The 57671-nt window shown below is 57.0% G+C and carries 48 protein-coding genes (2 of these 48 only partly in view); 26 read left to right on the forward strand and 22 right to left on the reverse strand.

Annotated elements, in window-relative coordinates; all coding sequences use genetic code 11:
- The 12 genes from C1N58_RS15960 to C1N58_RS16015 form a co-directional block, all read left to right on the forward strand.
- Window positions 1-1075: the 3' portion of an ABC transporter permease gene (locus C1N58_RS15960; RefSeq protein ID WP_394550077.1), read on the forward strand. Its footprint begins 26 nt before the window's first position; 1075 of the gene's 1101 nt are visible here — the last part of the coding sequence; its start codon lies off the left edge, out of view; it ends in the stop codon at window positions 1073-1075.
- A complete protein-coding gene (locus C1N58_RS15965; protein ID WP_058702365.1) occupies window positions 1072-2172 on the forward strand; it encodes an ABC transporter substrate-binding protein in 1101 nt (366 codons plus the stop codon). The genes C1N58_RS15960 and C1N58_RS15965 overlap by 4 nt, the downstream gene beginning before the upstream one ends.
- 14 nt (window positions 2173-2186) lie before the next feature.
- Entirely contained in the window at window positions 2187-3017 is an 831-nt protein-coding gene (locus C1N58_RS15970; RefSeq protein WP_394564327.1) for an SMP-30/gluconolactonase/LRE family protein, read from the forward strand.
- A gap of 246 nt (window positions 3018-3263) precedes the next feature.
- Window positions 3264-4277, forward strand: a complete 1014-nt coding sequence (gene yiaK, locus C1N58_RS15975; RefSeq protein ID WP_033739101.1) for a 3-dehydro-L-gulonate 2-dehydrogenase — start codon at window positions 3264-3266, stop codon at window positions 4275-4277.
- Window positions 4274-4741 (forward strand): YhcH/YjgK/YiaL family protein, encoded by a 468-nt coding sequence (locus tag C1N58_RS15980; RefSeq protein ID WP_054634626.1) that lies wholly within the window; start codon window positions 4274-4276, stop codon window positions 4739-4741. Before yiaK ends, C1N58_RS15980 begins: the two co-directional genes overlap by 4 nt.
- Window positions 4742-4755: 14 nt before the next feature.
- Entirely contained in the window at window positions 4756-6051 is a 1296-nt protein-coding gene (locus C1N58_RS15985) for an MFS transporter (protein ID WP_006121627.1), read from the forward strand.
- Window positions 6048-7529: an FGGY-family carbohydrate kinase gene (locus tag C1N58_RS15990; RefSeq protein ID WP_394564328.1), complete on the forward strand. Its 1482-nt coding sequence runs from the start codon at window positions 6048-6050 to the stop codon at window positions 7527-7529. The genes C1N58_RS15985 and C1N58_RS15990 overlap by 4 nt, the downstream gene beginning before the upstream one ends.
- The gene (gene ulaD / locus C1N58_RS15995; RefSeq protein WP_394564329.1) at window positions 7526-8182 is read left to right on the forward strand and encodes a 3-keto-L-gulonate-6-phosphate decarboxylase UlaD; all 657 of its coding nucleotides are present in this window, start codon (window positions 7526-7528) and stop codon (window positions 8180-8182) included. Before C1N58_RS15990 ends, ulaD begins: the two co-directional genes overlap by 4 nt.
- The gene (locus tag C1N58_RS16000) at window positions 8179-9039 is read left to right on the forward strand and encodes an L-ribulose-5-phosphate 3-epimerase (protein WP_006121631.1); all 861 of its coding nucleotides are present in this window, start codon (window positions 8179-8181) and stop codon (window positions 9037-9039) included. Before ulaD ends, C1N58_RS16000 begins: the two co-directional genes overlap by 4 nt.
- Window positions 9036-9734 carry an L-ribulose-5-phosphate 4-epimerase gene (araD, locus tag C1N58_RS16005; RefSeq protein ID WP_172913040.1) on the forward strand — a complete coding sequence of 233 codons (699 nt, stop codon included), beginning with the start codon at window positions 9036-9038 and terminating at the stop codon, window positions 9732-9734. The genes C1N58_RS16000 and araD overlap by 4 nt, the downstream gene beginning before the upstream one ends.
- Window positions 9735-9768: 34 nt before the next feature.
- Complete coding sequence (locus C1N58_RS16010) at window positions 9769-10287, forward strand: YagU family protein (RefSeq protein ID WP_033739091.1); 519 nt, start codon at window positions 9769-9771, stop codon at window positions 10285-10287.
- 262 nt (window positions 10288-10549) lie between these two features.
- A complete protein-coding gene (locus tag C1N58_RS16015) occupies window positions 10550-11623 on the forward strand; it encodes an acyltransferase family protein (RefSeq protein ID WP_033739089.1) in 1074 nt (357 codons plus the stop codon).
- 118 nt (window positions 11624-11741) lie between these two features.
- Here the strand turns inward: C1N58_RS16015 and iutA are convergent, their stop codons facing one another.
- The 5 genes from iutA to iucA are packed head-to-tail and all read right to left on the reverse strand — an operon-like array spanning window position 11742 to window position 19708.
- Window positions 11742-13937 (reverse strand): ferric aerobactin receptor IutA, encoded by a 2196-nt coding sequence (gene iutA / locus C1N58_RS16020; RefSeq protein WP_039339017.1) that lies wholly within the window; start codon window positions 13935-13937, stop codon window positions 11742-11744.
- A gap of 27 nt (window positions 13938-13964) precedes the next feature.
- On the reverse strand, window positions 13965-15299 hold the full coding sequence (gene iucD, locus C1N58_RS16025; RefSeq protein ID WP_039339019.1) for an NADPH-dependent L-lysine N(6)-monooxygenase: 1335 nt from the start codon (window positions 15297-15299) through the stop codon (window positions 13965-13967).
- A gap of 3 nt (window positions 15300-15302) precedes the next feature.
- The gene (iucC, locus tag C1N58_RS16030) at window positions 15303-17036 is read right to left on the reverse strand and encodes an aerobactin synthase IucC (protein ID WP_394564330.1); all 1734 of its coding nucleotides are present in this window, start codon (window positions 17034-17036) and stop codon (window positions 15303-15305) included.
- Window positions 17036-17983: a N(6)-hydroxylysine O-acetyltransferase gene (iucB, locus tag C1N58_RS16035; RefSeq protein ID WP_394564331.1), complete on the reverse strand. Its 948-nt coding sequence runs from the start codon at window positions 17981-17983 to the stop codon at window positions 17036-17038. The genes iucC and iucB overlap by 1 nt, the downstream gene beginning before the upstream one ends.
- Window positions 17984-19708: an aerobactin synthase IucA gene (gene iucA / locus C1N58_RS16040; RefSeq protein ID WP_394564332.1), complete on the reverse strand. Its 1725-nt coding sequence runs from the start codon at window positions 19706-19708 to the stop codon at window positions 17984-17986.
- A gap of 132 nt (window positions 19709-19840) precedes the next feature.
- Between iucA and C1N58_RS16045 the strand changes: the two genes are divergently transcribed.
- From C1N58_RS16045 to C1N58_RS16055, 3 genes are read left to right on the forward strand one after another with little or no spacing between them, the layout of a single operon-like run.
- A complete protein-coding gene (locus tag C1N58_RS16045; RefSeq protein WP_054634635.1) occupies window positions 19841-21046 on the forward strand; it encodes an MFS transporter in 1206 nt (401 codons plus the stop codon).
- Window positions 21047-21061: 15 nt separating this feature from the next.
- On the forward strand, window positions 21062-21952 hold the full coding sequence (locus C1N58_RS16050; RefSeq protein WP_394564333.1) for a siderophore-interacting protein: 891 nt from the start codon (window positions 21062-21064) through the stop codon (window positions 21950-21952).
- 37 nt (window positions 21953-21989) lie between these two features.
- Window positions 21990-22421 carry a GFA family protein gene (locus C1N58_RS16055; RefSeq protein WP_039339024.1) on the forward strand — a complete coding sequence of 144 codons (432 nt, stop codon included), beginning with the start codon at window positions 21990-21992 and terminating at the stop codon, window positions 22419-22421.
- Between the two features lie 80 nt (window positions 22422-22501).
- Here C1N58_RS16055 and C1N58_RS16060 read toward each other — a convergent pair whose 3' ends face one another.
- Window positions 22502-23380, reverse strand: a complete 879-nt coding sequence (locus tag C1N58_RS16060) for a LysR family transcriptional regulator (protein WP_033739074.1) — start codon at window positions 23378-23380, stop codon at window positions 22502-22504.
- 98 nt (window positions 23381-23478) lie between these two features.
- Here C1N58_RS16060 and C1N58_RS16065 point away from each other — a divergent pair, with 98 nt between their 5' ends.
- The 3 genes from C1N58_RS16065 to C1N58_RS16075 all read left to right on the forward strand — a co-directional run bounded on the left by C1N58_RS16065 (window position 23479) and on the right by C1N58_RS16075 (window position 25357).
- A complete protein-coding gene (locus C1N58_RS16065) occupies window positions 23479-23985 on the forward strand; it encodes a phenolic acid decarboxylase (protein ID WP_033739073.1) in 507 nt (168 codons plus the stop codon).
- A gap of 502 nt (window positions 23986-24487) precedes the next feature.
- A complete protein-coding gene (locus C1N58_RS16070) occupies window positions 24488-24913 on the forward strand; it encodes a YeeE/YedE family protein (protein ID WP_033739072.1) in 426 nt (141 codons plus the stop codon).
- Between the two features lie 15 nt (window positions 24914-24928).
- On the forward strand, window positions 24929-25357 hold the full coding sequence (locus C1N58_RS16075; protein ID WP_033739071.1) for a DUF6691 family protein: 429 nt from the start codon (window positions 24929-24931) through the stop codon (window positions 25355-25357).
- A 170-nt stretch (window positions 25358-25527) separates the two neighbouring features.
- On the opposite strand, the gene C1N58_RS16080 is transcribed toward C1N58_RS16075, so the two are convergent.
- The 7 genes from C1N58_RS16080 to C1N58_RS16110 all read right to left on the reverse strand — a co-directional run bounded on the left by C1N58_RS16080 (window position 25528) and on the right by C1N58_RS16110 (window position 36897).
- Window positions 25528-26544, reverse strand: a complete 1017-nt coding sequence (locus C1N58_RS16080; RefSeq protein WP_033739070.1) for a substrate-binding domain-containing protein — start codon at window positions 26542-26544, stop codon at window positions 25528-25530.
- 29 nt (window positions 26545-26573) lie between these two features.
- Entirely contained in the window at window positions 26574-27983 is a 1410-nt protein-coding gene (locus C1N58_RS16085) for a sucrose-6-phosphate hydrolase (protein WP_185200091.1), read from the reverse strand.
- Window positions 27983-29353: a sucrose-specific PTS transporter subunit IIBC gene (locus C1N58_RS16090; protein WP_033739068.1), complete on the reverse strand. Its 1371-nt coding sequence runs from the start codon at window positions 29351-29353 to the stop codon at window positions 27983-27985. Before C1N58_RS16090 ends, C1N58_RS16085 begins: the two co-directional genes overlap by 1 nt.
- Before the next feature lie 66 nt (window positions 29354-29419).
- On the reverse strand, window positions 29420-30958 hold the full coding sequence (locus tag C1N58_RS16095; protein WP_394564334.1) for a carbohydrate porin: 1539 nt from the start codon (window positions 30956-30958) through the stop codon (window positions 29420-29422).
- Between the two features lie 238 nt (window positions 30959-31196).
- Complete coding sequence (locus C1N58_RS16100; protein WP_054688393.1) at window positions 31197-32441, reverse strand: MFS transporter; 1245 nt, start codon at window positions 32439-32441, stop codon at window positions 31197-31199.
- A gap of 50 nt (window positions 32442-32491) precedes the next feature.
- Entirely contained in the window at window positions 32492-35578 is a 3087-nt protein-coding gene (locus C1N58_RS16105; protein ID WP_394550085.1) for a beta-galactosidase, read from the reverse strand.
- Window positions 35579-35979: 401 nt separating this feature from the next.
- Window positions 35980-36897: an aminoimidazole riboside kinase gene (locus C1N58_RS16110; RefSeq protein WP_033739058.1), complete on the reverse strand. Its 918-nt coding sequence runs from the start codon at window positions 36895-36897 to the stop codon at window positions 35980-35982.
- A gap of 227 nt (window positions 36898-37124) precedes the next feature.
- Here C1N58_RS16110 and yghU point away from each other — a divergent pair, with 227 nt between their 5' ends.
- Entirely contained in the window at window positions 37125-37988 is an 864-nt protein-coding gene (yghU, locus tag C1N58_RS16115) for a glutathione-dependent disulfide-bond oxidoreductase (RefSeq protein WP_006121666.1), read from the forward strand.
- A gap of 11 nt (window positions 37989-37999) precedes the next feature.
- Window positions 38000-38293, forward strand: a complete 294-nt coding sequence (locus tag C1N58_RS16120) for a DUF1330 domain-containing protein (RefSeq protein WP_006121667.1) — start codon at window positions 38000-38002, stop codon at window positions 38291-38293.
- A gap of 136 nt (window positions 38294-38429) precedes the next feature.
- Here C1N58_RS16120 and C1N58_RS16125 read toward each other — a convergent pair whose 3' ends face one another.
- Window positions 38430-39866 (reverse strand): methyl-accepting chemotaxis protein, encoded by a 1437-nt coding sequence (locus C1N58_RS16125; protein ID WP_033739053.1) that lies wholly within the window; start codon window positions 39864-39866, stop codon window positions 38430-38432.
- 156 nt (window positions 39867-40022) lie between these two features.
- Complete coding sequence (locus C1N58_RS16130) at window positions 40023-40955, reverse strand: LysR family transcriptional regulator (protein WP_039339035.1); 933 nt, start codon at window positions 40953-40955, stop codon at window positions 40023-40025.
- A gap of 136 nt (window positions 40956-41091) precedes the next feature.
- On the opposite strand from C1N58_RS16130, the gene C1N58_RS16135 reads away from it, so the two are divergent.
- Window positions 41092-42162: a tartrate dehydrogenase gene (locus C1N58_RS16135; RefSeq protein ID WP_033739048.1), complete on the forward strand. Its 1071-nt coding sequence runs from the start codon at window positions 41092-41094 to the stop codon at window positions 42160-42162.
- A 1-nt stretch (window position 42163) separates the two neighbouring features.
- Here C1N58_RS16135 and C1N58_RS16140 read toward each other — a convergent pair whose 3' ends face one another.
- From C1N58_RS16140 to C1N58_RS16155, 4 genes are all read right to left on the reverse strand, one after another.
- Window positions 42164-43495, reverse strand: a complete 1332-nt coding sequence (locus C1N58_RS16140; protein ID WP_054688399.1) for a glycoside hydrolase family 28 protein — start codon at window positions 43493-43495, stop codon at window positions 42164-42166.
- A 36-nt stretch (window positions 43496-43531) separates the two neighbouring features.
- Entirely contained in the window at window positions 43532-44347 is an 816-nt protein-coding gene (locus C1N58_RS16145; protein ID WP_054634647.1) for a carbohydrate ABC transporter permease, read from the reverse strand.
- On the reverse strand, window positions 44347-45219 hold the full coding sequence (locus C1N58_RS16150) for a carbohydrate ABC transporter permease (RefSeq protein ID WP_054688400.1): 873 nt from the start codon (window positions 45217-45219) through the stop codon (window positions 44347-44349). Before C1N58_RS16150 ends, C1N58_RS16145 begins: the two co-directional genes overlap by 1 nt.
- Before the next feature lie 63 nt (window positions 45220-45282).
- Window positions 45283-46614, reverse strand: coding sequence for an ABC transporter substrate-binding protein (locus C1N58_RS16155; protein ID WP_394564894.1), 1332 nt, complete (start codon window positions 46612-46614; stop codon window positions 45283-45285).
- Window positions 46615-47140: 526 nt separating this feature from the next.
- Here C1N58_RS16155 and C1N58_RS16160 point away from each other — a divergent pair.
- Both C1N58_RS16160 and C1N58_RS16165 read left to right on the forward strand, forming a co-directional pair.
- Window positions 47141-47740 carry a GNAT family N-acetyltransferase gene (locus tag C1N58_RS16160; protein WP_394564335.1) on the forward strand — a complete coding sequence of 200 codons (600 nt, stop codon included), beginning with the start codon at window positions 47141-47143 and terminating at the stop codon, window positions 47738-47740.
- A gap of 13 nt (window positions 47741-47753) precedes the next feature.
- Window positions 47754-48845, forward strand: a complete 1092-nt coding sequence (locus tag C1N58_RS16165; RefSeq protein WP_394564336.1) for an ABC transporter ATP-binding protein — start codon at window positions 47754-47756, stop codon at window positions 48843-48845.
- 89 nt (window positions 48846-48934) lie between these two features.
- Here C1N58_RS16165 and C1N58_RS16170 read toward each other — a convergent pair whose 3' ends face one another.
- Both C1N58_RS16170 and C1N58_RS16175 read right to left on the reverse strand, forming a co-directional pair.
- Window positions 48935-50053 (reverse strand): ROK family protein, encoded by a 1119-nt coding sequence (locus C1N58_RS16170; protein WP_394564337.1) that lies wholly within the window; start codon window positions 50051-50053, stop codon window positions 48935-48937.
- On the reverse strand, window positions 50050-50925 hold the full coding sequence (locus C1N58_RS16175) for a BadF/BadG/BcrA/BcrD ATPase family protein (RefSeq protein WP_394550091.1): 876 nt from the start codon (window positions 50923-50925) through the stop codon (window positions 50050-50052). Before C1N58_RS16175 ends, C1N58_RS16170 begins: the two co-directional genes overlap by 4 nt.
- A 273-nt stretch (window positions 50926-51198) precedes the next feature.
- On the opposite strand from C1N58_RS16175, the gene C1N58_RS16180 reads away from it, so the two are divergent.
- From C1N58_RS16180 to C1N58_RS16190, 3 genes are all read left to right on the forward strand, one after another.
- A complete protein-coding gene (locus C1N58_RS16180) occupies window positions 51199-52359 on the forward strand; it encodes a Gfo/Idh/MocA family protein (RefSeq protein ID WP_006121682.1) in 1161 nt (386 codons plus the stop codon).
- Between the two features lie 831 nt (window positions 52360-53190).
- Complete coding sequence (locus tag C1N58_RS16185) at window positions 53191-53796, forward strand: hypothetical protein (RefSeq protein WP_033739027.1); 606 nt, start codon at window positions 53191-53193, stop codon at window positions 53794-53796.
- Window positions 53797-54062: 266 nt separating this feature from the next.
- Window positions 54063-56453, forward strand: coding sequence for a glucose/quinate/shikimate family membrane-bound PQQ-dependent dehydrogenase (locus tag C1N58_RS16190; RefSeq protein ID WP_394550092.1), 2391 nt, complete (start codon window positions 54063-54065; stop codon window positions 56451-56453).
- A 41-nt stretch (window positions 56454-56494) separates the two neighbouring features.
- Here the strand turns inward: C1N58_RS16190 and C1N58_RS16195 are convergent, their stop codons facing one another.
- Window positions 56495-57671, reverse strand: partial view of an MFS transporter gene (locus C1N58_RS16195; RefSeq protein ID WP_394564338.1) — the 3' portion only. Its footprint extends 44 nt past the window's final position; 1177 of the gene's 1221 nt are visible here — the last part of the coding sequence; its start codon lies beyond the right edge, outside the window; the stop codon is at window positions 56495-56497.

Below are 57671 nucleotides of genomic sequence, written 5' to 3' on the forward strand. Positions count from 1 at the left end.
TGCACTTGAACAACGGGTCAGCCTTGCTCAGCATGGTTTTGCGCCGTGGTCGATGCAGATCGTCACCCGCTACGGATTACTGTTGTTATGTGTGCTGCTGGCGTTACTGTTTTCGGTACTGTCCCCAACTTTCGCATCCCTGCTCACCGTGCAGGCCATTCTGTCCAGTAAGGCCAAAATCGCCCTGCTGGCGCTGGCCGCCACCTTGCCGATGATTGTGGGCAAAATCGACCTGAACGTCGGTTTCGGGATCGTGCTGTGGCACATCCTGGCCATTACGCTTCAGGTGGAATACGGTTTTTCCTGGCAGATGGCGGTGCTGACAGTGCTGGTCTTGTCGGCGCTGTATGGCCTGCTGAACGGCATTCTGGTGGCGCTGGCGGATATCGACAGCTTCGTCGCCACGCTCGGTTCCGGCACGGTGCTGTATGCCATTGCGTTGTGGCACTCCGGCGGTCGCCAAATTGTTGGTGACTTACCGGATGCCTTTAGTGCGCTGCACAGTACCGAAGTATTTGGCATTCCGATTGGTGCCTTCTATGTGCTGGGCCTGGCGCTGGTATTGTGGCTGATCACTGAGCACACGCCACTGGGAAGGTGCATGTATGCCGTGGGCGGTAACCCCGTCGCCGCGCGCCTCAACGGTATTGCCGTGAATAAATACGTGATCGGCGCGTTTATCGCCTCCAGTGTGATCACCGGCTTCAGCGGGGTGCTGATTGCGGCGGAACAGGGCGTCGGCCAGGCCAGCGTCGGGATGGATTACCTGCTGCCTGCGCTGGTCGGGGCTTTTCTGGGCAGTACCACCATTCGTCCGGGGCGGGTAAACGTCTGGGGCACCGTGGTCGGCATCGCTATCCTGGCTATCGGGATTGCCGGTATTCAGCAGTTTGGCGGCGCGTTCTGGGTGGAACCGCTGTTTAACGGTGCCACGTTGCTGCTGTCGATTACGCTGGCCGGCTACGCTCAGCGCCGCCGTATGTTGAATCAAAAAGCCGTCGTGCGTAGTCAGAGCACGCCGGCGACCACACCTGACTCACAGCAAAAAACCATCACACCAGGGAACTCATTATGAAAAATCCGGTATTTGGTCTTTCTCTCATCGCCATGCTGGTCGCCACCTTACCAGCCCATGCAGACAGCTATCTCGATCAGGCGACAGCGGCCGTGGCCAAAGCGACGGCCAGCGCCACGACCTGGGACGGTCCGACGACCGGGCCAAAGCTACAGCCTAAAAAGAAACTGATCTTTATCGCCTCGGATATGAAAAACGGCGGTGTGCAGGGCGTTCAGCAAGGCCTGAGCGAAGCGGCGAAAGTGGCTGGCTGGACGCTGGATACGCTGGACGGCGCAGGCTCTGTCAAAGATCAACTGGCGGCGCTGAATCAGGCGATTGCCCAGCGCCCTGACGGTATCGTTATCGGCGGCTGGAACCCAAACGTCGCCAAAATGCCGCTGAAAAAAGCCCTGCAGCAAAAAATCGTGCTGATGGCCTGGCACGCAGAGCCTCAGCCGGGCCCGATTAAGCAGTACGGGATCACCGATAACATTACGTCCGATTCTAATGAGGTTGCCCGTCTGGCGGCGCAGTACGCCATTGTGAAGTCAGGCGGCAAAGCGCAGGTGATTATCTTCACCGACTCGCTGTACAAAATCGCGCTGGATAAAGCCAATGCGATGAAGCAGGAAATTGAGAAGTGCAGCGAGTGTAAAGTCATCGACTTTATTGACACGCCGCTGGCCGATACCTCTAACCGTATGCCGTCGCTGACCTTTAGCCTGTTACAGAAGTACGGCGACCACTGGCAGTACTCGCTGGCGATTAATGACCTGTATTTTGACTTTATGGCACCCGCGCTGAAAACCGCAGGGAAAGGCGGCAAAAACGCACCGTATAACATCTCGGCAGGCGACGGCTCGGTGTCGGCCTTCCAGCGCATTCGCAATGGTGAAAGCCAGGTCGCGACCGTCGCTGAACCGCTAAAACTGCATGGCTGGCAACTGCTGGATGAGTTCAACCGCGCCTTCGCCGGACAGCCCCCGTCAGGCTATGTCACGCCTGCGCACCTGATTACACCGGAAAATATCAGCCGGGATGGCGGACCGCAGAACCACTACGATCCGGAAAACGGCTATCAGGACCATTACAAAGCCATCTGGGGCGTGAAGTAACGGAGGCCAGCATCATGCAGGTAGAAAAACTGTGCTCCACTGCTACCTGGGCCGAAGGCCCAGTCTGGTTACCGGCGCTTGATGGGGTGGTATTTAGCGATGTCAAAGGCAACCGTATGTACTGCTGGCAGCGCAATGGCGAGCTGAGTATCTGGCGTCATCATTCTCACTATGCCAATGGCAATGCCCGCGACCATCAGGGACGCGTGGTCAGTTGCGAACACGGTCGCCGGGCTATCAGCCGGACAGAAACAGACGGTACGGTGAACGTGCTGGTGGATAAAGTCGAGGGCAAGCGGTTTAACTCGCCTAACGATCTGGCGATCCGCTCCGACGGCACCATCTGGTTTACCGATCCGCCTTACGGGATCGTCAGCGATCATGAGGGTTACCTGGCTCCCAGCCAGGTGATCGGCTGCTATCTCTACTGTTTTGATCCGGAAAGTGGGCAGCTCAGCATTGCCGCCAGCGATCTGCAGCGGCCAAACGGGCTGGCGTTCTCGCCTGATGAAAGCGTGCTGTACGTGGCGGACATGTCGGTGGTGGATTTCCCGACGCTCGGCCGCCATGAGTTGCGCACCTATAAAGTGGACGGTCGCACGTTGTCTGCAGGGCAATTTTTTGCCGATGTCTCACCCGGTTTCCCGGACGGATTTTGTGTGGATGCCAACGGCGATATTTACTGTAGCTGCGCTGACGGCGTGATTATTTTCGACAGCAGCGGAAACCGTAAAGGCAAAATCCCGATTCCTGAAACGGTATCCAACTGCACCTTTGGCGGACCGAATAATGATGAACTTTATATCACAGCCAACACTTCACTCTACCGGGTAACGCTACGCTAACGCCCCTGCACAGGCAGGGCGAAAAGCAGAGCAAATCAGGTCAGCTGTTTCTCAGCTGACCGGCCTGACTGTGGCCGGAATCGGGCAAAAAAGCCCAAGATCACAGAAGTCAGAATTAATTATATCCTGTTGATTTAAATGAAATAAATTTTGAGTCATTTCTTTGACTCGCTGCATTTTTCCCCATAGCATTTAGTTGAAATGACATTCCACATTATGAAATAAGACGCGGGGAGTATCAGTCAGATGAGAATCAGCTATCAGCAGTTGTATCAGGAGTTTCTTCGCGTACTCCTCAGCCGCAACGTGCCGCAGGCCAAAGCTGAGGCCTGCGCGCGCATGTTTACTGAAACCAGTCTTAACGGCGTCTATTCCCATGGCGTTAACCGCTTCCCGCGTTTTATTCAGCAACTGGATGCCGGCCACATTATTCCCGATGCGGATGCGCAAAAAGTCCTGTCGCTGGGTGCGATTGAGCAGTGGGATGCGCAACGCGCCATTGGCAATATCACCGCCCATAGCATGATGGAGCGCGCGATGGCGCTGGCCACGGAACACGGCATTGGGCTGGTGGCCTTACGCAATGCCAATCACTGGATGCGCGGTGGCAGCTATGGCTGGCAGGCGGCGGAAAAGGGCTTTGTCGGCATCTGCTGGACCAACTCCATTGCCGTAATGCCGCCCTGGGGCGCAAAAAGCTGCGCGATCGGCACCAATCCGCTGATTATCGCGGTACCGGGCGAGCCGGTTACGATGGTGGATATGTCCATGTCGATGTTCTCCTACGGCATGCTGGAAGTGAATCGCCTGGCGGGGAAAAGCCTGCCGGTCGATGGCGGCTTTGATGATGAGGGCAACTACACCCGCGATCCGGCCACGCTGGAAAAAAACCGCCGCATTTTACCAATGGGTTACTGGAAAGGCTCAGCGCTGTCTGTGGTGCTGGATATGCTGGCCACCCTGCTCTCTAACGGCGCCTCCGTGACTGAAGTCACTCACGACAACGGCGATGAATTTGGCATTTCTCAGGTGTTTATCGCCATCGACGTTGATCGGCTCATTCCGGGCGAAACCCGCCAGCAAAAACTCGATCGTATTCGCGCATCCATCACCGGTGCGGAACCGGCTGACAGCACACAGGCGATTCGCCTGCCGGGTGACAAATTCCCGCCACTGCGTGAAGAAAACGAACGCCTGGGTATTCCGGTTGATGAGCGCGTCTGGGCGCGCATTCAGGCGCTACAGGAGAAGGCATCATGATTACCGGACACCTTGCCAATACCGATCCCCGTCACTATCCCGCCGCGATTGCTCATGCTCTGGCCTACCTCGCCGGTCATGATCTGGCAAACATGGCCGCCGGCCGTTATCAGGACGAAGAAACCGGCTGGGTCGTACAGGTGTTAGATCTGCACACGGTTCCCGCCGCAGAGAATTACCCGGAGGCGCACCGCTATCACATCGACGTGCAGTATCTGGTGGCAGGCGAAGAAGTGATCGGCGTCGCCACACAACCACTGGATCTGGCGGTGCATCAGCCTTACGACAGCGAACGCGACATCGTTTTTTATCAACATGCCCCCGATGAAACCTTGGTACGGATGCTGCCCGGCACGTTCGCCGTATTTTTTCCTCAGGATATTCATCGTCCTAACTGCGCGGTCAGTCAGCCCGGTCCGATCCGCAAAGTCGTGGTGAAGATCCCCACGCGCGATCTGGTGTAAGGCAGGGAGGCACGATGAGCATCACCACAAGCGCTGTCAATCATGAAAAGGTCCCTGCACTGCGCTGGCTGCGGATCATTCCGCCGATTCTGATTACCTGCATCATTTCGTATATGGATCGGGTCAACATCGCCTTTGCGATGCCGGGCGGCATGGATGCTGAACTGGGCATCAGCGCCTCGATGGCCGGACTGGCAGGCGGCATTTTCTTCATTGGCTACCTGTTCCTGCAGGTGCCCGGCGGCAGGCTGGCCGTTTACGGCAATGGTAAACGCTTTATTGGCTGGTCGCTGCTGGCCTGGGCGGTGATTTCCATACTGACCGGCATGGCCACCAGTCAGTATCAGCTGCTGGCGCTGCGCTTTGCGCTGGGGATCGCCGAAGGCGGCATGTTACCGGTGGTGCTGACGATGATCGGCAACTGGTTCCCGGATGCGGAGCGCGGTCGTGCAAATGCCATCGTGATCATGTTTGTGCCGATCGCCGGGATCATCACGGCTCCGCTCTCAGGCTGGATCATTACCGGCTGGGACTGGCGCATGCTGTTCTACGTGGAAGGCGCGTTATCTCTGGTCGTGATGGCCCTGTGGCATTTCACGATCAGTAACCGCCCGCAGGAAGCGAGATGGATTTCGCCAGCCGAAAAACACTATCTCATCACCACGCTGCATAACGAACAGCTGATGATCAAAGGGCAGAACGTGCGCAACGCCTCGCTGATGCGCGTGATGCGCGAACCGGTTATGTGGCGGCTGATTCTGGTCAATTTCTTCTATCAGACCGGCATTTACGGCTACACGCTCTGGCTGCCCACCATCCTGAAAGGACTGACGCACGGTAATGTGGAGCAGGTGGGCTTTCTGGCCATTCTGCCCTACGTCGGGGCAATCGTCGGCATGTTTCTGTTTTCTGTTTTGTCGGACGCGACCGGACGGCGCAGGCTGTTCGTGGCGCTGCCGCTGGCCGGCTTTGCGCTGTGCATGGCGCTGTCGGTGTTACTGAAAGCGCATATCTGGTGGTCCTACGCGGCGCTGGTGGGCTGTGGCGTCTTTATCCAGTCTGCGGCGGGCGTGTTCTGGAGTATTCCGCCGCGCCTGTTTAATGCCGAGGTGGCTGGCGGCGCGCGCGGCCTGATCAACGCGCTGGGCAACCTGGGCGGCTTCTGCGGTCCCTACATGGTGGGCATTCTGATGGCGTTTTACAGCCGGGATGCCGGGGTTTACAGCCTTGCCATTTCACTGGCGATTGCCGCCCTGCTGGCGATGACGTTGCCCGCACGCTGCGATTCCCCTCAACAGGAGGCATTATGAAACGCTGGCTGGGACTGGACTGTGGCGGCACCTTTATTAAAGCCGGGCTGTACGATATACAGGGCCGCGAGCTGGCCGTCGCCCGGCAAAACCTGCCGGTTGTTGTACCGGAACCGGGTTATGCCGAACGCGATATGACGCTGCTGTGGCAACAGGCGGCAGCCGTCATCCGTGAGGTGCTGACCACCAGCGGCGAGGATGCGGCGTCGGTCGCCGGTATGGGCATTTCCGCACAGGGTAAGGGGCTGTTTCTGCTGGACAAACAGCACCGCCCGCTGGGCAACGGCATCCTCTCCTCCGACCGCCGCGCCCTGAGCCTTGTGCAACAGTGGCAACGGGAAGGCTTGCCGCAGAAACTCTATCCGCTGACCCGGCAAACGCTGTGGACCGGCCACCCGGTGTCGCTGCTGCGCTGGATCAAGCTGCATCAGCCACAGCGCTATGCGGCGATTGGCAGCGTCATGATGGCCCATGACTATCTGCGTTTCTGTCTGACCGGCGAGCGGGCATGCGAAGAAACCAATATCTCTGAGTCCAATCTGTATGACATGCAGGCAGCCGACTGGTCGCCTGCACTGGCAGAGATGTCAGGTATCCCGGAGATAATATTGGCACTGCCGCCGATTATCGGCCCGACGCAGATTGCGGGCTATGTCACCGACGGAGCCGCTGCCGAATGCGGTCTGCTGCCCGGTACGCCCGTCGTGGGCGGCCTGTTCGATGTGATGTCAACAGCGCTGTGCGCGGGCCTGAATGATGCGACGCGCCTGAACGCGGTGATGGGAACCTGGTCAGTGACCAGCGGCATTACCGACTGCATCAGCGATGAAGCAGACTATCCCTACGTTTATGGTCGTTATGCCATTGAGGGTCAGTACCTTATCCATGAGGCCAGCCCGACGTCGGCGGCCAATCTGGAATGGTTTTGTGACCAGTGGGGCATTAAGGACTACAGCCAGCTTAATGCGTGGGTAGCAGCGCTGGCGCCCGCCAGCAGCAGTGTGCTGTTTCTGCCTTTCCTGTATGGCACCAATGCCAGTGCCGATCTGCACGGCAGCTTTTTTGGCCTGCAGGCAGGTCACACGCGCGCCCATCTGGTTCAGGCCATCTACGAAGGCGTGGTGTTCTCACATCTGACGCACCTCAACCGTATTCTGCAACGTTTTCCTCAGGTTACCGCCCTGCGTCTGAGCGGTGGGCCCACGCGCTCTGCGCCCTGGATGCAGATGTTCGCCGATGCCAGTGGCCTGACGGTTGAGGTTCCGCAGATCAGTGAGAGCGGCTGTCTGGGCGCGGCGCTGGTGGCGTTAACCGGCACCGGGGCTTATGCCTCACTGCAGGCGGCCCAGCAGGCCCTGGCCCCTGACATCGTGTGCTGGCAACCGGACAGCACGTGCTATGACCGCTACCAGCAAAAGTATCAGCGTTATCAACATCTGATTCGCGTCCTTCGTGACGCCCAGGGAGACCTGCCATGAGCCTGCCCTTACTCCAGCTGGCGCTGGATCACACCACGCTGGATGCCGCGCTCAGTACCGCCCGGCAACTGCATTCGCATGTCGACATTATCGAAGCCGGTACGCTTTTGTGCCTGAGCTGCGGTGTTGAAGCCGTACGTCATCTGCGCCAGCAGCACCCGGAAAAAACGCTGGTCGCGGATTACAAAGTGGCGGATGCCGGCGGCGCCCTGGCGGAGATGGCTTTTGCGGCAGGGGCTAACTGGATGACGGTGATCTGTGCCGCGCCGCTGGCAACCTTTGCCAGCGCACTGGCGGTGGCGCAGCAGTACCAAGGGGATATTCAGATCGAACTGTTTGGCAACTGGACGCTGGATGATGCCCGGCAGTGGCGAAAGCTGGGTCTGACCCAGGCTATTTATCACCGTGGACGGGACGCACAGGCCAGCGGGCAACAGTGGAATCAGCACGATCTGGATACCATGAAAGCCTTATCAGACCTGGGTTTTGCCCTGTCCGTCACGGGCGGTATCACCCCGGATGACCTTTCTCAGTTTCGCGATATCGATGTGAAGGCGTTTATTGCCGGCCGCGCCCTGAGCGATGGCGAGAACGGCATTGCATGCGCCACCGCATTTCACCGGGCCATTGGCCGCCATTGGGGGACAGTATGAAACGCCTGCACCCGTTAGGGATTTACGAAAAAGCCCTGCCTGCGAATCTCACCTGGCCAGAACGTCTCGCGCTGGCCAAAGCCTGCGGGTTTGATTTTGTGGAAATGTCGGTCGATGAAACCGATGAACGGCTGGACCGGCTGAACTGGAGCAAAGAGCAGCGCCTGTCGCTGGTCAACGCGACCATCGAAACCGGCGTCACCATTCCTTCCCTGTGCCTGTCCGGCCATCGCCGCTTTCCCTTTGGCAGCCACGATCCGGCGATCCGCCAGCGCGCAGACGATCTGATCGATCAGGCCATCCAGCTGGCGAAAGATGTGGGGATCCGCACGATTCAACTGGCGGGCTATGACGTCTACTACGAACCGCATGATGCAGGCACGGTCGCGCGGTTTGCCGAGGGCTTGTCACGCGCAGTGCAGCGCGCAGCAGCGGCGCAGGTGATGCTGGCGGTAGAGATCATGGATACCGAATTCATGAACGCCATCAGCAAGTGGAAAGCCTGGGAACAGCAGCAGGCTTCTCCGTGGTTTTCCGTTTATCCGGATGTGGGCAATCTCAGCGCCTGGGGCAATGACGTGACTGCCGAACTGACGCTGGGCATTGATCGCATCGCCGCCATTCATTTGAAAGATACCCAACCGGTCACCGCCCATTCACCGGGGCAGTTCCGCGATGTGCCCTTTGGTGAAGGCTGCGTGGATTTCGTTGGCGTGTTTCGCACGCTCAAAGCGCTGAATTATCGCGGATCGTTCCTGATTGAAATGTGGACCGAGAAAGCCGAGGAGCCGGTTGCCGAGATCGTACAGGCACGGCGCTGGATTGAACAGAAAATGCAGGAAGGAGGCTTACTATGAGCATTGCCATGATGAAAGAGCAGGTGCTGGCGGCAAACCTGGCGCTGCCGCGCCACCATCTGGTGACGTTTACCTGGGGCAACGTCAGCGCCGTCGATCGTGCGCAAGGGCTGATGGCGATTAAGCCCTCCGGCGTGGAATACGACGGCATGACGGTGGACGATATTGTAGTACTGGAACTGGCAAGCGGCCGCGTGGTGGAGGGCACGAAAAAGCCTTCATCGGACACGGCCACCCATCTGGCACTCTATCGGGCCTTTGAGGACATCGGCGGCATTGTGCACACGCATTCGCGTCATGCCACCATCTGGGCGCAGGCGGGCCAGGATCTGCCAGCCTGGGGCACCACGCACGCTGACTACTTCTATGGAGCCATTCCCTGCACCCGACTGATGACGGAGGCCGAAATTATTCACGATTACGAGCACAATACCGGCGAAGTGATTATCGAAACCTTCCGCTCACGCGGCATCAGCCCGACGGCCATTCCCGCCGTGCTGGTTAATGCTCACGGGCCGTTTGCCTGGGGGAAAGACGCAGATAATGCCGTGCATAACGCAGTCGTGCTGGAGGAAATCGCCTATATGGGGATTTTTTCCCGCCAGCTGACGCCTGATATCACCCGAATGCAGCAGCCGTTACTGGATAAACACTTTCTCAGAAAGCATGGAGCAAACGCCTATTACGGCCAGTAATTCTCTTCTTTTTATTCAGCGGGAGCGGTGAAAAATGAAAACAGGGTTTTATCTGACGTCCCCGGCCGATCGGCATTACGGTGCGGCGCTGTGGGCAGGGTTTTGGGGCGGTAACGTCGCCAGTTTTGTCAAATGGGGCACGGAGAATCCGTTTCCGCCCAGAACGCCGGACAGGGCAATTCCCCCCGCGGAGATGCTCCAGGATATGGGAATCAATGTCAGCAACCTGGTCTATCACTATTCCGGTCATGTGGTGAACTGGGGCGTGGCCGGTGTTCATCACCTGTTCTCGATTTTCTTCGCCCTGCTCTACTGCGCCCTGGCCGAGATTATCCCGATCATTACGCTGGGTCAGGGCGTGGCGTTCGCCCTGATCATTACCGTGGCATTTCACGCCGTGATCCTGCCCATAAACGGCTGGGCACCGCCCTTATGGCACCTGCCGCTGGCGGAAATTGCCTCGGAAACGCTGGGACATATTCTGTGGATGTGGACGATAGAAATCTTCCGGCGCGCCCTGGGTGGACACGTATCGCCGCGCCGCGCTGCATGAGTCTGTTGCGCACGTAAGTTATCAATTTTGGTTAAGAACCCTCTGAAATGCTGATGGCGCACTTTTCTCCTTGTGCGCCTAACAGCCTCGATTGCCGCGCTTTATTCAGCAAAAATACGCTATCGTTTTGAAATGTATTTTTCTGCCCGATAAAAGGCGGTTGACCATTGTTAAGTCATTTTTACAATACGGCCTACGCTTAACCGTATCGGCTCGCCCGCGCGACTGCCGCTAATGAGTCAACCGACAGGCTGTAACATTCATGAAAATCGTCTCAATCCAGTATCTGCGCGGCCTTGCTGCGTTACTTGTGGTACTGGCGCACAACTCATCGCTGTTAGAGGGTCACTGGACCCGACACATTCCAGGCGCGCTGGGCGTGGACGTGTTCTTTATTATCAGCGGCTTCATCATGACCTTCATTACCCATCAGTTTAACGAAGCCCCGACCTCATTCATGGTGAAACGCTTTTTCCGCATCTGGCCGGTCTTCTTTGTCGTCTGGCTGTTGTCTTTCGCGGTGGTGTATCACGATCGCTCTCTTCACGATATGTCCTGTGCGCTCTATTTCTGTCTGCAGGATTACAGCAGCGCCGGACCGACGTTTGGATTCAGCGCGTTAGGGCCGCCCTGGACGCTGTCTTACGAGATCCTGTTTTACGCCGTTTTCACCGTAGCGATGTGCATCAACTACCGCTATCGCAGCTACCTTTGTGCACTAATTTTCATCGTCTCCAGTGTGGGATTTCAGCTTTACTACAACGGCAGTTTTGACTTTTCCTCACAGGTTTCGCCGCATCTGACGGTGACGCACTGGTGGCAGGCGTGGATTAAGTTAATCAGTAACACTATCTGTATGGAGTTCATCCTGGGGATGCTGCTGGCAGAATTGCTGGTGAAGCGTAAGCTACCGGAACTGGATAACAGAATGCGCCGACTGCTTCAGGCAGGGCTGGTGCTGGCGGTCATTACCGCCCTGATTACAGGACCTCAGCCCTTTGGCCTGCACGGCGGTTTCTGGCTGGCCGCCGCCATCATGATCATGACGGTGATGCTGAGCTACCGTGCCGACACCGGTCACAACCGTACGCTGATTTTCCTGGGGGATATCTCATATTCGCTGTATCTCATCCACTATCCGCTCATGGTACTGCTGATGAACAGCCTGGCAGATAAAGCCTGGACAGATAACCTTATGATTTTCGTACTGTCGGTCAGCGCCAGCGTGGCGCTGGCGTCGGTAATGTTTTTCTACATTGAAAAGCCCGCCATCAAAGCAGGTAAGCGCGTCGCCCGCTGGTTGTCTGCTCCGCTGACGCTGCATCGCAGTTCGTAATCCGGTAAACACAGTGGCCTGAACCGGTCACTGTGTTTGTTGTACTCAAGACGCTGCCAGGAAAACGGGCACGCGGGTGTGAGGCTTGCCCGGCGCAACACCGGCCAAGAATACCGACTCAGAACAGCACGGAGTAGTTCAGACCAAACGTCCGTCCCCGGCCTTTGTACTGATACAGCGACGGTGAACCATAGGTCGGGCTGTAGTACAGCGGCGCGCGCTGGCCCCATACCGTGGTGTAATCACGATCCAGCAGGTTTTCCACGCTGAAGCTCAGCTTGCCGACAGGCAGTTCATAGCTGCCAATGAAATCAACAGTGGTGTAGCCGTTGATGTTGTAGCCCGCGTCGTCGCTGAGATTAAACGAGGTAGTGCTCTGCACCTTCAGGCTCCACGGATCCGGCGACCAGCCAACATAGGCGGTCGCTTTCGACGGGCTGGCCACTTTCACGTCATATTTTCGCCAGCTGCCATCCACTTTGGACTCGGTTTTGAGCACGTTGAAGTTTGCTCCGGTGCTCCAGTCGGTGTCCGGGATAAAGTAATCCACGGCACCTTCCACCCCGTAAATGCGGCGCTTATCGTCAACCACGCTGATCGTCAGGTCCTGATTCTGCTGCACATTCTTGTCTGACAGCGAGTAATAGGCGCTGAGTTGCGTACGCAGATTATCGCCGGTATAGCGCCAGCCCAGTTCCCATGAATCGACTTTGATGCCCTGCAACTTGCTGGCATCCACATTAACGCTGTTGGTCAGCGGGAGATTGCCGTTAACCGCCCGGCCATAGGTGCCGCGCCCGTAATATTTGCCTGGATCGGGCAGCTCAACGCCCTGCGAGAAGTTAAACCAGGCCTGCTGCCGCGCCGTGATATGCATCAGGATACCGGCGTTATACAGGAAGTTATCGTAATCGGTAGAGCCGCCTGGAATCGCATCGGCCGAGCGCGCGGTACCGTTGGCAATCGCCTGCTGCTGAGCGTAACCGACGAAATCATCCACCTTGTTTTCGGTGTACTGATAGCGCACACCGCCACTCAGCGTAAACGTCTCATTGATGTCGTAGCTGGACTGCAGGAAGGTCGCCAGATTAGTAATGTCATAACCCGGATAACGGCCCGTGGTGTAGATGCTCTGGTTGTTCAGCCCGCCCGAGGCGGCCGACTGGCCCAGATCAAAGAACATCTGGTTGGAACTGAAACGCTCATGATCGGCGTCTACGCCGTAGGTCAGCTGCAGCCCATCGACCGGCTTACTGGTGATCGCCAGCTTACCGCCGTACTGATCGGTGTTCTGCTCTGAGGAGGACAAACTGGTGACGCGTCCGCCGGACACCGTGGGGAACGGATAAAACGCCAGTGACTCGTCCCGGTAGTAAACCTGCCCCACCAGCTCCTGACCAAGAAAATCAGTATTGGAGTACTGCAGGCTGACCAGATGGCGTTCGGTGCCGGGAAGACGGTCGGAGTTCAGCCCTTTGCGGGTGTACGCGGTGCCTCCGCCCGTTACTGCGGAGAAGTTACGCCCAAGATAGAGGCCATAATCGTCATCGCCCTGACTTTTGTAGTACTGCGTGACCAGCTGCAGTTGCTGGTGGTCATCAATCTCCAGCGTGCCGGTGCCCATAATATCCAGACGATCGGAATACTGCAGGCCCGTCTGGGTATTGTCCATCAGCAGTGAGTCGCCCTTGCCATCATACCAGCCGCCAAACTTTTGGTAGGCAACGGACAGGCGTCCGGAGGCACGATCGGTGCCGCCGGAGAGGGCAGCCGCCACGCGTTCATCATGGTCTTTGCTACTGTTGAATCCGGTTTTGGTGCCGGTTTCAAACTCAAACTGGGTCCCTGGCTGGCCTTTTTTGGTCACGATATTGATCAGGCCACCGGTACTGCCGCCGCCGTATAGCGAGGTGGAACCGGAGATCACTTCAATATGATCGATATTAAACGGATCGATGGAATCCAGCTGACGGCTGTCGGTACGCGAGGAGTTAAGGCGTACGCCATCTACCAGCACCACAATAGCGCGACCACGCATGTTCATACCGTAGTTGGTGCGGCCCTGGCTACTGACGTCCAGGCCCGGTACCAGTTGTGCCAGCGCATCTTTAAACTCTTTTCCGCCCTGGACCTGTTGCTCCAGTTCGGCCCCTTCAATCACCCAGGTGGTCTGTGCCATTTCCGCCACGGTGCGGTGCGTACGGCTGGCGGAGACAACCATTTCATTCTCACTGGTTTGCTGTGCCACCGCCGGTGCCATCATGGCTAATAACAGCGGATTAAGCAGCCAGATATTTTTGTTTTTAGTCTTCATCGTCGTTCCTGCATGCGAGGTTAAGGTTTACCCCAAGGACTCGGTATAGTTTTGAGTGGATGCAGCACCCTGCTGCGGTTTTTCCCGGCTCGCGCTGCGCCACTGAATCAGGGCAGGCGGCGTGCTGAGATCGAATAAATCACGCCCCAGCGCGCGATTCAGAATACGGGCGGAACGCCAGGCCATCAGGCTGAGTTGCGGTTCAGCGATGCCGTGCGTTTGCATACTGGCGTTGACCGCAAAGATGTTAGTGTCCCTGGGTCCGTTCCACTCCAGCGTGAAATCTTCGCGCACGCTGAACGTGCACTCGTCTTTCATGGTCAGGCGGCTCATCAGCGGTGACAGTAGCTCGGGCAACGCCGGGCGATAACCGGTGGCAAAAATCACCACATCGCACTCAATCAGGTCATAACCCTGATCGAGCTGATGCTGTAACTGCAACTGCCAGCATTGCTGATGGCGGGTCAGTTCCACCACCGAGCGGCTGGGAAGCAGATGCGCATTGCGCGGCTGCCCCAGCACCTCAAAGCGATGATACAGCTCGCGATAAATCGTCAGCAGCGACGCTGCCGTAATGCCATCCGAAGTCATCTTTTGCTCATCCAGCATGGTCTGGCGCGCCTTCTCACTCAGGCCGACAAAGCTGGATACGTACTCAGGGGTGAAATATTCATTGGCAAAGGCCGCTTCATCCAGCGCGTTAAAGTTATTGCGGCGCGACACCCAACTGACATTCGCCGGTTCACCCCACTCTCCCCGGAAGGCGTTCAGGAACAGATCGGCACCGCTCTGCCCTCCGCCAATCACGGCAACGCGTTTGCCGCGCAGATCCGGCTTGCGCAGGCTCATCTCACTGGCGTGGAAACAGGTCGCACTGATGCGGTTGACGCACGGCGGCAGATAGGGCTGTTTACCAATACCAAGACAAATATTGCGTGCGTAGCGCTCACCGTCATGGCTGTGAATCACGAAACGCTGTTTCGTGTCGTCAAACTCGATGCGCTCCACCGTGTGATTAAAGTGCAGGTTATCCATGCCCTCGGCGGCCCAGCGCAGATAGTCAGAAAACTCATCCCGCGATACGGTTCGCAGCTCTGCCGTCATAAAGCGGTAGAATTTCTTACGCTTCACAAGATAGTTCACAAAGCTGAACGGGCTGGTGGGCGCAACTGCCGAGACCAGATCTTTTAAGAACGAGGTCTGCATATGGCAGTCCGGCACCAGCATGCCGGGATGCCAGGCAAAATCCGGCCGACTGTCTAAAAACGCACTGGTAAAACCCTCGGCTTCGTGTGCCAGCGCCGCGATACTCAGGTTGAACGGGCCAATACCGATGCCAATAAAATCAACAGTGTTTGTCATGATTCAGTCCTTGGTGACCAGCCACAGCGGGTTTTGCAGATTTTCCAGGTAAGTGGGCAACATACGGCTCCCGCCATCCTGATCGGGCCAGGTGAGCTTTACCGGGTTCAGCACGACGCGAATGATTTGTGGCTTGAAGAGGGAGAAAAGCGCAAAGCGCGCCGACAGCTGCGGGTGCGCCTGCATGTAATCGCTCAACACTGCGGCAAGCAGTTGGTAAAAGCGCCGCTCGGGTACGCCAAGGCGCGCCATCAACGGCGAAATAAAACGCAGAACCGTAACAAAATGTCCGGTTTGCAGGTCATGAATCAAATAGTCCGCGCTCAGGCGGGCCGTGACATCACAGACCGCCTGAGGCAGAGAGGCCATCTCGGGAAAATCGTCCTTCACCAGCCGCATGTCGCCCTGAAAATCCTTCAGCAGGACGCGCTGCGGAATACTGTCTTTCATCGCCAGGGTAATATTTTGTCCGTGCGCGATCAGCGCCACGCCGTAACGGCACAGCAGGTGATACAGCGGCACGACGACCACGCGAAACATCTGACTGAGCCAGGCCTCGGCGCTCAGGCCCGAGCGGGCAATGTAGGCACCGATAAGCGGCTGTCCCTGCTCATCGCACTCCATCAACGTCGCCATCAGAATCGGCGTTTCGTCCTGATGCAGCCAGCGCGCAGGATTTTCGCGCCAAATCACGCCCAGCATTTCCTGGTAGCGATAGGGGGCTTCGGCCAGCGCGGCGTAACCTTGATGAGCGACATAGCCTGCGGCCGGTTCGCCCAAAATCACCGCCCCGCTTTGCTGCAACGTTGCATCAGTGGCAAAGACATGTTGTAACCAGCGCGAGGCCAGCGGGCCCGCCGCGATGTATTTGCCAGGAATGCCGCGATAGCAGGAGGTGTTGTAGATCGTCAGCGGCAGTTTGATATCCAGTCCGCCCTGACGGCTGGCATTGGTCAGCGTGCGCAGTGACTGCTGTGCCAGCCACCGATCGCCAAACTCGCCCAGCGAGACCATTTTGCCGGTGGCCAGATCCGCGACAAAATCGAGTGCGATTTTTTGCTGCCATTGCCAGGGATGAACCGGTAACGGCAGCCAGCTGTCGTCCAGTCCCTGTGCCTGCCAGGCCTCGGTGAACCGGGCGTATTCGCCGTCATCCATCGCGGCATGCAGCAGTTGCTGGATGTCCAGCGCGCTGTCGCAGCGCCAGACCAGATGCTCACGCTGAACCGCCAGCCAGTGCAGGCGGAACGTGTTCAGGTATTCCGGGGCGTAGCGCGCCAGTGCCGCCAGTCCCCAGCCGCGTCGGCCTTTGTTGAAAACAAATTTGGGATGGCCGCTGAGCAGGCACTGCAGGCGGTCGGCATCCAGATCGATAAGCGCGTCCGCGCTCATTCCCTGACGCGCCTGCATAAGCTGAAGATCGCCGCGCAAGGTGGCGTAGAGATCCTGCATATGCTCCGCTACCGTGGCATCGCTCATCGACAGCACCGGCTGTAACTGGCAGAGCAGGGTCTGGGCCAGTACCGGCGTATCCGCACAGCGCAGGCTTTGCGCATCGATCCATAGCCAGCCCCAGATGCCGCGTTCGGCGGTAAAGTGCCACTCAGCGCCCGGCAGGCTGATGCAGTAACGGTTATCGCCCTGCGCCTGGGCCTGAAAGACCTGCTCGTACTCCAGCTCGGCCAGCATTTTCGCCACCAGCTGACGGTTCACGGTTTCCCATGCGTGCGGATTCATCACAGGCCCACCTCGCTGAAGAAGCGGGCACGCCGGGTCATCACCAGGCGAGAGCGCTTGTGAGGGAAGTCGAACTCTTTAACGGTGGCATAGCCCGCAGGTGCCAGATGACGGAACAGGCGCTGATTATCAGCGCGTGGCTCCAGCACCAGGCGCTGGGTGTGCGGGTTATCCAGGAACAGGTAGTGGCTGATACCGCACAGCCAGCTCTGCACATAGTGCGGTCCGCGCCACTGCGATTCGCCCACCAGCAGGTGCAGGCCGCGGTCATACGGCTGCCAGCTGTAGTGGCGTCCGATACGGTCTTCGGCGGCCCAGTAGATTTCAAAGTAGCTGAAAGGCGCATCATCAAAACAGCCAATCAGCGGAAAGGCATAGCTGCTGGTGAGCTGGCGTTGCAGGTAGGCGGTCTGCACTGCCAGCGATCCGCTCTGCTCCCAAAAATAATCCACGCGCGGATCGTTCATCCAGCGGGTGAACATCTCGGCATCCCGCGCAGGATCGGCCACGCGGAAACTCAGCGTCCGGCGCACACGCGGATCGTAACGGCGATAGACTTCGCCTTGAGGACGCGGCGGACGCTGGGGGAAGTAAATCTCACGTTCGGCATCAAAGACCATCTCGCCGGACGCCTGCTGACGCGGCGTGGACAGCCACAGCGGCAGTTGCCAGAACGCCTCGCGGTGCACGATATCGCTTCTCAGCGCGGCAAACAGGGCCAGCGCCTGCGGCTCTTCCCGCCATTCGGCATAGGGCAACACAATGGCGGAAAGCGACGGGGCCGCGATAAACATCTGATCCAGCGCATCACGCAACCAGCCTTCGGCAAGCGGACCGGTATAATGCAGGACCGCACTGTTGTCCTGTCCCCAGCCCAGATTCAGGGCCTTACCAGACTTCTCGCAGCGCAAACCGTGGCCACTGTGAACAATCGTTGCCTGAGACATTTAGCGCTCCTGGGACAGAAGGGGATTGGTGAAGTTGAAGTAGATTACCGACGGATCGACGATGGTGTTTTCGTTGTGATCGTGCAGGTAACAGAAGAAGTTGCCTTTCACATTCCAGTGCGGACTTTCCAGCACGTAATCGAGACAGTCCGTGTGCGTGACCTCGCAACGCAGCGCAGACAGCGCATCACGTACGCGCGCCATCAGGTGCGTTTCGCTGTCCATGCCCGCCGCGCCCAGTGCCGCCGTGACCGCGAACGTGGAATTCACTAACAGGTAATAGGGGAAATAGCGCAGCAGCTGTTCGCGGCTAAAGACGTTTTCTGCCTGCGCTTCGCCAATCTCATCCAGCCAGCCTGCGGCGTGCGGCATAAAGGCGCTGCCCTGGCAATCGCGATAGATCAGGCCAACCGGCAGGTCTTGTGCCATTTCCACCAGGATATTTTGCTGATGCGCTAACAGCACCAGTCCGTAATCGGCTTCGGCCGTAAACAGCGGTTTCAGCACCTGCTGGCAGTATGCGTCCACCCAGGCATGGGCGGCCTGTTGTTCGCTGATACGCAGGCGCTGGCTCAGGCGCTTAACCGCCGCCGTCAGCAGTGCGTCGCCGCCGTCCGGCGCGGACTGCGTCAGGGAAACCAGCACGTTGGTCTGACTCTGCGGTTGGTCGACAATCAGGTTTTCACGCAGTGCGAACAGGCTCTCTTCCCTGATCGTGCCCTGCATATCACGCAGCCCGGCCCAGCCGTCTTCCTGCATCACACGAAACGTCGGGAAACGCGCCTGCATCGCCTGCCAGCGCGCGGTCTGCGCCAGCCGCGCCAGCCGCATGCCGCGTTTGACTTCTTTCACCGATAAAGTGCGGACGGAGTTAGTGAGTCGCACGCTCAGCGAGAACTTGATCATGTCACGACTGGTCGCGCAATAGAGCGAGCGTGATGACGTGGTGGGCAGCCAGGATGTTCCCGCCTCACCCAGATCCTGTAGCACTCCTTTCTCCATCAGTTGCTGACACCAGCTCTGCTGCAGCAAATAGTCCGCCTGCCAGGGATGCAGCGGGAATAACCACCGCTGGTCCGTCAGCGCATGCAGCAGCTGCGGTGCGTTCTCGGCCGCAAAACGCGTCAGGCGCTGCTGTAAGTTCAGTTTCAGGCTGTCGCCCGCCAGATAGTCTTTATCCACCGCGAACCAGCGCAGCGGAAAATGCGGGGCAAAATCGGGCAGGTAGCGTCTGGCCTGCTGCGGCGTGAAAGGTTCGTGCGATTTGGGGGCAGGATGGAAAGCGTGCCCGACCAGCAGCGCCTGTTCGGCCTCGGCAAAATTGAGTGCGTTTTCGCGCAGGCCGCCCCAGTCATGACGGGACGCCGCCGCTTCGCGGGTGTGGGCATGACTTTGCATTACGCGCTGGTAAAACGCCTCGCAGCCTGCGACGGGCAGCGCGTGCTGGTGTTGTAACTTATCGACAATCAGCCTGGCGACGGTTTCAAACGCCACCGGTTGGCTGCCACGCTGCGTCACCAGCCGGGCCGGAAAGACAAAACGGTGGTGCTGCGTCGGAGAAAAGTAAGCCACCTTAAAGTGTAAGGTCTGCTGTTCATCCAACGGGATCGTCAGTTCGGCGGGGTCACCCTGGCTCAACTGCCAGTCCCTGGTTTCACGGATCAGGGCGTTCAGGAAGCATTGTGCCGCCACGTCCCAGGCCCCGTCATGCGTTGATTGTATCATTATCAAACAATTTCCAGTCGTTATGATAATGCGAATTCTGCCGATAACAGTTCTCATTATCAACGACAATTGTTAGAATTGGCAGAATAAATTTTACAAATACATACAACAAAGATACGGGTTAGCAACATCGTGACATCTCCTGAACTGGCCATGACGCAAAAAAAAGCGTTAGCAAACTGGCCTTTAGCCATCAGCGCCGGGTTGCTGGGTGTGGGACAAAATGGCCTGCTGGTCGCGATTCCGGTGCTGGTTGCTCAGACCAGCCTGAGCCTGTCCGTGTGGGCAGGACTGTTAACGCTCGGCTCCATGTTGTTTTTGCCCGCGTCGCCGTGGTGGGGAAAGCAGATTGCCCGTCAGGGAAGTAAACCGGTGGTCCTGTGGTCGCTGGCCGGTTACGGCACCAGCTTTTTGCTGCTCGGTCTGGGCTGTGCGCTGCTGTCTGTGCAGGCCGTCAGCGCACCGATTGGATTAGGCATATTAATTATTGCCCGGGTTTTTTATGGTTTGATGGTATCGGCCATGGTGCCCGCCTGTCAGGTATGGGCGCTGCACCGGGCGGGCGAAGAGAAGCGCATGACGGCGCTGGCGACCATCAGCTCCGGCCTGAGCTGTGGCCGACTTTTTGGCCCCCTCTGCGCAGCCGGAATGCTGGTGATTCATCCGCTGGCCCCGCTGGCGCTGTTGGTGGTGGCGCCGCTGCTGGCGCTGGCGCTGTTGCTGCCGTTACAACGTTTGGCCCCGCAGCCAGCGGTGACGCGTAAAAACGCCCGCCTGCGCCCTCATTGCCTGCCCTACCTGTTATGCGCCCTGCTGCTGGCGGCCACCGTCAGCCTGATGCAACTGGGGCTGTCTCCGGCGCTGGCCCGACAATTTGCCGGGCAGACGGCGGCGATAAGCCATCAGGTTGCCTGGCTGCTGAGCGTTGCCGCCATCGCGTCGCTGAGTGCGCAGTTTCTGGTGTTGCGTCCGCAGTTACTGACGCCGCTTTCACTGCTAATCAGCGCCGGGATCCTGATGGCGCTGGGCCTGGGCATGATGCTGACCACGTCGCTCTGGCTGTTTTATGTCGGCTGTGCCGTGATGTCGTTCGGTGCGGCGCTCGGCACACCCGCCTATCAGTTGCTGCTCAACGACACGCTGGCAGACGGCGCCGGAGCAGGCTGGATCGCCACCAGCCATACGCTGGGCTATGGCTTGTGTGCCCTTCTGGTGCCAGTGATCACGCACTCGCACGGCGAAGCCGCGCTGATTGCCGCCGCACTCACTGCCGCCATGCTCTTTATTGCCCTGTCGGGGCTGATCTGGCGTTCACGATCAGCCTTATCGGCTCATTAACCACAAGGAACGACGATGGCTGACGTCCCTGCTTACCGCCTTTTTGAGGTCAAACTGGCCCGCAAACATCACCTTTCACCTTCGATGCTGAGCCTGGTGTTTAACGGGCCCGACGTGGCACAGATGAAATCGGATGCGCCCGACCAGCGGATTAAGATTTTGCTGCCTGCCGAAGATGGCAGTCTGCCCGACCTGCCCAATAACGATGAGTGGTACCAGACGATTCTGTCGCTGCCCAAAGCGCAGCGGCCGCTGCTGCGCACCTATACGCTGCGCCATCTGGATGCCCAACGTGAGGAGCTCACCATTGAGTTTGTCAGCCACGGTACAGAAGGTCCGGCCTCGGCTTGGGCCATCAACGCGAAACCGGGCGACAGCCTGGTAATCGTTGCGCCGAATGCGGCGTTTGAGGCCGACAGCGGTGGCTATGAATGGACGCCGCCAGACGGCCTGCGCAATGCGCTGCTGATTGCCGATGAAACCGCCTTGCCTGCCGCGAAAGGCATTCTGGAATTGCTGGCCCGCCAGCCCCATCCGCCCCGGGTTCAGGCTTTTTTTGAGGTGCCGGATGCTGAGGATTGCGTCGATTTACAGGCGTACGCGTTTGCCGACATTGTGTGGTTGCCCCGCAAACCTGCGTTTGCTTCACATGGTGAATGCCTGATCGCGGCAATTCAGTCCCAGGTCAGCGTACCCGATGGCGGCCAGCAGCAGGCCGTGCAGGAAGAGGAAGACGGTGAGTTACTGTGGGATCGTGCGCAGGCGCGCAGCAATGAATTTTACGGCTGGGTGGCCGCCGAATCGACCGTCGTGAAACTGCTGCGTCGCCATCTGATTGGCGAGCGCGGCGTTGATCGCGAAGCGATTAACTTTATGGCGTACTGGGCCAAAAAGCGGGCACACTAAGCGTCTTCTTAAGCGCATTTTATTCAGGGAAGCCAGCATGATTTCAGGACGTTGTTTATGCGGAACGGTGGTATTCAGGCTGACACAAAAGCCCAGTCATTTTTACCGCTGCCACTGTTCGCTGTGTCGTCGCCAGACCGGCACGGGCCATAATCTGGCGACGATCGTTAATGCAGACCACTTTCGCTGGTTGGCCGGTGAAACCTTTATCGCCAGCTGGCGTCGCCCGCAGGGATACCGCAATGACTTCTGCAGGAACTGTGGATCCACCGTGCCGAACGACTTACGTGACCGGCCGCTGATCTGGCTGCCGATTGGCCTGCTGGATGACGATCTTGATCTGCATTGCGCCGGCGACTATTGCCTGGACGATGCCCTGTCGTGGAGCGGTCATCCGGTTGAAAACCGCCATCAGCAGGCTCCTGACTCGCTGGATGCCCTGCTTCACGCCCTGCACGTCACACCATAAATCCAGTCCGCCGCGTAACTGGCACACGAAAACTGACGCCGGGTGCCGTGGCGGATCGTCTGTCCGGCCCGTGGCGCCCGTTACGGTACGTCCGTTTGCGGTGCCGTTTTCAACAGGTCAAGCAAGGTCGCGATGGGCGGATCCAGCATGATAATGTCTTTTTTAATCAGCAGATGCAGCGTGGTGGCGCGGCGCACACCATGCCGAAGCGGCAATATCTTCAGGATGCCCTGTGCCAGTTCGTGACGGATGCGCTCCTGCGGAATCCAGCCATAGCCCACCTGATGCATTACCGCTTCTACCGCCGCGTCAATGGTTGAGAAAGACCAGTAATCGCCACTGCTGCTTTCATTCTGCACTGTAAAATGTTCGCGATCCGCAATGCGAATCAGCGGATACCGCGCCAGTTGTTCCTCATCCAGGTCTACGCCGCATTGATGCAAGGGGTGATCGCGGTGCGCCACCGCGACAAAATCCACGTTCATCAACCACTCGCCCCGCCCGGCCATATCCTGACGCTGGGTTACCACCATCACATCGGCCTCAGCATAATCGGTATCGGTTTCGAGCACTTCGGTGAGATTAATTTGCGTGTGTGGGTGGCGTTGCTGAAAGGTTTTCAGGACAGCGAACAGGCGGCGGCGCGGAAAGATGCTGTCCACCACCAGATCCAGTTTGGTTCTGACGCCGCTGCGTATGGCGCCCGCATACGCCTCCAGCGAATGAAACGCCTTAAGAAGCGGCCGCACCTGCGCCAGCAGCAATTCACCGGCGGGCGTAAGTACCGCTTTGCGCCCCTCAATGTGCAGTAAGGTGATGCCAATACGCTGTTGCAGCATGGCAAGATTGTAACTGACTGAGGACTGGCTGCGGTTGGTCAGGTCGGCGGCTTTTGCAAAGCTGCCTTCTTTCATAACCTTATCCAGCAGGCTCCATTGTTCCAGCGTGGTTTTATGCATCATCAATCCATTTTTTGAATGATTTTCATCATAAATTAGCGTTTTTAATTCATAAAGTGAATGACTAAGCTGGGTTCACCAACAGAGGAGAACGAAAGATGAGCAGCTTCGACAAACACAATCTTGACGGTTTCACAGGTAAACATCTGGTTTATACCTACGACAACGGCTGGAATTATGAGCTGTACATTAAAAACGAAGACACCATTGATTATCGTATCCACAGCGGGATGGTGGGTAATCGCTGGGTCAAAGACCAACACGTTTATATCGTCAGAGTCGCGGAAAATAGCTATAAAGTGTCCTGGACCGAACCTACCGGCACCAGCGTCAGCCTGATTGCCAACATGAGCGACAAGCTGTTCCACGGCACCATTTTCTTCCCACGCTGGGTCATCAATAATCCTGAACGTACCGTCTGTTTCCAGAACGACCATCTTGACGAAATGGCGAAATACCGCGATGCGGGCCCAACCTACCCAATCGAAGTGATCGATGAGTTTGCCACGATTACCTTTGTACGGGATGCCGGAAAAAATAACGAAGACGTGATTGCCTGCGCGGCAAGCGAGCTGCCGGCGAATTTCCCTGAAAACTTAAAATAGTCACCAGGCAGGAAAGGGGCTAAGCCCCTTTTTGTTCACCAAGACGCACACAGCAATACGATTCCGCCAATGCAATCTGGCCCGGTTGATCTTTACTGGCGGTTATCCCTGACCGGTTCCTTTCCCTTATCACGCCTCTTTTATCCTGTCCGGACATTCACCTCTGTCCGTACCCTCTCCCCGTACACCTGGCGCAAAACAGATCTGTGCACAGAACTTTTATGTGCCTCACACGAAGCCGATTGATAAAGACGGCAGATGCCGTCATCCTGCTTTAAAAGCCGGTAAGCACAGTTCGTCAGCTGTGTGAAAATAGCCTGTGACAGTCGTCAGCAGAAGATATTGCCCGGCCACCGCAGCGCGACCACGTTATTTGCGCTGAGGCGCATGGCGTTGCAGGTAAAGCGCAATCGCGGTCGTTCACCTGAGAGCGACGGTGAACGCTAGCTGGAACAGGGCGTGTTTAAAGCACGCATTGGCAGATCACAAGGAGTCAACGGTAATGCATATCGATCTGGACCATTTTACGCCGATTCAGAGTCTGGCAGGTGGCCTGCTGATTGGCGCAGCGGCGGGTCTGTTAGTGCTATTTTGTGGCCGCATCGCCGGTATCAGCGGCATTCTGGGCGGCCTGCTGAAACGTCAGTCGGCTGACAAGCCGTGGCGGTTCGCGTTCATTGCGGGCCTGGTGTTGTCACCGCTGGTGTTTCAGTTATTCAGCGCGCTGCCCGCTATCGACATTGACGCCTCATGGGGACGCCTGGTGCTGGCCGGCTTACTGGTGGGCCTGGGCGCGCGCCTGGGCTCGGGCTGTACCAGCGGTCACGGCGTCTGTGGTTTATCGCGACTGTCGCCGCGCTCACTGGTGGCGACACTGGTCTTTATGTTAACCGCCATGCTGACCGTCGGCATGATGGGTCACGGGTAAACATCAGGAGGCACGATGGTCGTTTTATTTTCTCTGCTTAGTGGACTGTTGTTTGGCACGGGCTTGCTCGTCAGCGGCATGGCGAATCCGGCGAAGGTTTTGGGTTTTCTGGACATTACCCGCGCCTGGGATCCCTCTCTGGCGCTGGTGATGGGCGGCGCGATTATCGCCGGGCTGGTAACGTTCTGGCTGGCTTCCCGACGCAAGCGGCCCGTCTTTGAGGAAACGTTTTATCTGCCTGGCAACCGCACACTGGATAAACGGCTCATCAGCGGTGCGGCCCTGTTTGGCATCGGCTGGGGACTGGCGGGCATCTGCCCCGGGCCGGCGCTGGTCCTGCTCGGCGGCGGCGTGCTCAAAGGCATTGTCTTTGTCCTGGCGATGCTGGCAGGCATGCTGCTTTTTGAGTGGCTCGACAGCCGCACGTTATCGCGTGGTCAGTAATCCCAACTGGCCATCATGAAAACGTTCAGATGGCCACATGGCGAAGCACGGCCTGATACCGTCCCCGTTTCGTGAGCCCTGTCCGTAATCTTGCCCTGATGCAGAAACGGAGTGGCAACAGCACGGGATCGGTTACCTGAACCACGCTTGTGGCCTGCCGCTGAACCGGATCACCCCGCCAGCGAGGAGCGGTAGCGCAGCCTGGCGGGCAAAACGATCTGCCGCTCCGCCAGATCCTGCCCCTGAATCATTTGCGTGATGACCGAAAAGCACTCCTGCGCCAGGCGCGGCACATCCTGCTCTACGGTATCGATATGCAGTGACAGCGAGTCATATAAATAGTGATCGTCGAAACTGGCGATATGGATATCACTCTCCAGCAAATGGTGCTGGCTCATGTAGCGCAGAACCCCTTCCAGTAAGCCACAGGCGGCGGTAAACACGGCTTTCGGCGGCCTGCCTAACCGCGCACAGAGCGCGGCAAACATCTCATAGCCGCTGCTGGGGTGGTAGTTGCCCTGGATGATCCATTCCGGTCGCGGCGTGACGCCCGCCCGCGCCAGGCCCTGCATAAAGCCAGCCAGCCGATCTTTCGTCGGTGACAGGCGCGGCTGCCCACCCAGAAAATAAACCTCATCAGGATGCGCGCGCGCCAGACGTTCTACCAGCTCGGCAGTTGGCGTTAGTGAATCCGTTATCACCAGCGGCAAACTGCTGTTATTTACGTGGCGGTCAAACAGCACGACCGGCAGTTGCTCGCTCAGCTTCAGGTAGTCGCTGTCGCTCTGCTGACTGGAGGCGACGATCAAACCATCCACCTGACGCGAGACCAGATTGTTGACCACCAGGGTTTCCTGACTGGCATTTTCATCGGTGCAGGAGATCAGCAGTTGCAGACCCGCTTCACGGCACAGGTTTTCCAGCGCGTGAGAAAACACGGCGAAACCATAGTTGGTGATTTCAGGCACCACCAGCCCCAACGTATGGCTGCGATTTTCACGCAGCAGACGCGCGTGGATGCTGGGCTGATAGTGATGTTGCTGAGCAAGGGCCATGACGCGTTCACGCGTTTCCTGCGCCACGCGCAGTTCTTTACCGCGCCCGTTAAGCACCAGGCTGGCCGTGGCTTTTGACACCCCGGCCAGCGCAGCGATATCACTGATGGTAACGCGCTTTGTTTTTTTCACGACGGTGCTTCGGTTAAGGAAACAAGGGCTTATTCTACCATGCAGGATCGTAACGACCAGTAGCAGGCCGTGACTTCTGCGCTACCGCGCAGGCGTAACTCCGCCGGATGCGTGGGAAAGTAACGGCTACTCATCACGCCTTCTCCGTCATTGATAAAAATCTCTACGCTGGAGTGGTCACACAAAATATGCAGTTTGTGCGCCCGCCCGTTCCAGTGGCGGTAAAGCCATTCGCCGGTTTCCAGACTGCGGCGCGCCAGGCACAATGCATCCGCATGCCAGGTCAGCAGCAGTGAACCGGCGAAATCCAGCGTGATCCCGCCGCCTGATTCCAGCATCAGCTCAAGCCGTTGTGCAGCGAGTAACGGAGCCTGACTGGCGTTGCCGTGATAGCGCTGCGTCTCGCCGCGCAACGCCTGCAGTTCCGCCACCGGTTGCTGGTACAGTTTACCGTCGCGCGCGCTCAGTTCCCGGATACAGGTCATTTGATGAATCCAGCCGAATTTCACGGTAGGCTGATGCATCTCCTCCCCGTCCGGGACGCCCATCCAGCCCACCAGCAGCCGACGGCCATCCTCGGTCAGCGTGGTCTGCGGCGCATAGAATTCAAACCCCGCATCCAGCTCAGTGAACCCCCCGTGCGTATAGCGGGCGTTTTCATAATCCAGCGTGCCGCTGAGACAGGCGCAGGGATGGCTGTTCAGAAAGCGTTTCTCTTCCCGTTCAATGCCCTGAGGACAGCAGATCAAAAACGTCGATTCTCCCAGGGTGAACATGTCCGGGCATTCCCACATATAACCGGCTTCGCCCAGTCCACCCAAACCGCTACCGGCAATTTCGCCGAGGTTTTCCCAGTGGTGCAGATCGCTTCCGCGCAGTAGCAGGACTTTGCCCTTGAGCTGCTTGTCCTGCGCGCCCAGCACCATGTACCAGTGTGCGCCATGACGCCAGACTTTCGGATCACGAACATGGCCGGTGTAGCCCGCCGGCAGGGGAAGCACCGGCCCCAGCTTATCGAATCCCCCGTCAGGGTTCTGCACCGCCAGGCACTGCCAGGCGGTACGGGAGCCGTCGGCAAACTTAACGTTGCCGGTATAACACAGGGTTAAGGTGCCATTATCGTCTACCGCGCTGCCTGAATAGCAGCCGCTCCGGTCGTACTCTTCGTCTGGCAGCAACGCGACAGGTTCATGCGACCAGTGCAGCAAATCCGCAGAGCGCCAGTGGCCCCAGCATTTATGCTTATGCTCACAGCCCAGGGCGTTCCACTGGTAGAACAGGTGATAGTGCCCGTCGAAATGGATAAACCCATTGGGATCGTTAAGCAGCCCGGTGACCGGCGCCAGGTGCCAGCCCGGATAGTGGCTGTCCTCACGTGCTTTAGGCTGGCCTTTCATTACCGCCTTCAGCATGGCGGGCAGCAGAGTGTTGTTAGCCATCATTCAGAGTCCGTTTTGTATTTCAGCAGGAAGGCGATCACAAAGGCGACGCTAAAGGCGATAACCATACCAATAATATAATTCAGCAGCGAACTGGCCTGAACGATCGCCATACCGGGTAAGCCCGTCAGGCCCACCGCCGTCATATACACTTTCATCGACACCACCCAGGCACCGCCGATGGCTCCCCCGATCAGGCCGGCGATGAAGGGCTTCATGAAGCGCAGGTTAATACCAAAGATGGCCGCTTCGGTAATGCCCAGCAAGGCAGAAAACGCAGAGGGCAAAGTAATCGCCTTGATTTTGGCATCCTGCGTTTTAAACCACACGGCCAGACATGCGCCGCCCTGTGCCACGTTAGCCATCGCCCATATCGGCAACAGGAAATTGACGCCGATAGACGGGTTACCCAGCAAGCCAGCTTCAATCGCGTGGAAACTGTGATGCACACCAGTAATCACGATAACGGAATACAGCCCGCCAAACAGCAATCCGGCCAGCCAGCCTGCATGGGCAATCAGGGTGCTGAGCACAAAGGAGATACCATCCCCCAATGCGCGCCCGGCCGGGCCAATGATGAGCAGTGCCACAAAGCCAGAGATGATCACTGTCAGGAAGGGCGTCAGGATCAGATCGAGAGCATCCGGGATGATGCGGCGCAGCTGTTTTTCCAGCAGACTCATAAACCACACGGCCAGCAGGACCGGAAAGACCGTGCCCTGGTAGCCAATCATCGCCACTTCGATACCAAAGAAGTTCATGGTATGGAAACCGGCCGCCACGCCCCAGGCATTAGTCAGCGCAGGATGCGTCAGAATACCGCCCAGCGTAGCGCCTAAGAACGGGTTACCACCAAACTCACGGGCCGCCGTAAAGCCAATCAGAATCGGCAGAATGATAAACGCCGCCGAACTGCACATATCCAGCATGATATACAGGGCGTTTTCCGGGTTAACCCAGCCATAGGTTTTGACCATGCCCAGCAGGCCCATCAGCAGGCCGGAGGCAACGATCGCCGGAATAATCGGGACAAAAATATTCGACAGCAACCGGGCGATACGCTGGAAGGGATTGAGCTTACGGGCCGCAATGTCGGCCGCTTCCGATTTACTGGACTCGCTGATGCCCGCTTCCGCCACAAACGCCGCATAGACTTTGTTGACCACGCCAGTCCCAAAAATGACCTGCAGCTGGCCCGCGTTGCGGAAACAGCCCTTCACACCGTCGATTTTACCGATCGCGGCGGTATCCGCTTTGGCATCCTCGACCAGCACCAGCCGGAGCCGGGTTGCGCAATGGGCTGCGCTGGCAATATTTTCTTTGCCTCCCAGCAGCGGCAGTAATGCGCGGGAGATTTGTACAAAATCCATAAAAAACCTCTGTGTTGTCGTGTAATGTTGTCAACCCGGTTGAAACGGCCCTACAGGGCCGCCCGGTCAGAACCAGGTTTCCATTTGTACGCCGAAGTTCCATTCACCGCCGGCTTCAAAGCCGCTGCTGCCAAACGCATCGCCGCGCGCATAGTTGTCCAGTCGGTGATCCCAGTCCATCCAGGTGGCGAAAAGGCGAATTTCCGGACGTTTCAGGAATTCCCCTACGTTGCTGGCTTTCAACGTAGGCGCAACGGTCAGTTTGTAGAAGTTACCACTTACTGCGCTACGCTGATTGAAGCCTTCCGGACGCAGATCCATATATTGATAGGTGGCTTCGTACTGCATTTCGAAATTCTCCGTCAGCCCCTGAATCAGGCGCATGTTGGCGGTCGCCCACTGATAGCTGTCGCCTTTGACGTAACGATCTTTACTGCTCTGCGCCAGTACCGCCGGAGCGATATGCCAGCCGCCGCCCAGTGGGGTGATCCCGTAGCTGGCCAGACGCCAGGTATCCGCATCCGGCAGCAATGCGCCGTCGGACCCAATGGCTTTGACCTCTGCACCTAAGCCGTGACCATACAAGAGCGCGGTTTTCGCCGTTCCTTCACGCAGACCATAAAAGCTGTCGTTGTGCAGCCCCACCAGGGCATGCAGACCGGTATTCGCAGCATCGCCTTTCACTTTCAGGCCATTCACGTCCAGCCGATCGTCATTGTCTTTGGCGCGCATACCGCTGAGCATCAGCTGGAACGGGCCGTAATAGTTGTTGGCTGTCAGAATGTAGTTCTGTGCGGTGTTATCGTTGTTTTCGATATCACCAAAGGTGCGCCCGTAGAGCGACAGGTTGCTGTGAGCCTGATCGCTCCACTTCATGTCGTAAATACCGGCACCGGTCCCGGCGAGGAACACGACGTCGGAGTCGATCCAGTGAATATCGAAATTGTCGCGGTCAAAGCGTTTCCCCGCCCAGACGGTGGTGTCTTTGAACGCGCCCGTAAAGGTGGGCAGTTGACCGAGTTCCACAAACGCCTGCCGCAGGTTGAGATCGCTACTGGCGGCCGTCCAGTCGTTATAGGTCCGCTGACCGTCGGCCAGCATGGCTTTAAAGCGGGTGGTCGCCCCGTTTTCCAGCGTTTGCTTATGTTCCAGATTCAGTTCGACATAGGTATCCGGTTCGTTGCCTAAGCGCCCGACATGCCCACCGGTTTCCCCTGCCGGCGTCACGGTCGGGCCGCCCTGCGTTTTGGCCGCCGAGCTGTTCATTAATAAGCCAGAACGCGCATAGCCGTGAAATTCAAAGCCCCCGCCATCACTCGCCTTCTGTTCCAGTTTCGCCGTGCGCTGTTCCACCTGGGTGGCAGTGGCCTGGGTTTGCTGTTGTGCGCTGGCAAGCTGCTGGGCCTGTTTTTCCGCTGAAGCGGCCTGTTTTTCTGCGGCGTTTGCGCGACGTTCGGCGGCGTCAGCACGCTGCTCAGCCGCCTGCAGGCGCTTTTCCAGCGCAGCCAGCCGGGCTTCGATACTGCTCATGCTCGGTTCCGCAGCCAGAGCCGGGCCTGCGCAGAGCAACAATCCAACGGTTGCAGCAAGTCTCTTTTTTCTCATCGTTTTGCCATTCCAGAAAGGTCCAGGTCGTGGTGTTGTCATTTTGCTAAACCGGTTTAGGTTTTGGATAATATTGATCGCCGGATTTCCAGGCAAAGCAATTTGCTAAACCGTTTTTATGATTGTGAGTCAGTTCGCAAAACGACACGATGTGGTGGGAAAGGAAGCGGCAAAAAGCGGGGAGCGCGGACAAAGCAATGGGCAGTCTCCTGCCCAGTGTTAAGGGGATAATTGTGCGTCAGACAGGCTGCCGACGTAACGCTGTCAGCGGCCCTGGCCCGCTGAGCGTGAAGACGGAAAGCAGCGTGAAGGCCAGTGCAATACAGCCCAGCACCAGATACGCGCCCTGGAAGCCAATGCTTTCGTACATATTGCCCGCCAGTACCGACATAAAAATCATCGCTAACTGCTTAAAGAAGCAGAAGCACACCAGATAAATCGTGGCGGAGAAGCGCACCTCAAACTGGCTGGTGATGTATTTAAAACAGCCGACGATCAGGAAAGGGATCTCAAACATATGTAATGTTTTCAGGATCACCACCTCCACCGCCGTGGTGGCAAAAGAGGAGCCCATAATGCGCACAGACATGATCATGCCCGCCAGCAACAAGGCATTTTTGCCGCCGATACGGTTAACGATGAGCGGCGCAAAAAACATGATGCAGGCGTTCAGCAATTCGCCCAGCGTGGTGACGTAACCAAAGACGCGCGTGCCCTGCTCACCCGACGTAAAAAACGAGGTAAAGAAGTTGGCAAACTGCTGATCAAATACATCGTACGTACAGGAAACGCCCACAACATATAGCGACAAAAACCACAGTTTGGGTTGCTTAAACAGCTCCAGTGCCAGCTTCAGACTGAATGCGGACTGGTTCGCCCCCACGGCCTGCGCCACCGTGGCAGATGAGGAATTGCTGGTGCGTGAAAAGAACAGCAGCAGCGCCAGGATCACGGCACAGCCAGAGCCTAACCAGAAAACAAACTGGTTATTAATGGTGAACATGATGCCGACGATAGAGGCGCACAGTGCCCAGCCAACGCAGCCAAACATACGGGCCCGGCCAAATTCAAAATGGCTGCGGCGACTGACTTTCTCAATATAAGCTTCAATTGCAGGTGCCCCCGCATTGTAGATAAAGCCCAGATAAATACCGCCCACAACCGAACCCGCCAGAATATTCACCTGCAGGAGCGGGCCAAATACATAAATAAAGAAAGGGGCGAACATCACCAGCATGCCGGTGATCACCCATAACAGGTGTTTGCGCAGCCCGAGTTTGTCGGACAGCAGCCCAAACAGCGGCTGGAACAGTAAAGAAAACAACGAAATACTGGCGAAGATAATGCCGGTGTCCCCTTTGCTGATGTGATTAATATCATGCAGCCAGATGGGGAAGAACGGGAAATAGGCACCCATGATGAAAAAGTAAAAGAAGAAGAAAAGGCCAAACAACCAAAAGTTAGTATTTTTTAAATAGTACATAGCGGACTTCCTTATGCGAGAGTCAGGCAGGCCGGAGCCTGCCCGCTAAGTTACTTTTGTTGCCCCCAGGTAAACTGGTAGCCATAGCGTCCGGCACTAAGCAGGAATTCAGGGGACACCGACGGACTCCAGGAGTCATCGCCGCCGACGCCCATATGGAAGCCATCAATGTTGAGCCAGGTGCCTGCTTCAGGCTGCAAAAGGTGGCGATGGCGGGTATCCATCAGCTGTTTCTGGCTGTAGCGGCTGATGTTGAACTGAAAATCACCGCGCCACTGATGGACACCGTACCGCAGTTCACGCGTGCCACAGCGCAGGCCGTTCTCGGTGGGGAAGACATACGGCGTGTACATGTCGTCCAGCGATAAATCCCAGCGATCAAAACAGGCCGCGGTCAGGCGATCCGGGTAGTTTTCATGGGGACCCAGACCTAACCAGTTCACCCGATCAGCCACCTCCGCTAACTGGCAACACATCCCGATGCGGGCCGGATACGGCGTATCGCGGGCGACCTCGACATTGACCGTCACCTGCATCTCACCAAAGCCATCGATACGGTATGTTTTGCGGCTGACAAACAGGGTCTTGCCCTGGAACTGCCAGGCATGCGCGGTGGTAATCAGTACGGCATCGGTGAGCGTTTCCGCGCTGCACTGCAGGGTGATAACGTCCGCCTGGTAATGCCCCGCCGCTTTCCAGCGCTCAACCCAGGCGTTGGGATCGATACGGGTGGCCTCGCTGACACCGATATCGTTATCCAGTGGCGCGCGGGTGAACTGGTCCGTCAGCGGCGACAGTAACTGTGCTTTTTCATCAATCCAGTACTGCGTCAGGACGCCCTGCTCCCGACTGAACGCCCAGCGCTGGTTATTCACCACCACGCTAAAGCGGTCTTCGCTGCGCTCAAGCACGGGGGCGCTGGCGGCCACAGACGCAGGCGCGATATCAAGAATCGTCTCCAGCGGCCACTGCTGCCAGGCACTGATGTGTCCGGCTTCGGACCAGGCGGTAGGTTGCGGCTGCTCTACGCGCACCGTTAACCACAGTTGCCCTGCGGATTCTGGCAGTGGCATGGCGGGCAGGGTGATGCGCTGACGGCCCTGCGGTGCGATGTCGAGCGTGACCTCACCTGTCGCCAGCAGATTCCCGTCCTGGGCCACGGACCAGTGCAGAATTTCATTGTCACTATGGCGGAACAGGTATTCGCTGGTGACCTCCAGCGTGCGCTCACTGCCGGGCAGCAGGCTGAACTGGAAGAACTGCTGTGCGTGGCGCGCTTCATACAGCGACGGATGCGGCGTCCGGTCGGCAAAAACCAGCCCGTTCATGCAGAACTGACGGTCGTTGGGCGTATCGCCAAAGTCACCGCCATAAGCGGACCAGGCTTCGCCGTTCTCATCGTACCGAATTAAAGACTGATCGACCCAGTCCCAGACAAAACCGCCCTGCAGGCGGGGATACTGACGGAAGGCCTGCCAGTACTTCGCATAGCCGCCCAGGCTGTTGCCCATCGCATGGGCGTATTCACACAGAATCAGCGGCCGCTGCTCGCCCGGCATCGACAGCCATTTCTTAATCGACCATTTTGGCACCGCCGGGAACGGCTGGTCCTGATCGACGCGCGCATACATCGGGCAAATGATGTCAGTGGCCGCCGTGTTGGCGCCGCCGCCTTCATACTGCACCGGACGGGACGGATCTTCGCTTTTCAGCCAGCGGTAGAGCGCATCATGGTTGGCACCATGGCCTGATTCATTGCCCAGAGACCAGATAATAATGCAGGGGTGATTGCGGTCACGCTGCACCATGCGCGTAACGCGCTGGCTCATCGCGGGCAGCCAGGCCGGATCGTCACTCAGGCGATTCATTGGCACCATGCCGTGGGTTTCGATATTGGCTTCATCCACCACATACAGCCCGTAATAATCACACAGGCTGTACCACAGAGGATGATTGGGATAATGGGAGCAGCGCACGGCGTTAAAGTTATTCTGCTTCATCAGCAGAATGTCCTGCACCATCGTGTCGCGATCCATCACCTGGCCGTGGACAGGATGGTGCTCATGACGGTTGGTGCCGCGGATAAGCAGTGGCTGGCCATTGAGTAACAACAGGCCGTTCTCAATACTGACGTGACGGAATCCCACATCGCAGGCTTCCGCTTCAATCAGCGTGCCGTCCACCCGGTGCAACTGCACCACCGCCCGATAGAGATGCGGCGTTTCCGCGCTCCAGAGCGCAGGATTGTTCACGCGGAGGGACAGCGTTGTCCGATCGTTCCAGGCGCCGCGCTCGTCAACGATCGCACTGCCCAGTGGCGATGTCGCGTCCCCCACCAATTCAGTGCCTGCAAAGAGCTGTATGCTCACCTGTAAGTCGTCATCCAGCGTGCCGGCGACGCGCACCTCGGCGTCCAGCCGGGCACGGCTGAAATCGTCATTGAAATGTGTGCGGATACGCAGATCGCGGATATGGGTGGCCGGTTTGTGCAGCAGGGTGACATCGCGGAAAATGCCGCTCATGCGCCACATGTCCTGATCTTCCAGGTAGCTGCCATCGCTCCAGCGTAACACCATGACGGCAAGACGGTTTTCACCCCTGACCAGGTACTCCGTCAGATCATATTCCGAGGGCAGACGACTGTCCTGACCATAGCCAACCCAGCGGCCGTTGCACCACACATTAAACGCTGAATTCACACCGTCGAATACCACTCGGGTTTGTCCTGACACCAGCCACTCGGCATCCACATTAAATGTGAGCGAATAACATCCTGTGGGGTTTTCAGCGGGAACGAAGGGGGGATTTACCGGGATGGGATAGGTGACATTGGTATAGATGGGAACATCATAACCCTGCATCTGCCATACCGACGGCACGGCTATCGGCGCGGCTTCGGCCAGATCCTGCGTCCGCCAGCTCTCCGGTACGGCCTCGGGCGCGGTGAAATAAGCAAATTGCCACTCGCCATTCAGACACTGGACGTGCGCTGACTGATGCTTCTCACGAGCTGCTTCTGCACTGCGCCAGCTGCAAAAAGGGGGATGGGCTTCCAGCCGGTTACGTTCGCTGATGCCAGGGTTTTCCCAGTCGCGCCGGGCCAGTACGGCAGCCAGTGAATCTCTCTCCAGGGCCATGTTACTCTCCTGCGTAAAATTGTTATCCGCTCACATAAAAATGACATTACGAGCCAGGTCAGCGCTTGTAAAGCAGGGAAAGGCGAATGAGTGAACTGCCTCACAGCAAAGCGCATTCGGGCATAACGTAGCGTCGGGGGCCTGGCGAAGCAGGACAAAGCGGGCGCGGTCAGGCAACGTCGAAGCCGTCACAGGTCAGTGAAATCAGCCGGAAACCTGATAAGGCCAGCACAACGCGGTGAAATGATACGTCAGGAGAAGGGGGGGCAGGTTCGGGTGCGTAATCCGTCGTGGTCGCCAGGGTGACGGAACGCGCGCATCTGGGCGTTCCGCCAACGGTCACCTGCCCCGTATGGGTTCTGCTGCCCGCCGGGCGGGCCTGCGCGCGGCGACAGTGGGCATTAGCCCGCAATCTGATGACGATAGGGCAGCGCCGTCATCGCGCCTTTGGCGGTCGTCGCCAGTGCGCCACATTGCTGAGCGCTGGTTAAGCATGCCGCCAGCTCCGTTTCATTGGTGGGCAGGCCTTTTTCTGCCAGTCCCCACAATAACCCCGCGACAAAAGCGTCACCGGCACCGGTGGTGTCCACGCTCACCACGGGCAACGTGGGATAGTGATAATGCTGACCCTGGTGCCAGACTTTTACGCCGGCTTTGCCCTGGGTGACCATCAGCAGACTGATCGCATAGCGTTCTGCCAGCATCTGCAGGCTGTCACCGCCCTGCGTCTCTTCGGTCAGAAAGGCCAGCTCTTCCTCCGACAGCTTGACCACATCTGCCCGTTGCAGCGCGCGGTTCACACAGTCACGTAACTGCGCGTCATCGCGCCACAGGTCGTGACGAATGTTGGGATCAAAGCTGACATATCCCCCGGCTTCGCTTATCCGCTGCATCGCCGTAAAGGTCGTGGAACGGGACGGTTCGGCGGCCAGCGCAATGGAACAGCAGTGAAGCCACTCGCCCGGCTGAAACGGCGGCAGATCGCCTTGTTCAAGAAACAGGTCTGCGCTGGGCCGGACCATGAAGGTAAAAGAGCGTTCGCCCTCATGGTCGAGCGCGACCACGACCGTTGACGTGCGATGCGCGCTGTCCAGCGTCATATACGCCGTCTCAACCTGCTCACTGGCCAGCGTTTGCTGCATAAAATGGCCAAAGGGATCGTCCCCGACCCGGCCGATAAATCCGCTCTTGCCCTGCAAGCGGGCAATGCCGACGGCCACATTGGCGGGCGCGCCGCCTGCACACTGAATTAAATGCCCCGGTCCGTCCGGAAGCAGGTCCACCACGGCGTCACCCAGACACCAGACTCGCGCTGTCATCGTTATCTCCTGCTCAGCTATAGCTAAATTTTACTAAACCGTTTTAGCATAGCAATGCTCAGCCGTCATCAATGTGATTTAGGCAGAGAAAACAGACACAGGGCTGACGGTCAATTGCCTTAAGCATTGTAGTAAAGCGATACAAAGTCACCGCCACCAGGGTTAAACCGGCGTGCTGGCAACTGCTACACTCGTGACACTCCAAACACAAAAAGGCGAACCTCATCATGTCTGAACAACACTATCAGCCCGCTAAAGTCTGGAAGTGGGACCCGGAAGCCAAAGGTAACGGCGCCAAAACAAATCGCCCAACCGCAGGCCCAACGCATGAAAAAGCCCTGCCGGTCGGTAAACATCCTTTGCAGCTTTACTCCCTTGGTACGCCAAACGGCCAGAAAGTCACCATTCTGCTGGAGGAGCTGCTGGCGCTGAACGTAAATGATGCGGAGTACGATGCCTGGCTGATTAACATTGGCGAAGGCGACCAGTTCACCAGCGGCTTTGTTGATATCAACCCGAATTCCAAAATCCCGGCCCTGAGTGACCACTCTGCCACGCCACCGATTCGGGTGTTTGAATCCGGTAATATCCTGCTCTATCTGGCAGAGAAATACGGTTATTTTCTGCCAAAAGACATTGCGAAGCGCACCGAGACGCTGAACTGGCTGTTCTGGCTGCAAGGCTCTGCCCCTTATCTGGGCGGCGGTTTTGGTCACTTCTATCACTACGCGCCAGAGAAAATTGAGTACGCCATTAACCGCTTCTCACTGGAAGCCAAACGTCAGTTTGACGTTCTGGATCGTCAGCTGGCCAATAACCGCTATCTGGCCGGTGATGACTACACCATTGCTGATATCGCCACCTGGCCATGGTACGGCAGCATGGTGCTGTACAACCAGTACAACGCGGCCGAATTCCTGGATCTTCAGTCCTATAAAAATGTGGTGCGCTGGGCCAAAGAGATCGCCCAACGTCCGGCTGTAATGCGTGGTCGCAAAGTTAACCGCGTGATGGGCGATCCCGCCGACCAGTTGCGTGAACGCCATGATGCATCGGACTTTGATACCCAAACCCAAGACAAGCAGGCCTGAGGAGAAAGACAGTGAGTGCATATGTCGTATTTATTCGTGATAACACCCTGAATCAGGATGAAATGGCTGCCTACGCGGAAAAAGCGGGCAAAGCACGGGGTGACCATCCCATCAAACCGCTGGCGTTCTATGGCGAACTGGAAACGCTGGAAGGGCCTGAAGCCGAGGGCGTTGTGATTATTGAGTTCCCGACGACTGAGGCGGCGCATGCCTGGTATGACAGTCCGGAATACCAGGCGGCGAAACAGCATCGCCTGAAAGGCGCCAACTACCGTGTACTGTTAGTGAAAGGCGTGGACAGCTAACGGCCTGGGGCCGCTGTCGTCCTGCGGATCACGACGTCATCCTGACGGACCCGCAGGCCGGCGGCTGCCCACTTAGCCAGCCAACGTAACTCCTGCCCTTGTGAACCTCATCCCGGGGTGGCTCTCCTGTCTTTGATCAGCTAAAACGAAACAGCGAAATCGCCTGCTGCAACGCGCCTGCCTGCTGCCGTTGCTGCTGCGCAACCTGAAGCGTTTCGGTCACATGTTTGACGTTATGCTGCACGCTGTGATCGATACTGCTAATACTTTGCTGAATCTGCGCAATGCTCTGATTCTGCTGGACGCTCATCTCAGAGAGTTCACTCACCAGCTGTGACAGGCTGTCGATACTCACGTGAATGGCCTGCATGGTTTGCGCGGCCTGGTCAACCTGAACGGTGCCCTGACCGGCGCTGGAGCTGGAGGCATCCATCAGTTGCCGGATTTCCCGTGCCGCATTCTCACAGCGTAACGCCAGGGTACGCACCTCACTGGCAACGACTGCGAATCCGCGCCCTTCCTGACCGGCTCGTGCGGCTTCCACCGAGGCGTTCAGCGACAGGATGTTGGTCTGGAAGGCAATGCCGTCAATCAGTTCAAGAATGGTTTTTACCCGCCCCGACTCGACATTAATCTGGGCCATTGAGTGCATGGCCTGCTGAATATTCTCCTGGCCTTTACTGGCGACCTGGCGGGTTTCCCGGGCCAGATCGCAGGCCGTTTGCGCTTTGTCCCGCGCCAGACTTGCCGCCACGCTGATTTGTGACATTGCACTGGTCGCAACATCCAGCGCCTGCGCCTGCTCGTCAGTGCGCTGTGACAGCGCGGCATTACGAGACAGCATGCTGTCTGATTCCTGCAGCAGTTCCGCAACGCCGTGGCTGACCTGATTTAACGTACCGCGCATCGTCCCCAGCGTCTGACTAAAGGTGCGGGCAAAGGGCGTTTCGCTCTGCTGACTGTCCGCAAACAGCGTCAGGCAACCAGGCTCGCGGTTAATGCGGGCAGCCAGTTGCGCCACTTCGCTGGAGGCGCGCAAATCCGCAGCCATCTGCCGGGCAATAAGCACCAGCATCGCGGTTTGCGCCACCACAAACAGTGAATGAAACAGCACCATCTCCAGACCAGGATGGTGAAAGACCACGATGCCAAACCGATCGTGCTCCTGCAGATAGTTAAATACCAGGTGATGCACCGCGCCTGTCGCGGCTGCCATCAGAAGCGGTCGGCTGTCGCGGTAAACCAGCAAGACCGACAGTAAAACAAACACCGAAAAGTGAAACTCGGTTTCGCCCCGGCCCAACTGAATCAGCAGCCCCGCAAACCCAATCAGCGTGAAGGCCAGCCAGAGTCGGGAAAACAGCGTTCCGTTTGCCAGCCATCCCACCAGCGTGGCGACCAGCGCCAGCGCGGTACCCACGGTTATGGCCAGCCACGTTGACTGATACAGACTGCCGACGATAGCGGAAATCACTACCAGGGCCCAGCACAGCATAACAATCAGCCTGTCGGCCTGCTTCGCAATACGCTGAGGGGAAACCCCCTCCCCGACGCGGGTTAAATCTGTATTCATAGGTACGCATCCACCAGAGGTTGCACCGCGCCTCAGACCTGAGGCGTGCCCAGAGTTGGTCGGCGCAACGGGCGCAGACACATAAGATTGGTATCGACGCGTACCGTAAATACTTTATGGCGGGTAATGCATAACTGAGGGCGATTTTTCAAAACCTCACAGATTCGTTAACGATGCATCCATCTGCAAATTTTCCTGCAGAAAAGTCACAAACGCCGAGATGCGTGCTGGCGGCTGCCGCTGCGCCTGCCAGACGGCAAAAATATCGCCATCGGGCGCATGCCAGGCAGGCAGAACATGCAGCAATTCCCCCGCCGCAATGCTGTGTTTTGCGTCCCACCATGAGCGCAGCAAAATACCATGACCATCCAGCGCCATGCGCATCGCCACTTCCCCGTCGTTGGTCACCAGATTACCGCGCACCTTCTGGCTCAGGCTCTCAGCGCCGCTGACTAAGCGCCACAGAGCGAAATCGCTGTCATGTTGCCTGAGTAAAATGCAGTTATGCTGCGCCAGCGCACGGATACTGTCTGGCAGGCCGTGCTTCGCCGCATAGCCTGGCGAGCAGCACAGCACGCGCGGATTCTGGACCAGCTTACGGGCGATCAGCCGCGAATCCGGCGGCTCGCCTACGCGAATATCAATATCCACATGCGCATCAAGAAAATTCAGCGGCTGGCTGCTGAGCTGCAGGGAGAGGGCCAGATGAGGGTGGAGGGCGGCAAAAGCTGACACGCAGGGGGCAATATGGCGACGACCAAAGCCGAAGGAGGCGTTGATGTTCAGCGTGCCGCGTAACTGCGTCGTTTCACCACTGACCGCCTCTTCCAGTGCCGCCAGTTGCTCCAGCAGCGGACGGGCACCGTCCAGATAGCGCCGCCCTTCCGGCGTCAGCTCCAGCCTGCGCGTGGTGCGGCGCAGTAACTGTACGCCCAGCCGCTGCTCCAGCTGGCTTAATCGTTTGCTGACGGCCGCCAGCGATAATCCCAGCTCGCGCGCCGCCGCCGTTAAGCTGTCCAGAGAAGCGACGCGCAGAAAGAACACTAAGTCATCACTGGATGTGCGTGATTCTCTACTTTGATTCAACATGGGATTAACTTCCAGGCTAATTATTTACCTCAGGTGGAGAGTTATACTGCGCCGATGCCCGATCATTAATCAAGCTGCATATCGACAGCCTTCACCCACTGACGGGCCCCTACAACATCAACCTCAGAGGTACCCTGTGACAGAGAAAATTCATCGTATCGCCGTGATTCCCGGCGACGGCATTGGTAAGGAAGTAATGCCAGAAGGTATTCGCGTGATGAATGCCGCAGCAGAAAAATTTAATATTCCGCTGCAGTGGACGTGGTTCGATTATGCCAGCGCGGAATACTGGCAACAGCATGGCAAAATGCTGCCTGATGACTGGTTTGCTGAGCTGAAAACCTTTGATGCGATCTATTTTGGCGCGGTCGGCTGGCCCGATATCGTGCCGGATCACGTTTCTCTGTGGGGGTCGTTACTGCAGTTCCGTCGTGAGTTCGATCAGTACGTTAACCTGCGTCCGGTCCGCCTGATGCCCGGCGTGAAAGCGCCGTTAGCCAACCGGCATCCCGGTGATATCGACTTTTACGTCGTGCGCGAAAACACGGAAGGTGAGTACTCCAGCGTCGGCGGCACGATGTTCCCCGGCACAGAACGAGAAGTGGTCATTCAGGAAACCGTGATGACCCGGGTGGGCGTTGACCGCATCCTGAAGTTTGCCTTTGACCTGGCGCAGCGTCGGCCTAAAAAACACCTGACCTCTGCCACCAAATCAAACGGCATCGCCATCACCATGCCTTACTGGGACAACCGCGTTCAGGCAATGCAGGCGCATTATCCTGACGTTAAGGTCGACAAGTATCATATTGATATTCTGACCGCGAATTTTGTTCTGCATCCCGACTGGTTTGATGTCGTGGTGGCCAGCAATCTGTTCGGCGATATTTTGTCAGATCTGGGCCCTGCCTGTACCGGCACCATCGGCATCGCGCCGTCCGCCAATATTAACCCGGAAGGCAACTTCCCCAGCCTGTTTGAACCAGTACACGGTTCCGCGCCCGATATCGCCGGTAAAAACATCGCGAACCCGATTGGTCAGATTTGGTGTGGTGCGATGATGCTGGAGCATCTGGGCTACAAGGCGGCAGGAGATGCCGTGCTGGATGCCATCGAACGCACGCTGGCCGCAGGCGAGCACTTAACCCGCGACCTGGGCGGCAGCGCCAATACACAGCAACTGGGCGACGCTATCGCAGCGGCGCTGTAAGTTACTCTGCCAGCAGCACCACGCTGTCCGGATGCCAGCCTGGCGGCAGTGGCTCAGGCCGCTGAATCGCCAGGTGGTGCAGGTGCAAATGTTCAACGCCGCGCGCGAACAGGCCCGGCAGCCCGCCCGGATAGCGCTCCACGCCGTACGCCTCGCCCGTGGCCACATCGACCCGGTACGCGTTGTCCAGCCCCATCCCGGTCGGTGAGTCCGGATTACAGGGCGGGCGAACATCGAACTGACCCTGTACGCCCTGCGCGACTGTCTGACGCAGTTGTAGCTGGCTGATGACGATGTCGCGGATCCAACCCGGCTGCGCCGCATGCAGGTTGATCGCTCCTTCTGCCACACCGCTGAGATGGCTGAACTGAACCTGTTCAACGATCCCCGGTAGCACCTGCGGATCGCGCGTGCGCACAGAAATAAACAGGGGATCGGCTTTGCCCCAGTGGCAGGCGGCAACATGGTGACAGTGAAAGGTGATGTGACTGAACAGGACGCGCCGTATCGCACCGCCGTCCCGCGAGACGATGCCAATGCCGCGGTTGGAATCAAATATGCTGCAGCCGGTCACGGTAATATCTTCGACGTCATCCCAGGTTTCCGTGCCGATTTTAATCGCGCAGCTGTCGCTGCGCAGCAGGCAGTTGCTGATCGCGATGCGCCGGGCCGGACGGCGCAGACTGCCAGGCTTAAAGGTTGTTTTAATGCAAATCGCATCGTCAGCGGCGCTGAAGTAGCTGTTGCTAATCAACACGGCCTCGCAGCTGTCGATATCCAGCGCGTCCGTGTTGGGCAGCGTCATGGCGTTATCAATGGTCAGATGGTCAATGTGTACATGGCGGCAGCTGACAAGGTGCACCGTCCACATTGGGGCCTGAAACAGGGTAAAGTCCTTGAGCGTTACCTGCTCGCAGTCCTCAAAGACGATCATGCGCGGTCTGTCTGCCCTGGGCATGCGATAGCCCTGTTCGTCGGCCTCTGCCGCAAACCAGGCTTCGGCGTCGCCTTCTATACGGCCTTTGCCACTGATCGTCAGATTGCGCTGCCCCAACGCATACAGCAGGACGTTATGCGATTTCTCAGCACTGCTCAGCGTCTTCCATTGCTGATAATCTGCCAGGTGCCGGCTGGCAATCAGCACCGCCCCGGCGGCCAGATGCAGCTCAAAATTGGAAGGCAGATTCAGGCTGCCACTGCGATAACGCCCCGGTGGCAACGTCAGCCGACCGCCGCCCGCTTCAGCAATCTGATCGATCGCGCGTTGCAGTGCCTGCGTGTCCGGCGTTTCACCGTCCGCTGCCGGATGAAAATCAGCAAGAGAAAGATCCATTTTTCGGCCTCCGTCGTGAAGTGTGACCTGGTGGGGTTATTTCACCGCGCCTTCGGTCACGCCACTGATGAATTTGCGCTGGAAGAACAGGAACACCAGAATGAGCGGCATAATGACGATCATCGCCCCTGCCATCAGTACCGGGATATCGATGGTGTTTTTATTCTGAAAAAACATCATGCCAATCGGCAGGGTACGCAGTTCGTCTTTATTCACCAGAATTAACGGGATAAGAAATTCGTTCCACGTCCAGATAAATAGCAGCAAGGCCAGCGTGGAGATCGTCGGCCAGATAGCCGGGACTAAAATGCCCCACAGGATTTTGACGCGCGACGCACCATCCATTACGGCCGCTTCAACCAGCTCTTTCGGAACCTGCTGGAAGGCGCTGGCAATCATCAGCGTCGTAAAGGGCAACGAGAGCGCAATCTGCGGCAGGATCAGGGCCAGAGTGGTATTGGTTAATCCCATCCAGTGCAGTTCGTGATACAGCGGAATGATAAAGGCTTCACTTGGTAATACCATGCCCAGCGCCAGCATCGCCGCCACCAGCTTTTTACCGGGGATTTTCAGCATGGCAAAGCCAAATCCGGCCAGAATACCCAGCAAAATGCTGCACAGCACCACCGGGATCACGACCAGCACGGAGTTCATAAAGTAAACGTTAAAATGCCCCTGTTGCCAGGCGGTCACGTAATTTTTGATATTCAGGGACGCGGGCAGCGTAAACACGCCCTGAAACAGCTCCATCTGAGTCTTAAATGAGGTCATAAACGCCATCAGAAACGGCATGATGGTCAGCAACGCCACGACCCAGATGAGCGCACGAGAAATAACCGGAGTGCTTTTCATCAGTAACGCTCCTTCAGGGCCAGATGAATCAGGTAGTTAATCCCTAGCACAATCACCATGCTGAATACGGCAACCGATGAGGCATAGCCGAAGTAGTGCAGATCAAAACCCTGCTTATACATAAAGATATTGGTGACCATCGTGGAAGTGCCCGGTCCGCCCTGGGTCATCACATAAACCAGATCAAAGGCTTTTAAGCTGGCAATCACCGTCAGGAGCAGCGCGATACGCAACTCCGGGCGCAGACCCGGCAGCGTGATGCGTATAAACTTACGCCGCCGCGACGAGCCATCCAGATCGGCCGCTTCCAGCAGGGACGGGTCCATACGCTGCAGGCCCGCCATAAACAGCACCAGACAGAAGCCAAAGAAGTACCAGGTGGCCACCATGCCCACGGCAGGCAGTGCCCAGGTAAAATCCCCCAGCCACGACATTGCCAGCTGCGGTAAACCGACAGCTCGCAGGAACTGATCGATCGGGCCAAATGCCGGGTTATAAAGCCAGCGCCAGACCACGCCCAGCACCGCCATCGGCATGATATAGGGCAGGAAGAACAGAATCCGCAGCACGCTGCGCTCGGTATTGTTGCGGGTTTCATACAAAAAGCTGCACAGCAGGAGTCCGACGCTGATCGGCAGCAGCGTATAAAACAGCATCAGGATGGCGTTGTTGCCCAGCGCAATCCAGAACACCGGATCGCTGAACATGCGCAGGTAGTTAGCGACGCCGGCGAAAACCGGCATGGATATGCCATCCCATTCGGTAAAACTGATTCCCAGTGACGCCAGCAGCGGCAATAACAGAAACAGTCCATAAACCAGCACGGCTGGAAGAAGATAGAGAAAATTGCGCCAACTGCTTTGATTCAACATAACCGTACTCGTCGTAGTGAGATCGACATTCAGGCCCGGCAGATATGCTGCCGGGCACCCGGCTTAGTGTTTCAGGGTTTTTATATAACGCTGATAGTTGTTATCGAAGTTAGTGACCATCTGATTCGCCGTGAGTCGTCCCGCCAGCAGCAGCTGTACGTTTTGATTGAGTTCGGCGTTCATCGTCGGGGTGGCCCAGTCCACATAGTGACCCAGTCCGTCATAGGCATTGAGCGTCAGCCAGACCTGATAGGCCTCGCCTAAGAGCGGATTGTCGGCCGGGATTTTTGCGTCTTTACTGGTGCTGGCGGGCAGGAAGCCCACACTCAGCCAGCGGTTTGCCATGCTGTCTGACACCATATAGTTGATAAATTTGGCTGAGGCATCCTGCTGCGCTTTGGTTTTTGCCATGCTGGTCATCGAGAAGGCCAGGTCAGTCCCGCCGACCATCAACGGCTGCTTCACACCCTCACCCGCCGGCATCGCGGCAAAGTGAATATCTTTATTGTCTTTAAACTGGCCCAGATACCAGGTGCCGCTGACCAGAAAAGCCGCCTGACCGTTCTGGAACAGCGTGGCGGCATCATCGTGGCCAATGCCCTGATAGCCAGGGAACAGGTAACCTTTATCGGCCCAGCCTTTCATCATCGTGGCGGCCTTAATCAGCTTTTCATCTTTGAACGTGCCGCCCACGTCATAAATCAGGTCATCCAGCGCTTTACGATCGTGACTTTCAATCTGCGCTTCCCACAAGGTGCTGAGCAGTTGCTGACCCATATTGCCGTCCAGCAGACCTAACATCATTGGCGGCGTGCCCTGCTGCTTCAGTTTTGCCATGGCGGCTTCCAGCTCGCTCAGGGTTTTCGGCACCGCAATACCGGCTTTATCCAGTAGCGCTTTGTTGTAATACAGGCCGACCATTTCACCGAGGCTGGCAACACCGTACAGCTTACCGCTGCCAAACTGACCACTGTCAGACCAGCGGTTACGCTTCAGAATGGAGTCCGGGAAGCGTTTGGTCCAGCCGTACTCGGCCGCATAGCTGTCCAGCGGCAGCAGCAGTTTGTCTTTTACCAGCGATCCCATATCGCCGCCGCCCTGGTTCACCTGTGCGATCTGCGGCCCTTCGCCTGCGGTTAACGCCAGCTTCAGGGGAATTCGGGTATCTTCGAAAGAGTGCACGGAGCGATTAATGACGATGCCGGGGTTTTGTTGAGTGAATTCTTTAATGCCTTCATCGACTGCCGCCGTTTGCTGAGGATACGTATAGATATCCCACTCATTCAGCGTGACTTTGCTGTCGGCATGCGCAACGCTGCCCATCAGCAAGCCCGCCGCCAGGAGGCCACAAACCGACGTGCGAAAACGGAACGAACGAACTGAGGAATCAGACATCATGCTCACTTTCTCCAATAGAGGACGGGCATCCTTTCTTCACACGGTCTGCACTCCCGCAGACTGAAGCCGCATAACTCACCTTCTCATCCATAGTTACTTTAATAAAAAAATAAAGTCAAACACCGGGCCGGCGGAATTGCCAGGTTGTGAGCCTGCGCAAAAAATCAACCTGGCAGCCCGCTTATCCGAATAAGCGCGGGGTGATAAAAAGAAATGCAGCGTAATATTCATGCTGATCTTTTCCGCAGCAGAACAATAATCCACCGCCAAAATGACGTAATAACCTGCTGATAAAAAATATGAAAATCCTATGACGCTCACATTTTTAACTTTTAATTTAAACGGGTAATCCGCGCAGGCCTTGCGGTAGCACGCCACAAGGGCGCACGGAGACTGGTCTGGTCAGGCAGAGCGCGGGCATAACGGGAAGCCCACTGACAGCACGGTAATTATTCCATCTTGAAAACTAAGTCAGCTTTCATTAACGTGAGATTGTTCAATGACTGACCTGTGAGAAATGACGATGGTGAATCAAGGTGTCATTCGTCCGGCGACCGCGTCGGATTATCCCGCGCTCTACCGTATTTGTCTGGAAACGGCCAATGCTGGAAAAGATGCCAGTCACTGCTATTCCGACCCTGAGTATCCCGGGCAGCGCTTTGCCGTACCCTATGCACGCTTTGCCCCGGATTTTGCCTTTGTGCTGGAGGTTGACGGTGAGGTGATGGGATATGTCGTTGCCACACCGGATACCGTCGCCTTTGAAGCGCAGCTTGCACGCGACTGGTGGCCCCGGCTGCAGGAGAAATACCGCGATCGCACACCTGTCGCCCCTTACGACAGCAAGATTCTTGACAGTATCCGTCAGCCTGAGCCTGCCGCACAGGCGCTGGTGACGCAGTGGCCTGCCCATCTGCATATCAATCTTCTGCCGCCCGTTCAGGCGGGCGGCTGGGGGCGCAAGATGATCGAACATGAACTGGCAGCCTTGCGCAACGCGGGTGTGCGCGGTGTCCATCTGGGCGTCAGCCTGCAAAATGAGCAGGTTTGCGCGTTTTATCAACGCCTGGGATTCAGCCATATCCTGCGCAGCAACGCCATCTATATGGGCCAGTTACTTTGATCAGGGGAAGCTTATGACCAGCCTGCGCTTACAGAACGTTAAGAAGTCCTATGACAACATCGGGGTGATTCACGGGGTCGATCTCACCATAAACAGCGGCGAGTTCGTTGTGTTTGTCGGGCCTTCCGGCTGTGGCAAATCCACCCTGCTACGCATGATCGCCGGACTGGAAGAGATTACGGACGGAAAGCTGCTCATCGACGACAAAGACATGACCCGCCAGCCTGCCACCGAACGCGGCATTGCCATGGTCTTTCAGTCTTACGCGCTCTATCCCAATATGACCGTGCGCGGCAATCTGGCGTATCCGTTAGAGGTCATGAAGAAATCAAAAGCGGAGATTGCCCAGGCCATTGAACAGACCGCCGCGCGCTTACACCTGACAGAACTGTTAGACCGCCTGCCGCGCGCACTGTCCGGTGGTCAGCGCCAGCGCGTCGCCATTGGCCGGGCCATCATTCGTCATCCCCGCATTTTCCTGTTTGATGAGCCGCTGTCCAACCTGGATGCCGAACTGCGTCTGCAGATGCGCATTGAAATCGCCCGTCTGCATGCCTCACTGGGCAATACCATGATCTATGTTACTCACGATCAGTCTGAGGCAATGACGCTGGCCGATCGCATCGTCGTGCTGCGTAAAGGCAAGATTGAGCAGGTGGGCGCGCCGCTGAGCCTGTACAGCGATCCCGACAACCTGTTTGTGGCCGGATTTATTGGCTCACCGAAGATGAATTTCCTGCGGGCTGAGATTACGGCGATGCGTCAGGGCGAAGTGCAGTTAACCGTCCCTGATCTGGCCATCACGCAGCTGGTACTGAAGATTGAGGCGCCCTGCCATGAAGGTCAGCGCGTAACGCTGGGCATTCGCCCTGAACATATTCAGCCCGCTGCCGCCACACCATCTGCACAGCAATTTAGCGGAACGCTGTCCTTTGCCGAAATGCTGGGCCATACCAGCTACCTTTATCTGGATGTGGGCATTGAACAGATGCTGGTGGTAGAAGAACGTGAGGCTCAGCCACGTGAGTTGGGGACGGCGGTCAGGCTGGGACTGTCAACCGATCACTGCCTGCTGTTTGATGAGCAGGGGCAGCGTCTGCGCTAAACCGGATGGCGCCCCGGCGCCGTCAGATGACTTTTCCAGCTTCACCAGTGCAGGCCGCATCATCATACCAGCGGCCTGCGCGCCCCTCGTCAGGTCACCGGTTCTTCGTCTGCCTGTGCAGCCAGCAGGTCGAGCAGCATGTTCACGGCGAAACCCGCCGCGCCCAGCGCCCACATCCGGTTGGATTCGGTGAGAAACTGCAGCGGTGTCATATGAGGCGTAAGCTTCAGACGATAGGCCTGAAAGCTTTGGGTGATATGGTCTAAAAGAATACGCGAGGCCATATGCGGCTCCATAGCCAGATAAACGATATCCGGATCGTAGGCGACCGACAGGTTTGCCAGTGAAATTCCCAGCTCACGACCAGCCTCTTCCAGCGCCGCCAGCACATCGGCCGTCGGACGCTGATCAAGCGCCTGCAGCGTTAACGGACCGCCCTCCTCATTCTGCGCCACACGTTGCAGAATGGCGCGGGACGAGGCCACATCCTCCAGCAGGCGCATCGAGCCATCACCGACCAGACCATTGCCAATTTCGCCCGCTTTGCCGTGCCGTCCACGGTACAGGCGCCGGTTGAGAATGATGCCCGCACCGATGCCTTTGCCGTACGTGGCGATAACGGCAGACTGTGCATGACCCAGTTGCCCAAAGACCATCGTTGCCATCGCCATCGCGTTGGCATCGTTTTCGATAAAGACCGGCAGAGAAAAGCGCGTTTCCAGTAGCTGCGCAATGGGGACATTTTCCCAGTCGAGAACTTTAGACCGGATGCAGTAGCCATTTTCGGCATCGACTAAACCGGACAGGGCCAGGCCAATCGCGCCGACGTGTTTTTCTTCAACACCGCGTAAAAACCTGGCCAGCGCGTCGCCTAACTGACGCGGCGTGATCGCGCCCGCAGGCATCTGCTGTTCCCCCAGCAAATTGCCGCTGAGATCCGTCATGACGATCAGGTTACGTTCGGCATTCAGCTGGATTCCGATGACGCTGGCGCGATCGGGATTCAGCCCCAGCAGCGTTTTAGGCCGCCCCATTGAGACCCGCCGCAGGCCAAGCTCCTGCACAATGCCCTGGGCGAGCAGGCGGTTGGTCGCCTGAGACACGGTCGACATACTGAGTCCACTGCGAACCTTCAGGTCAGACTGACTGATGGGCGCATGTTCCACAATCAGTCGCAGAATGCGCGCGGTGACGTTGGGAGCGATCATAAAGTCCTCAGATTTGATCGTGCCATCATTAATGCGCCGTCCAGCGCATCGTATTGCGCAGCGACCAGGCGAGCCTGCACATCGCTTGCCAGCCAGGGCAAAATCGGGGTTGCCAGCCCGCCCATTAACGCAACCTGCCCCTGACTGATGGCGGAAAGACGATTCACCATCAAACCAATATCGTGAGCGGTTTGCCGCAGTAAGACGGTCGCATGAGAATCGTCTGCATGTGCCGCGGCGAAAACCTCGGGCACCACGCGCGCCCAGTCGGCCGGCATGGCATCGCGCGTCCACAGCAGCATGGATTCCGGGCTGTGATCAAAAAGCGCCATCAGGCTGTGCGTCAATGCGGTACGTTCAACAATGGCTTCATGCGCCAGCAGCGCCAGTCGCAGTGCCCGTCGACCAAGCTCAGCGCCCGATCCCTGGTCGGAAAGCGCAAATCCCCAGCCGCCCAGCAGCGTAAAGCGTTCGCCATCCCATGCCGCGCCCTGGCTCCCGGTGCCGGTAATAAAGACCGCGCCCGGTGCCGCCGCATGCGCACCGGCGCAGGCGATTTCCACATCACTGACGACCTGCAGGGCCGCGCAGTCGGGCTGCCATTGTGCCAGACGTGCCTGAACGGAGGCCACATTGGCCCCCGCTAAACCGGCTACCAGCGACGTGTGAGACAGCGCCTCGGGGGCCAGACCGGCCTGAGACAGCACCGCCGCGATTAACTGTTCAACGCTGTTCAGTGCGGCATCGAACTGGGACCAGACGTTAGCGGGACCGCCCACAGCCTGGGCCAGGAGCGTGCCCTCGCTGTCGGTTAACCGTGCGCGACACTGGGTGCCGCCGCCATCAATACCAAGGAGATAGTGTGATTGCACGCGCTTCCTCCCGCTTTAACTCATCTCGATTCTGTAATCTGCGAACGATAGGTGAAAAAAACTTAAATCGCAATAACAAATAAATATAGGGAAAAAACAATAACTATTTTTTATTTAAAATCATCCAAATAACAAAAAATACGTACGCAAATCACACAACCCGTTATTGACATTACTTTTTCCATCGTAATAAGTTGGTGGTCAGCATCTCAACCATAACGTCCGGTCAGCGGCGTGATTACCGTTGTCAGAACTCAGGATCAGGGGTTTCCCATGAAAGTAGGCATTATTGGTCTCGGCTTTCGTCTTTCTCACGTGGTTAAAGAGTTTCACAAAGCCGATCCCGCATTTTCGCTGGTAGGCTATTGCGATCCCGCACCTGCCGGGCTGCCGAATCTGCACAGTTTTGGTATCGATCCCGGCAAGGCGTTTGACTCCATTGACGCGCTGCTGCAGCACGGCGGCTTTGATTTGTTGCTGGTGGGCTCGCCAAACTTTATGCATCTTGAGCATGTCACGCAGGCGCTGGCAGCAGGTTATACCGTATTTACGGAAAAGCCTGTCGTGATCAATGAAGAACAGACGATGGCGATGGCAAGACTGGTGCGCCAGTACGGTGAAGACCGAATCCTGGTTGGGCTGGTGCTGCGTTATTCACCGCTGTACCACGATCTGTTGGCCGCACGGGACGATCGTCGACTGGGTGAAATTACCTCAATTGAAGCCACTGAGCATATCAAGCCTTACCATGGCGCGTTCTTTCAGCGCGACTGGCGCAGGCTGGAAAAATATGCCGGCCCCTATATTCTGGAAAAATGCTGTCACGACATCGATCTCTATCAGGGATTAATGCAGGAACGTCCTGTGCGGGTTGCCAGCTTTGGTGGACGCAAATCCTTTACACCGCAACATGCGCCGCAGGGCGCAGTGAATGCGCAGTCTGAGATTTACCATACTAAACCGAGTGGCTGGGCGAGTACCGACGCGGTCTTTGACAGCGATGCGGACATCGTCGATTACCAGACGGCCCTGATTGAATATGCCAGTGGCGCGACACTCGCCTTTCACGCCAACCTGAATGTCCCGGACGAGTTCCGTCGCTTCTGCGTGATCGGGACTGACGGCATGGCCGAGGGCGATTTTGTCCGTAACTATTTCCGCGTGCACAACGCACGTACCGGCGAAAAAGAGGTTGAAACCATCTATAACGGTAATGCCTACGATGGCCACTACGGGGCCGATGCCTTGATGGCTGAAGAGATCGTGAAACATATTAAGCAGGGCACGCCGCTTAAAGTTTCTGTGATCGATGCACTGGAAGCGGGCCTGACGGCCATTAAGATTGACGAAGCGCGCAAAACCCGCAGCGTCATCGATCTGACCGAAAGCTGGAAAAATTTTGACGCCAACCTGGGAAAAACGGGAACGCCTTAGTTCCCTCCTGATCTTTTCTCCCCCGAGAGCATCAGGTTGATCGCTAGCATCACTGACTGGTACCTCACTCAAACCGGCCCTCTGGGCCGGTTTTTTTTTAGGGCAAAGGGAAACGTACCGTTTCTTACCAGCCTGCCCGCCGACACGAAAGGTTGCTGACAGCCTGTGCGTGAACGACGCTCCGCACCTGCGACGCCTTCATCAGGTTCACGCTGAGGCGCGCCAGTGTGGCTGCCTGCTTACAGGAGTACAGGAGCCACATTCAGAGTGGCTCCTGTCAGGCCATTCGGCGCTGCACGCGCCTTGCGGCGTCAGGGACCAGTCAGCCACAGCCCGGTTTCTTCGGGCGTTGAGGACAATGCCTGTACCCGCCCTGTCCGGCGTGCCATACCGTTTCGTACGCCCCTCAATTCGTCACGCTATTTAGCAATCTGGTCGCGTTTTCTGTCACGATTATCACAATCATAATTACGTGCGAACGATAAAAAAACCGATAACTCTGCTGCTAACTTTAGCCAGGAGAAAATAAAGCCATAACCGAAGCGGTAAGTCAGGCAAAAACACGACAGTTTATTCTGTGAATCTTAACTGCGGACTTTCCCGATTTCGTAAAGTTATCGCGTGTTGCTAAATTAACATGCGTGCAGTAATCACGTCTGGAAAAACCATTCAACGTTATAATTAGATGTCATATAAAGTTAAATGAATGCCTAATAAGAAGAGTGAGATAATGTGTTTGCCAACAGAATAGCGTATATTCATTGCCGTACTTCACTTTGTTAATGAAAAAATATAACGCACAGCAAACATAAAAAACGTTTCGAAGAGATAATGAAAAATAGCTTATATAACCCTTATATTACTGAGCCTATTCATCACGTCACGAGCCAGGTGGCCGGTATTTGCTATCATCTTCCCAATGCGGACTTTGCACGTCCTGAGAAAATGATACTTAATGACGACAACATTATTTCATTACACAATCACCTTGCAACTGAAGCAGCATTAATGATTATTCCGCTGTGCGATCGCCAGTTAAAGGAATGGATGAATCAGCCTGCGCGTTATTTACCTTTGCAGGATTCACGGGTGCGTATTGGTATTAATTATCACAGTCTTTTGCTTTACCGGGAAAGATTACTGGAATTAATTAACACCTATGCTTTCTGGCTTTTTGATTTCGCACCGCCTGGCGCAGAGTGGCATTTAGTCGAATCTTTTCCCTTTTCCGCAATTGTCCTGAGTGAAACCTTCTTTAATGACAACTATCGGAAATTTAGTTTTCCTTTCTTAATTGAATCGTTAAGGGAAAAAGGCGCCGAGATATTCGTCCGCGGTTATGATCCAACGTTAAGCGCAGAACAACTCGCAGCCGTGAACATCAGCGGCTGGCAATTACAGCGTTTATCGGGCGATCTCATTCCTTTTACGCTTTAACCTTTCCTGCGTTCGATTAGTAATGGATCATATCGAGATGAACCATTAACCCCTTCTAAAGTGTTGCCTTAGGTGCGTTGTTAAGAGTTTTAAGCCAAAAAAATCAAAACTCATACCAATTTTGCTATAACATTTAACACATCTGGATCATCGAGCTTAACGGAAGAGCCTAATTAAGAATGCCTTTAACTTTTGTACTTTATGACTGAAAACAATCTATCTGATTGTTTTCTTGTGTTTTATGGCAACGAAACGAGGTCAACATTATGGGGAAAAACTCCTCATCCTTTAGCGTGGTCCGTTTTTTAACGGTGCTGTTCGCCGTGCTAACGGGTGCGTTCATGTTAATTGGTGGTATCTGGTTAGCCACGATTGGTGGTTCCTGGTACTACATCATTGGTGGTGCAGCTATGCTGCTTACCGCTTTTCTGCTCTGGCGTCGAAACAGTGCTGCGCTGCTGGTCTATGCATTACTGCTGCTGGCGACCCTGGCATGGGGCGTTTGGGAAGTCGGTACTGACTTCTGGGCGCTGGCACCTCGCACCGATGTCCTGGTCATTTTTGGCGTCTGGCTGGTGTTGCCTTTTGTTTACCGGGTCTTTTATCGTCCAGGCAAAGGCCCATTGAGTGCGATGGCGGTTGCCCTGGTGGCCAGTGCAGTCGTATTAGCCTATGCCGTCTTTAACGATCCGCAGGTTGTTAACGGCGCCGTGCCTGCCACAGCAGATACGGCGACGCAGGCTCAGCCGTTGAGCAATGTTGCCGATGCTGACTGGCCAGCTTATGCGCGCGATCAGCAAGGTACACGCTATTCACCGCTGAAGCAGATCAATCACGATAACGTGAAAGAGCTGCAGGTTGCCTGGCAGTTCCAGACCGGCGATATGAAAAAGCCGAGCGATCCCGGTGAAATCACCGATGAAGTGACGCCGATTAAAATCCGCGACACGCTGTATCTCTGCTCACCTCACCAGATTTTGTTCGCCCTGGATGCGGCAACGGGTAAGCAGAAATGGAAATTTGATCCCGGTTTGAAAACTGACCCAACCTTCCAGCATGTTACCTGCCGTGGTGTGTCCTACCACGAGTTCCCGGCAGCTAAAGATGCCGCGAATACGCAGCCTGCGCTGTGCTCGCGTCGTATCTACCTGCCTGTGAACGATGGTCGCCTGTTTGCACTGGATGCGGAAACCGGTGAACGTTGCCCGGCCTTTGGTAATAACGGTGAGCTGGATCTTCAGCACAAACAGCCGGTCACTACGCCTGGCATGTATGAGCCGACCTCTCCGCCAGTGATTACCGACACCACCATCGTGATGGCGGGTGCGGTGACCGATAACTTCTCAACCCGTGAGCCATCCGGCGTTATCCGTGGTTTTGACGTTAATACCGGCAAACTGCTGTGGGTATTTGATCCGGGTGCGAAAGATCCCAACGCGATTCCGGCGGATGAACACACGTTCACCATGAACTCGCCGAACTCCTGGGCACCTGCGGTCTACGATCCGAAACTGGATATCGTTTATCTGCCTATGGGCGTGACAACGCCTGATATCTGGGGCGGTAACCGCACCCCAGAGCAGGAGCGTTATGCGAGCAGCATCCTGGCCCTGAATGCCACCACCGGTAAGCTGGTGTGGTCTTATCAGACCGTGCATCACGATCTGTGGGACATGGATCTGCCGTCGCAGCCGACGCTGGCCGATATTACCGATAAAGACGGTAACACCGTGCCGGTGATTTATGCGCCAGCGAAAACCGGGAACATTTTCGTCCTGGACCGCCGTACCGGTAAAACCGTTGTACCGGCCCCCGAAACCCCGGTTCCGCAGGGTGCCGCAAAAGGCGACCACGTCTCTCCGACTCAGCCTTACTCTGAACTGACCTTCCGTCCAAAACAGAATCTGACGGACAAGGACATGTGGGGCGCCACGATGTACGACCAACTGGTGTGCCGCGTGATCTTCAAACGCCTGCGCTATGAAGGTCCGTTCACCCCGCCTTCTGAGCAAGGTACGCTGGTGTTCCCGGGTAACCTGGGCATGTTTGAGTGGGGCGGGATTTCGGTCGATCCGCATCGTCAGATTGCGATTGCCAACCCAATGGCACTGCCGTTTGTGTCCAAGCTGATTCCGCGCGGACCGGGTAACCCGGAAGAGCCACCAGCCGGCGCAACAGGCGGTTCCGGTACCGAAACCGGTATTCAGCCGCAGTACGGCGTGCCGTATGGCGTGGAACTGAATCCGTTCCTGTCACCGTTTGGTCTGCCCTGTAAACAGCCTGCATGGGGTTATGTATCGGCGGTTGACCTGAAAACCAATAAGGTCGTCTGGAAGCAACGTATTGGTACCGTTCGTGACAGTGCGCCAGTGCCGCTGCCATTCAAAATGGGTATGCCAATGCTGGGTGGCCCGGTCGCCACAGCCGGTAAAGTGTTCTTTATTGGCGCAACGGCCGATAACTACCTGCGTGCTTACAGCACCGATACCGGTGAGCTGCTGTGGCAGGCGCGTCTGCCAGCAGGCGGTCAGGCGACACCAATGACTTATGAAGTTAACGGTAAGCAGTACGTCGTGATTGCTGCCGGTGGCCATGGTTCATTTGGTACCAAACTGGGCGATTATGTCATTGCCTATGCACTGCCGGACCAGAAATAACCTGAACCTGTAAAAACAAGGCGGACTCCGGTCCGCCTTTTTTATGCCGACCTTCCGCCCTTTCTGCCCTGCCGCCAGTTTAGCCAGGCGCACACGCCCACCACGAGGCTGGTCGCCAGAAAGACGGGCCGCATGCCCCATGCGCCGCCAATAAACCCGCCGAACACCGGCCCCGTTACCTGCCCGATATACTGCGCCGAGGTGGAATAGCCCAGCATCCGCCCCACCTGCGTGGCCGGAACAGTGTGACGAATAATGGCGGTAATACAGGGCATCAATCCGCCCAGCGCCAGCCCCATCAAAAAGCGCAGAGGCAGAAGTTGCCAGGCGTCGGTAATAAACGCCTGCGGAATGAGTAACAGCGCACAGCTCAGCAATCCGCCACTCAGTACGCGCCAGTGGCCGATACGGTCGGCCAGCCTGCCGGCATAAGGCGCGGAAAGAATGCTGCCCAGCGCGGCTGCCGCCATGACCACACCCGACATCAGCGTTATGGCATGCTGCTCATGTAAAAACTGGCCGATATACAGGGTAATGATCGGCTCAATCGACATGTTGGCAAAAATCAGCAGCATGCCTGAGAGCCACATCAGCCTGACGTTAACAAGCTTGTGCGGCGACAGGTGGTCAACCGGCTGAGACAGCTCCTGGTCGGATTTACGCACCGGCGGCCGCGCTTTCAGTAAAAAGGTCGTCGCCAGGAAGGCCACAAAGATGATCGCCCCCATCAGCCAGAAGGTCGCTCTGATCCCTATCAGCGGCGGCAGGACGCCACCCAGCAGCGGACCAACAATGTTACCGGCCATCATGCCGGATGCCAGCACACCCAGAGCCCATCCGGTGTGCGCTTTGGGCGTTTGTGCCGCAATCAAAATGGTCGAACCGGAGGCATAACCGCCCAGTAATCCCGCCAGTAAACGCAGCGCCACCAGTTGCCAGGCCGCCGTCGCCATGCCCGTCAGCGCCATGGCTACTGCCATACCCAGACTGGCGCGGATGAGCATCAGCTTACGTCCGTAGCGATCGGCCAGTTTCCCCCACAGCGGCGCGGTTAAGGCCGCACTGAAGAAGGTGGCACCATAGGCGATGCCCGACCAGCGCGCAATTGCAGCGGGCGTGTTGACGCCAAGCTGTTGCACATACAACGGCAAAAACGGCAGCAGAAGCGTCATCGCTACCAGTGTGGTAAAGGAGCCGAATACGCAAACCCACAAGTTG

It is taken from the genome of Pantoea sp. SGAir0180 (genome assembly GCF_043546245.1).

What these genes read in the sequence shown, in the direction of transcription:
- C1N58_RS15965 (WP_058702365.1), top strand. Translation starts at nt 1,072, where the DNA reads ATGAAAAATCCGGTATTTGGTCTTTCTCTCATCGCCATGCTGGTCGCC.
- C1N58_RS15970 (WP_394564327.1), top strand. Translation starts at nt 2,187, where the DNA reads ATGCAGGTAGAAAAACTGTGCTCCACTGCTACCTGGGCCGAAGGCCCA.
- yiaK (WP_033739101.1), top strand. Translation starts at nt 3,264, where the DNA reads ATGAGAATCAGCTATCAGCAGTTGTATCAGGAGTTTCTTCGCGTACTC.
- C1N58_RS15980 (WP_054634626.1), top strand. Translation starts at nt 4,274, where the DNA reads ATGATTACCGGACACCTTGCCAATACCGATCCCCGTCACTATCCCGCC.
- C1N58_RS15985 (WP_006121627.1), top strand. Translation starts at nt 4,756, where the DNA reads ATGAGCATCACCACAAGCGCTGTCAATCATGAAAAGGTCCCTGCACTG.
- C1N58_RS15990 (WP_394564328.1), top strand. Translation starts at nt 6,048, where the DNA reads ATGAAACGCTGGCTGGGACTGGACTGTGGCGGCACCTTTATTAAAGCC.
- ulaD (WP_394564329.1), top strand. Translation starts at nt 7,526, where the DNA reads ATGAGCCTGCCCTTACTCCAGCTGGCGCTGGATCACACCACGCTGGAT.
- C1N58_RS16000 (WP_006121631.1), top strand. Translation starts at nt 8,179, where the DNA reads ATGAAACGCCTGCACCCGTTAGGGATTTACGAAAAAGCCCTGCCTGCG.
- araD (WP_172913040.1), top strand. Translation starts at nt 9,036, where the DNA reads ATGAGCATTGCCATGATGAAAGAGCAGGTGCTGGCGGCAAACCTGGCG.
- C1N58_RS16010 (WP_033739091.1), top strand. Translation starts at nt 9,769, where the DNA reads ATGAAAACAGGGTTTTATCTGACGTCCCCGGCCGATCGGCATTACGGT.
- C1N58_RS16015 (WP_033739089.1), top strand. Translation starts at nt 10,550, where the DNA reads ATGAAAATCGTCTCAATCCAGTATCTGCGCGGCCTTGCTGCGTTACTT.
- iutA (WP_039339017.1), bottom strand. Translation starts at nt 13,937, where the DNA reads ATGAAGACTAAAAACAAAAATATCTGGCTGCTTAATCCGCTGTTATTA.
- iucD (WP_039339019.1), bottom strand. Translation starts at nt 15,299, where the DNA reads ATGACAAACACTGTTGATTTTATTGGCATCGGTATTGGCCCGTTCAAC.
- iucC (WP_394564330.1), bottom strand. Translation starts at nt 17,036, where the DNA reads ATGAATCCGCACGCATGGGAAACCGTGAACCGTCAGCTGGTGGCGAAA.
- iucB (WP_394564331.1), bottom strand. Translation starts at nt 17,983, where the DNA reads ATGTCTCAGGCAACGATTGTTCACAGTGGCCACGGTTTGCGCTGCGAG.
- iucA (WP_394564332.1), bottom strand. Translation starts at nt 19,708, where the DNA reads ATGATACAATCAACGCATGACGGGGCCTGGGACGTGGCGGCACAATGC.
- C1N58_RS16050 (WP_394564333.1), top strand. Translation starts at nt 21,062, where the DNA reads ATGGCTGACGTCCCTGCTTACCGCCTTTTTGAGGTCAAACTGGCCCGC.
- C1N58_RS16055 (WP_039339024.1), top strand. Translation starts at nt 21,990, where the DNA reads ATGATTTCAGGACGTTGTTTATGCGGAACGGTGGTATTCAGGCTGACA.
- C1N58_RS16060 (WP_033739074.1), bottom strand. Translation starts at nt 23,380, where the DNA reads ATGCATAAAACCACGCTGGAACAATGGAGCCTGCTGGATAAGGTTATG.
- C1N58_RS16065 (WP_033739073.1), top strand. Translation starts at nt 23,479, where the DNA reads ATGAGCAGCTTCGACAAACACAATCTTGACGGTTTCACAGGTAAACAT.
- C1N58_RS16070 (WP_033739072.1), top strand. Translation starts at nt 24,488, where the DNA reads ATGCATATCGATCTGGACCATTTTACGCCGATTCAGAGTCTGGCAGGT.
- C1N58_RS16075 (WP_033739071.1), top strand. Translation starts at nt 24,929, where the DNA reads ATGGTCGTTTTATTTTCTCTGCTTAGTGGACTGTTGTTTGGCACGGGC.
- C1N58_RS16085 (WP_185200091.1), bottom strand. Translation starts at nt 27,983, where the DNA reads ATGGCTAACAACACTCTGCTGCCCGCCATGCTGAAGGCGGTAATGAAA.
- C1N58_RS16090 (WP_033739068.1), bottom strand. Translation starts at nt 29,353, where the DNA reads ATGGATTTTGTACAAATCTCCCGCGCATTACTGCCGCTGCTGGGAGGC.
- C1N58_RS16095 (WP_394564334.1), bottom strand. Translation starts at nt 30,958, where the DNA reads ATGAGAAAAAAGAGACTTGCTGCAACCGTTGGATTGTTGCTCTGCGCA.
- C1N58_RS16100 (WP_054688393.1), bottom strand. Translation starts at nt 32,441, where the DNA reads ATGTACTATTTAAAAAATACTAACTTTTGGTTGTTTGGCCTTTTCTTC.
- C1N58_RS16105 (WP_394550085.1), bottom strand. Translation starts at nt 35,578, where the DNA reads ATGGCCCTGGAGAGAGATTCACTGGCTGCCGTACTGGCCCGGCGCGAC.
- C1N58_RS16110 (WP_033739058.1), bottom strand. Translation starts at nt 36,897, where the DNA reads ATGACAGCGCGAGTCTGGTGTCTGGGTGACGCCGTGGTGGACCTGCTT.
- yghU (WP_006121666.1), top strand. Translation starts at nt 37,125, where the DNA reads ATGTCTGAACAACACTATCAGCCCGCTAAAGTCTGGAAGTGGGACCCG.
- C1N58_RS16125 (WP_033739053.1), bottom strand. Translation starts at nt 39,866, where the DNA reads ATGAATACAGATTTAACCCGCGTCGGGGAGGGGGTTTCCCCTCAGCGT.
- C1N58_RS16130 (WP_039339035.1), bottom strand. Translation starts at nt 40,955, where the DNA reads ATGTTGAATCAAAGTAGAGAATCACGCACATCCAGTGATGACTTAGTG.
- C1N58_RS16140 (WP_054688399.1), bottom strand. Translation starts at nt 43,495, where the DNA reads ATGGATCTTTCTCTTGCTGATTTTCATCCGGCAGCGGACGGTGAAACG.
- C1N58_RS16145 (WP_054634647.1), bottom strand. Translation starts at nt 44,347, where the DNA reads ATGAAAAGCACTCCGGTTATTTCTCGTGCGCTCATCTGGGTCGTGGCG.
- C1N58_RS16150 (WP_054688400.1), bottom strand. Translation starts at nt 45,219, where the DNA reads ATGTTGAATCAAAGCAGTTGGCGCAATTTTCTCTATCTTCTTCCAGCC.
- C1N58_RS16155 (WP_394564894.1), bottom strand. Translation starts at nt 46,614, where the DNA reads ATGTCTGATTCCTCAGTTCGTTCGTTCCGTTTTCGCACGTCGGTTTGT.
- C1N58_RS16160 (WP_394564335.1), top strand. Translation starts at nt 47,141, where the DNA reads ATGGTGAATCAAGGTGTCATTCGTCCGGCGACCGCGTCGGATTATCCC.
- C1N58_RS16165 (WP_394564336.1), top strand. Translation starts at nt 47,754, where the DNA reads ATGACCAGCCTGCGCTTACAGAACGTTAAGAAGTCCTATGACAACATC.
- C1N58_RS16170 (WP_394564337.1), bottom strand. Translation starts at nt 50,053, where the DNA reads ATGATCGCTCCCAACGTCACCGCGCGCATTCTGCGACTGATTGTGGAA.
- C1N58_RS16180 (WP_006121682.1), top strand. Translation starts at nt 51,199, where the DNA reads ATGAAAGTAGGCATTATTGGTCTCGGCTTTCGTCTTTCTCACGTGGTT.
- C1N58_RS16185 (WP_033739027.1), top strand. Translation starts at nt 53,191, where the DNA reads ATGAAAAATAGCTTATATAACCCTTATATTACTGAGCCTATTCATCAC.
- C1N58_RS16190 (WP_394550092.1), top strand. Translation starts at nt 54,063, where the DNA reads ATGGGGAAAAACTCCTCATCCTTTAGCGTGGTCCGTTTTTTAACGGTG.